The following is a 56551-nucleotide window of genomic DNA, read 5'->3' as shown; positions in this document are numbered from 1 at the left end:
CACACCATAGGAGGCGCCGCACACGCTGTCGGCATCCGCGGAGAGCAGTTTGTTGATGAAGCCTTCCATCAGTTCGCGCAACAGGTCCGGGCTCGCCTGAGACAGGTGCTCGTGCAGGAACTGGGCAGGGTCGATACTGGAGCCAGCGGTCATCGCGGTTTCCTTCTTCGAGTCGGTTGTGAGAGATCACTCGAAGGATCACCCGATGACCGCGCTCACGTCTCCACGCCACGCGTCACCGAGATCTCGTCGTACACCACTCTGCTGGACTCAACTGTTGATGTGTCTCGCAGCTCAGGACTGAGCGGTCCCGGCGGGGGTTTCGTTCCTGTCGACGGTCCGCTGTCGTTGTCGACGCACGTGCTGGTAATGACCGGCTTGCCTGCAGCAACCAGCAACCAGCAACCAGCAACCAGCAGGCGCAGTCAGTGGTCGCGGGGCTTGGATGTGTCGGCTGAGCTGAGGGCACATCGCCAAGCTGACCAGCTGGGATCCGGAAGCAGGGGCGCACCCCCAGGCGCGAGCTGGGGCCGGTAGTCGACTGGCCGAGCGGAGCTCACTGCAGAGCGGAGCCAGGGTCGGGGCTTCGCGATGGCGGTACCGCTTCGGTCGCCAGCAGGCGCGGACGCGTGCCAATGCTCCGATGTAGTTGGCTCGATCTGGCGGGCGTCCGCGGCGCGGCATCGGCCGCCGGTTCGAGCCACATGTTGGCGGTGGGCGCCGGCGGTGGAACTCGACCTGCACTCGGCATTGCTCCGTCCTCGGTTTGGCCCGTGTGTGCCAAGTCTTCGTCATCCTACGAAGGGGTGAGCCCTGCAATCCGGCCGGACGCAGGGCCCGCCTCCATTGGCGACTTACCGCTCGCGGATCGCGCCGAGCGACGCTTTCGGTCCGTTGGAGCGGCCGTCCGAGGTCCTGCTTGTCTCGGGTGGCGCCAAGGCAGGTCGTCCCACCGTCAGCTTTCGGGGCTCCTAGTTCGAATCGTGGGACGACCTGAGCCGCAACAGATAAGTCGACAAATCCATCAAGCGGTAGATCGCTCGGGCGAATGTTTCACGGGAAACATTCGCCCGACGGTACGCCGGGTGCATTCCGATCCGCAGCATCAAGCGAGGGGCAGCTTGGAGCGGAGCCGTGGGTGGTGTTCGACGGCAACGAGTTCACCAGTGCGGATCACTGACCGGCGGCCCTGGTGTTCCGCGTGGCTGGCGCATAGACGTGACGTGCGGTCCACGCGAACTGTGACGGAGGCCCGCCCTTCCGTCGCCGCCTCGTCGCGTCACGCATCTAGGTGAACCTCGCGCTGCTCGCTGATGGCCTCGGTGCGCAGAGTGGCTGGGGATGCGGGCAGCGTTGCGGTTTGGGTTCAGAGCCATGGTTGGTGATACGCCCGGCCGAGTCGGGAGGCTACTCAGAGAATCAGGTCGAGGATGGGTGAGTGACCACAGCCGTGACCGGGGCAGAACGACCTACGCTGAACGACCTCGGCAGAGCGACCTGGGCAGAGCGCCGAAGGAAGGGCTGAGCAGCCGGACCGCTGGACAACCTGAGCAGCCGCTTCAACGGTGGGCTGGGCAGTCAGGTCGAGGGGTGCGGCCGAAGGCGTCGGGCTGAGTGGCCTAGGGCCAGGTCGTGGCGACCCCGAGTGGGTGGGCAAGGCGCAACTGGCGAGGCAGGTGGGGTGGCCCTGGCCGGGGAGCCAACTGGGACTGAGGCGATGGGTGCGACGAGGCGGGTGTGACGCGGCGGCGGGGTGCGGCGATGGGTGCGACGAGGCGGTGGGGTGCGGTGGTGAGGCGCGGGCGCGGCGGTGTCGGTGGGGTGGGCGAGGGGAGCGGGCCGGAGGGCAGGGGTCTAGGGAGCGGGGGTTAGTTCGTGGGTGACCTTGCGTTCGGCGTAGAAGGAGAGGAAGGGGATGGTGCCGGCTAGGGCCACGAGGATGAGTTTGCCTAGGCCCCAGTGGACTCGGCGGCCGAGGTCGAGGGTGGCCAGGAGGTAGACGACGTACAGGAAGCCGTGGAGGGGGCCGATGACGTTCATGGCGGAGGGGTTGTCGGCGGCGTACTTCATCGGCATGGCCAGGCACACGAGCAGCAGGAGCATGACGCCGACGATGTAGGCGATCACCCGGTAGCGCTTCAGGGCGCCGGCCACGTCAGCGGTGGCGGTGGGCCGGTTGGCGGCGGGGGCCGGAGTGTGGGCGGACTGAGCGGGATCCACGGGAGAGGTCACGTCGAAACGGTACCGCTTGTGCTTCAGGAGTCGACGACCTGGTCGGCACCCCTGCAGCCTCGGCGCCGTTGTCGTCGACGGCGGCAGCAGTGGCTCGAGCTAGGACGCCCGCCGGCCGTGCAGGGGACCACGAAGTCCGAGCACACTGCAGGCGCGAGTCTGTGGATCGCCTTTGTGGAGGGGCTCATTCGGTGCCGCGACGATCGCTCGCGCATCGCCCCCGGATGCCCGGGGTCGTCCTTGAAGAACGGCAGGTGAAAAGGGCCGAGAAAGTCAGTCGGCCGAGGTATCAGGGGAGGCAGGCGCCGAAGAAGCTGGGGCCGAAGAAGCTGGGGCCGAAGAAGCTGGGGCCGAAGAAGCTGGGGCCGAAGAAGCTGGGGCCGAAGAAGCTGGGGTCGAAGGCGAGGAAGCCGGACCTGGAGCTGGAGGAGTCAAAGCTGAAGGAGGTGAGATGCCGATGGGACTGCGGCCGGCGTTGGTGGTGCGGTGGGTATCTAGGAGCATGCGGAGCCACATGAAGACGGCGAAGGCGGCGAAGATCCACCACTGGAAGGCGTACGCGACGTTGCGCAGGCCCGCGTGGTCGGTGGGTGGTGCGGGCGGTGGCACCGCGGCGGGACCGGCGGCGACCGGTGGGGTGGCGGAGGCCTGGACCACGAAGGCGTCGTACAGCTGGTAGTCGACCAAGTCGACCATCGTGGGGATGCGCAGCGACGGAAGGATGCGGCTGGTGGCGGCCGCTCCCGACGAGTCCTGGGCCTCGGACGCGATCACCGAGCCGACGACCTCGACTTGACCTGACGGAGCAGCGGCGGCCGGGTCCGTGGGGGTGGGCACCCAGCCGCGAACGATCAGGACGGCACCGGAGGCCTTATCGCCCGGCGTGGGCGAGAGCATGAGTGGCGTGATGACCCAGAAGCCATCGCGGTCGCCGTTGCGCCGATCGGAGACGAACATCTGGTCCGCGGCCGGGCCCCACGTGCCGCGCACGGATACGCGTCGACCGACGGCTTTTGCCGGCAGGCCCGCGTCGACCGCGAACAAGCTGTCCAGGGGCACGGGAGCAGCAGTGGCACGTTGCGCCGTGGCGGACGCGGTCTTCGACTCGTAGACGTCGTACTGCCAGATGCCGAGCTGGATCATGACGCCCGCGACCACCAGAACGACCGCGAGCAGGGAGAGCCACCGCACCGTCAGGGCGGTTCGCCACAGGGGGCGGCTGGCGCCGTCGCTGGTGGCGGGCTCCGTCGGGCGTTCGGTGGCTACGTTCACGAGATCAGAAGTTCAGCGATTCGGATGCGTTCACCGGGCTGCTGCTGCGGCGAGCAAGTCACGGCAGAGTACGCCGAGCTCGAGGCCGGCGGCTTCGGCGGCCAGCGGCACGAGCGAGGTCTCGGTCATGCCCGGGGCCACGTTCACTTCGAGGAACCACGGAACACCATCCGCATCCACAACCAGATCGGACCGCGAAAGGTCGCGCAGTTTCAGCGCCTGGTGTGCGGTGATGGCGGCGGACGCGCAGGCTGCTGCGACGGACTCCTCCAGCCGAGCCGGTACGACGAACTGGGTGGCGCCGGCGGTGTAGCGAGCCTCGTAGTCGTAGAAGCCCGAGTCCGGCCGGATCTCGACGGCGGGAAGCGCGTGCGGTCCGTCGCCGGTGTCGACCACGGTGACGGCAACCTCGGTGCCCTCGATGTACCGCTCGATCAGGGCGACCGGCCCATAGGCGAAGCAGTTCACCATCGCCGAGGGCAGTTCGCTGGTGGAGCGCACGATCGATGCGCCCAGCGCCGATCCGCCGCGAGCCGGCTTCACCACCAGTGGCAGGCCGATGCGGGCGATCACCGCCTCCATCAAGGTGGTGGCGCCCAGTTCGCGGAAGGTGTCGTGGCCCAGTACCACCGACGGCGGCGTGCGCAGTCCGGCCGAGGTGACCAGCGTGCTCGCGACGGGCTTGTCGAACGCGGTCCGGCAGGCCTCGGCGTCGGCGCCGACGTACGGCACGTCGTAGAGGTCGAGGACCTGGCGGAGCGCGCCATCCTCGCCCGTGACGCCATGCAGCACGGGGAACACGGCGCTCGGCCGATCGGACTGAAGCCGCTCGACCAAGGTGCTGTCCACATCGCGCAACTCGACCTCGATGCCGACACTGCGCAGCGCCTCAGTGACGCGACGGCCCGAACGCAGCGAGACATCGCGCTCGTGCGACAGCCCGCCTGCCAGGACCAGAACTCGTCCCAGATCACTCACTGAAATTCCCCGATCAATCATGGGCGACTCCGGCGGGGTTGCCGGTCCCGAGGCCCTCCGAACCGTATCCGGTCCGTCCTGCTGCCACGGTCCGGTGGGCCACCAGTGTGCCCGTCGGGCGCGCGGGTCCGTACCCCGGCGCCGAAAACTTAACTGAGCTCCGGCCCTGGGGCGTCGTAATCCCGCCCAGCGCCGGGCGGCAGCGGGCCAAACGTCTCACGAAGCTCGAACTCCTCCTCGATCACCGCGGCAAGGCGCGATACACCTTCGGTGATGCGAGCCGGGGTCGGATGACAGTAGGACAACCGCATGCACTGCGAGCCGAAACCGTCCGCGAAAAAGGCCGTTCCGGGCACGTAGGCCACCCGGTTCGTGACGGCTCGCGGCAGCATCGCCTTGGCGTCGAGGCCCGCGGGCAAGGTCAGCCACACGTAGAAGCCGCCGGCCGGCCTGGTCCAAGTCGTTGCGGCAGGCATCTTTTCCGTCAGCGCCGCGAGCATTGCGTCGCGGCGTTCCCGGTACATCTCCTGGAACTGCTTGACCTGCCCGAGCCAGTCGTGGCGGCTCAGGTAGGAGGAGATGGCGAACTGGCTGAAGACAGGTGGGCAGAGCGTCGCGGACTCCTGCGCGAGCACGAGTTTCTCTCGAACGGCGTGGGGCGCTACGGCCCAGCCAACGCGGAAGCCGGGCGCGAACGTCTTGGAGAACGAGCCGAGGTAGATGACGCCCTCGCCGTCGTCGGCGCGAATCGCGCGCATGGGTTCGCCGTCGAAACCGAGCAGACCATACGGATTGTCCTCGAGGATGAGGATGTCCTGGTCCTGGCAGATCTGGAGTACCTTGCCGCGGCGTTCGAGCGACAGCGAGATCCCGGCGGGGTTGTGGAAGTTCGGGATCGTGTAGAAGAACTTCACCTTCTTGCCGGCCGCCTTCACCGCGGCGATGGCCTGCTCGAGAGCCTCCGGCTGGACCCCGTCGTCGTCCATCGCGACGTGCACGACCTCGCACTGATAGGCGCGGAAGACGCCGAGCGCACCGACGTACGACGGTGCTTCGCAGATGACGACATCGCCCGGATCGCAGAAGACCCGGGTGACCAGGTCGACGGCCTGCTGGCTGCCCACGGTCACGACCACGTCGTCGGGATGCGCCTCGATACCTTCCAGGCGCATCACGTCGCAGATCTGCTCACGAAGCACCGGATCGCCCTGGCCGGAGCCGTACTGCATGGCGGTCGGGCCGCTGTCGAGCACCAGGTCCCGCACGGCGCCGCTGACCACGTCGAGCGGCAGGCCGGCGATGTTCGGCATGCCACCGGCGAGGGAGACCACCTCAGGCCGGCTGGCGACGGAGAAAAGTGCTCTGATCTCGGATGCCGTCATGCCCTTGGTACGTGCGGCGTACCGGTCGACATAGCTGTCGAGACGGGTTTGCCGGACGTCGGGCAGGTCGGGCTTCACGAGAACGCTCCTTGAGGCGGGGAAGTCTCAAGGCTACGCCGATCCGTCCAGCAGCGCCCGCGCGCCCGGACTGCCGATCGTCGCAGCCTCTCACTACCATGCCTTATAGCGGCGGAAATCCTCCGGCAGCCGACCGGCAGCCGAGACGGCTGCGGACTCGCTGGGGGATCCGGGCGCCGCGGAAGGGCGGCAGAAGCGGAATGAGCGTGGTGAAGGTGTTCGGCTGGATACTCGGCGGGCTTGCGCTCGGCATCTTGAGCGGCTTCGCCGGTGAACTGCTGCGACGGCAACCGGCTGCCAAGGTTCAGCAACGCTATGTAGCGCCGGAGGCGTCGGAAAGCACCGAAATCCAGACTCCGGCCCCAGCCACCACCTGAAGGACCAGAGGGTCTGATGGCACGCCGGGTCGCCGCGTTGACGCTCGACACTCTTGCCGAGCTTCCGCTGCCCTGCCGCTCGTGTGTCTTTTGGGAGCTGGACGCGGTCGCCGGACGTGACGCATGTCGCAACGGCGACACCGGCCTCGAGAAGGAAGCCTGGCTCTCTCAGATCCTCCTCGACTGGGGCAGTGCCGGGACCGTCCTGTACGTCGACGACGCGCTGGCGGGCTTTGCGATCTACGCGCCGGCTAGTTACTTGCCACGCGTGCAGGCCTTTCCGACCGCTCCGGTCAGCCCGGACGCGGTGGTGCTCGCGACAGGCCGCATCCTGCCGCGCTATATCGGTCTTGGGCTCGGCAAGGTTCTCGTCCAGGCGGTCGCGAAGGACGTCATGAAGCGGGGCTTCCGGGCGCTGGAGGCCTTCGGCGATTCGCGTTGGTCTCAGCCCGGTTGTGTCTGGCCAACGGACTTCCTTCAGGCGGTCGGGTTCACGGTCGTACGCGAGCATCCTCGCCATCCACGTCTGCGCCTCGATCTCCGGTCCACTGTCACCTGGCGCAGCGACGTGGAGGCGGCAGTCGAACGCCTGATGGGTGCGATCCGCCCCGAGCCGGTACCACCCGTGCCGGCCGCCGTACGCGATGGCATGACGCCGATCGAAACTGAGTAGCCGGATGTCCGCGCTGCTCGCTGAGATCGTCATGGTGGTCCACGGAGCCATGTTGGTGTTCTTCGTGGTCGGCGGCTTCCTGGCGTGGAAATGGCCGAAGCTGATCTGGCTTCACCTCCTGATCGGGCTGTGGAACATCACGATCGTGCTGGTGGACTTTCCTTGTCCGGTGACCGCGGTCGAGAAGCACCTTCGGCGCGATGCGGGCCAAGTGCCCTACGAGGGCGGCTACATCAAGCACTACGTGGACGGCACGGTCTACCCGGCCGGTCACACGTGGCTGGCTGAGATCATCGGGTTCGCACTCGTAGTGATCTCCTATATCGGTTTCACGTGGATCATGCTGCGTCGCCGTCGGCGGCGGCGTGCTTCGGTCACTCCAGCCTGATCGGGCCGGGGTTCAGGGCAAGGTCAGTGGATTCCCCGACGCGGCCCGGTGCAGCAATGCCCATACTGGGCACGTGGCCAGAACCGAACTGCGCGCGCAGAACCTCGGCGAGAACCCGGTCGACGCGTACATCGCGCGCCTGGACGCTGCCCTGCTCGGGCCGCGCCGTAAGAAGGCCGATCTGCTCACCGAGGCGAGAGACGGTCTCGTCGACGCTACCGAAGCCCTGGAGGCCGAAGGGCTCAGCCGGGCGGAGGCAGAGCGCCGGGCGATCGACGAGTTCGGTGAGCTGCGCGAGATCCTGCCTGACTACCGGGCGGAGCTTGGCTATGCCCAGGGCCGGCGCACCGCGGTTCTGATGGCCGCCGCGATCATCATCCAGCCGATCGTGTGGCTCGAAGGCACCTGGCAATGGAACCGCGATGCCTATGAAGTCGGACCAGTGCACAGCTGGCTGAACCGGTTTGTGGAGCAGGCCGGTATGGCGGCGTTTGTCCTCGCCGTTCTCGCGCTGCTGGCGACGGGCATCGGCCTGCGCTATCCGGCTGTTCGCGCTTCGGTGACGAGGTTGACGGGTCTGGCCGGGCTCTTGAGTTGTGGGGTCATCGGCGGACTGGGCGCGGCGATGGCGGTGATCGGAGCGCAGAACCTCGTCGGGGCGCTGGTCAGCCTCATGTGGGTATCGCTCTTCGTCCTGTTGCCACTAAGCGCAGTCGCCGTCTCGGCCCGCCGATGCCTGCGCCTCGCCTGAACCAGCCCTCGCGCCGACGCGACTCATTGAGCCCGTCTAGGCGGACCTCCAGCGCCTAGAGCCGACAGCACTGACGGTGGCCCAGAGGTCGGCGGCAGAGGTTACGCCTGGCCGGGGCGGAGGACGCCGTCCATCACCTTGCGGAACGTCTCCCACTCGGACTTGCCCGCGGCGAGGGAGGTCCGGCCGGCCGACGTGAGCTTGTAGGTACGGCGTTTGCGCCCGCCCACGGAACTCCACTCGCTTGCCAGATAGCCGGCCCGTTCCAGCCGTCGGAGCGCCGGATACAGCGTTCCGGTCGGTAGATCCACCTCGCCGCCGGTTCGCTCGATCAGGGCCTCCATGATCGCGTAACCGTGCAGGGGCTCGTGCTCCACCACCGACAAGATCATCGGGTCGAGATGTCCTCGCAGCGCGTCCGCCTTCATGTAGGCAGTCTACCCATGGAGATGTTAACGTCGGTAGACGACATGTAGACGACCTACATGTAGCCAACGCGAACGACGAGCAGGAGGAGTACCGATGACGGCCGATACGGCAGTCCAACCGCCCGACCCAGGCCGCTCGGGACGAGCCAACGCCGACCACAGCCAGACGGACCAGCAGCGACCGGATGGCACACGACCCGATGGCACGCAGCCGAGCGGCAGCGGTCCGACTGGTACCGGTCCGGGTGGTAGCGGACCAACCAGCGCCGGGGCGGGTGATAAGAGGCCGGAGCTGTTGCATCGGGTGGCTGGCTGGTCGATGCGTCACGCTGGACTGGCGGTGGCGCTGTGGGTGCTGACCCTGGTCGCCGTGACGCTCGGCTCGAGCCTGATCGGCGACGACTACCGCAACGACAACTCGCTGCCGGGGACTGAGTCGCAGCGGGTGGTGGATACGTTCCGCGAGCACGCGCCGCAGGGATCGCCCGACACCGTCCAGATCGTGCTGCACGACCAGGGTGGACTGGCGCAGCCGACCACGCGAGCGGCCGTCACCGCGATGCTGGCCGAGGTTCGCAAGCTCCCGCATGTTGCTGCTGTGGCCGACCCGTACGCCGCTCAGGGGTCGATCTCCCGCGACGGGACCACCGCGTACAGCACGGTGGAGCTGGACGCCGCCGGCACGGACATACCGGTCGAGGACATGCGCGCGATCATGATCACCGCCCAGCGGGCCGCGACCGAGGGCCTGCAGGTGGAGCTTGGTGGCGACCTGATTCGAGGTGCCATCGAGAGCGAAGGCGGCGCGTCCGAGGGCGCGGGTCTGCTGGCCGCGCTGGTGATCCTGGTGTTCCTCTTCGGCTCGTTGCTGGCGGCCAGCCTGCCGCTGTTGACGGCCGTCTTTGCCGTTGGCAGCACGCTCGGGCTGCTCGTGATGGCGTCGCATCTCGTCAAGATCCCGGACTACACCGCGCCGGTGATGATGCTGGTCGGCCTGGGCGTCGGCATCGACTACGCCCTGCTGATCTTCTCCCGGTATCGCGGTGAGCTGCTCAAGGGACAGTCGCGGAACGAGGCTGCGAGCACGGCTCTCGACACGGCGGGGCGCTCGGTCATGTTCGCCGGGTGCACCGTGGTGATCGCCTTGCTCGGACTCTTCGCACTGGGACTCGGTTCGCTGCAAGGGCTTGCGCTTGGTGTCACTCTCACCGTGCTGATGACGATGTTCGCCGCGGTCACTCTGCTGCCGGCGCTGCTCACCCTGTTCGGACGGCGCATCGAGGGGCGGATTCGCAAGCGGGCCGAGAAGTCCCGGCGCGAGAGTGGAGCGGGCTGGCGCAAGCTGGCAGCCGCCGTACAACGCGCGCCTTGGCTGGCGCTCACCGTTGCCACCGCGGCGTTGGTCCTGCTTTCGCTGCCGGCGCTCGGCATGCGGCTTGGCTTCGCGGATGCCGGCACCGACGCGCCGGAGAAGACGAGTCGCAAGGCGTATGACCTGCTGGCACAGGGATTCGGCGCTGGCTTCAACGGTCCGCTGATCATCGTTGCTGAGGGCAACAGTGCGGCCGTTGCCGCGGTCAGCAAGGCGCTGCCGGGCACCCCGGGCGTCGCCGCCGTGACGGCACCGCAGACGCTGCCGGACGGCAAGGTCTCCACTCTGCTGCTCTTCCCGACGTCCGCGCCCCAGGATGAGGCGACGAGCGAACTGGTCGATCGGCTGCGGACGTCGGTGCTTCCCCCGATCTCGGCGCAGACTGGAGCGACCTACTTCGTTGGTGGCGCGACGGCTGCGGCCGACGACTTCGCCGGCGCGGTGAGCAGCAGGCTGCCGATCTTCGTTGGCGTTGTGGTCGGGCTCTCGGCCTTGCTGCTGCTGGTCGTCTTCCGGTCGATACTCGTTCCGCTCAAGGCCGCGTTGCTCAATCTGCTCAGCATTGGGGCCTCGCTGGGGGTGATCACCCTGGTGTTCCAGGAGGGCTGGTTCGGCGCGCAGCCGGGACCGATCGAGGCCTTCGTACCAGTGATGATCTTTGCCATCGTGTTCGGGCTGTCGATGGACTACGAGGTCTTCCTGATCTCGCGGATCCATGAGGAATGGCGGCGCACCGGCGATCCGGTGCAGTCGGTTCGCGAAGGCCTGGCGAACACCGGCACGGTGATCACGGCGGCCGCGGCCATCATGATCGTGGTCTTCGGCGCCTTCCTGCTCAGCCCGGACCGTATGTTGCAGCAGTTCGGCCTGGGACTGGCCGTGGCGGTGCTGCTGGATGCGCTGGTGATCCGCTGCCTGATCGTGCCCGCGATCATGCGGCTCTTCGGCAACCGCGCATGGTGGCTGCCCCGCAAACTCGACCGGGTATTGCCCAAGATCGCCCTCGAACGCGACTGACATCGGTCGCACCCCCTTCGCGATGCGCCCGCTCCTCCTGGACCTGAACCAGGGAGGGCGGGCGCATCCAGTTCGTCGTACAGGGAAAGTACGGGCGAGCTAGGCGGCGTGTACGGCGATCTGCAGGGCTGTGGACAACGCCGGTCACCCCGCCACACAAACGACCCGTCACACAAAATGACGGCACGACAAAATGACGGCACGACAGAATGACCGCGGCAGGAATCGACCGGCGCCACATAAAACGACCGCCGCCCTGGCGCGAAAGGCCAGGGCGGCGGTCGTCGTACAAGCAGTTTCACGTGGAACCAAACCGCCGGCTTTCAGACGGTGAGCTGGCCCAACCGCAGCATGCCGGTGGCCGCGTCCTGGTCCGGCGGCAGATAGACCCGCTGAATGGCGACCACGATGGCCTCGGCGACGACGTCCCGGAAGGCCGGATCCGCCAGCCGCGACGCGTCGTGGTGGTTCGTCACATACCCGATCTCGAGCCGCACAGCGGGCATCTTGGTTCGCCGCAGCAGATCCCAGGTCTTCGCGTGCGTTCGGCAATCCACCAGATCCGTACGAGCCACGATCTCGCGCTGCACCAACCCGGCGAACTGCTCGCCCACGCTGGACGAGGCGCCCTGCAGATCCGCGCCGTAGTAGTACGTCGCGACGCCCTGCGCCTCCGGATTCATCGAGCCATCCGTATGCAGGGAGACGCACAGGTTCGCGTCGGTCTCGTTCGCGAAGGCGGCTCGGGCCAGTTCGTCCGGGCCCTGGTCCCGCCCGCGGCTCAGGTACGCCCGAACGCCGGTGGCGCCGAGGCGGCCCTCGATCCGCGAGGCGAGGTCGTAGGCCACGTCGGACTCACGTAGGCCGAGGCCTTCCCAGCCGTAGTCGAAACCACCATGACCGGGATCGATGACAACAGTCTTGCCGCTGAGCCGCGGTCCAGCCGCGCGAACGGCCTCCGAGGCGCGCAGGGCGTCCGGTCGGCCACCAGTGGCCATCGGCTTGATGCGCTGCAAGGCCTTGAAGGTCGACGGGCCACAGGTGCCGTCGGCGGGCAGGCCCATGTTGCGCTGGAACTCCATCACCGCGCGCTGGGTGTCGAGCCCGAAGATGCCGTCCACCCGCGCCACCGCGAAGCCGAGCTCCTGCAGCTTGGACTGCAGCGCGAGCACGTCGTCGCCTGTGAGCGGGTGCGACACCACATTGGTCAGCAGGCGATCGCCGAGACGCCAGCGGGCGTCGTCGATGGCCCGGTAGGTCTGCGGGCCGACGATGCCGTCGACGCTCAGACCTCGTTGTTGCTGGAAGCCCCGCACGGCGTGCGCGGTCGCCTCGTCGTAATAGGACCGCGGGGTCGAATCCAGCAGCCCGAGCCGCTGGAGCTTGCCGATGATCTCGGCGACAGCTTCTCCGCTGTCGCCGAGCCGGTACACGGTGGCGCCGTGCGAGGCATCCATCAAGTTACTGCTCCTGCCGTGCTGTGTGGCGGAAAAGAACAGACTAGGACGTGAAGTCTGCCAGTTCCTTCAGCAAAGCGGCCTTCGGCTTCGCGCCGACGATCGACTTGGCCAGTTCGCCGTTCACGTAGACGTTGATGGTCGGGATGCCGGTGACCCGGTAGTTGCTCGGGGTGACCGGGTTCTCGTCCACGTTCATCTTGAGGAACGTCATCTTGTCGCCGTGCTCGCCGGCCAGCTCCTCGAGGATCGGGGAGACCTGACGGCACGGGCCGCACCACTCGGCCCAGAAGTCCACCAGCACCGGCTTGTCGCTCTTCAGCACGGTGGTGGCGAATTCCTCGTCGGTCACGGCGTTCATCTTGTCGCCCACGGCGATCTCCTTCAGTTCGGCTACTTCAGTGAGGTGAGGGAAAAGTCAGACGGAGACCGCGACCGCGGAGGTCGAGGTGGCCTCGGCGTGCTCCAGCGCGGCGATGAAGCGCTCGGCGTCCAGCGCGGCGGAACAGCCCGTGCCCGCGGCGGTGATCGCCTGCCGGTACGTGTGGTCCACCAGGTCGCCGGCGGCGAAGACGCCCGGCAGGTTGGTCCGGGTGCTACCGGTCTCGACGAGCACGTAGCCCTCCTCGTCCAGGTGCACCTGGCCCTTGACCAGCTCGGAGCGCGGGTCGTGACCGATCGCGATGAACAGGCCGGTGGCCGGCAGCTCCCGCTCGGTACCGGTGACGGTGTCGCGCAGGGTCAGGCCGGTCAGCTTGTCGGCGCCGTGGATCTTGGCGACCTCGGAGTTCCAGGCGAACTCGATCTTCTCGTTGGCGAAGGCACGCTCGGCCATGATCTTCGAGGCGCGCAGCTCGTCGCGGCGGTGCACCAGCACCACCTTCTTGGCGAACCGGGTCAGGAAGGTGGCCTCCTCGATGGCGGTGTCACCACCACCGACGACCACGATCTCCTGGTCGCGGAAGAAGAACCCGTCGCAGGTCGCACACCAGGACACGCCGTGGCCGGACAGCCGCTCCTCGTCGGGCAGGCCCAGCTTGCGGTAGCCCGAGCCCATCGCCAGGATGACGGCCTTCGCGCGGTGCTCGTTACCCGCGGAGTCCTTGACGATCTTCACGTCGCCGGTCAGGTCGACCTCGACGATGTCGTCCGGGATCAGCTCGGCGCCGAAGCGCTCGGCCTGGGTCCGCATCTCGTCCATCAGCGCCGGACCCATGATGCCCGCCGAGAAGCCCGGGTAGTTCTCCACCTCGGTCGTCGTCATCAGGGCGCCACCCGCGGTGACCGATCCCTCGAACACCAGCGGTTCCAGCTGGGCACGCGCGGCGTACACCGCGGCGGTGTAGCCGGCCGGGCCGGAGCCGATGATGATGACGTTGCGAACGATGGCCTCGCTCATGCGCGGTTTCCCTCAGGTTGTCGAGACGGTACGTCGTACTCAACGGATCCTAGAGGCCGACCATTCCCACGGTACCCACCCGTGTGGAACGGCACGCGACCGCGCCTCAGCGGTTCCGCAGCGTGACGGTGGTCCGGGCCAGGATGTCGCTCGCGCGGCTGCCGGTGTCACAGCCCGTGACCACGAAGACACGGATGTCGCGGGGCGACGCGGCCTGCAGGCCGATCATCGTCGCGCGGGTGCCCTCGTAGCGGATCGGCTGGACCAGTTTCACGTTGCTCAACTGCTGGCCCTTGGCGAAGTTGCGGGCGCAGTCCACCTCGGCCGGCGACCCGTTGATCAGCGGCGCCGAGCTGGCCTCGAGCCACTTCTGCGCGGTCGAGTCCAGCCGCTCCGAGCTGATCACGGGCTGGCTCGTCGGCAGCGTCGAGGGATCGGTGATGCCCGCGGCGCCTTCCTGGGACTGGTCGGCCGTCTTCACCGCGACGGTGATGCCGGCGCCGAGTACGACGACGGCGGCCGCCGCAGCGAGCAGCATCTTCGGCCAGTGCCGATGCGGCTGTTCGCGGAATTGGGCCAGGGAGTGGACTCCGACCGTGGAGGCGCGCAGCACCGACTCCGAGACCAGCACGGCGTCAAGGTGCTCGGCGACGTGCGTGGGCATCGGAATGTCGGTACGGCCTTCATCGGCCAGGTCTTCGCTCAGTTGCACCAACGCGTCATAGAGCTGCTGGCAGTCGGGGCACGCCTTGACGTGCTCGCGGGCCAGGTGCGCCTCGTTGGCGGGCAGCAGGTTCTCGATCAGGTCGGCGATCGTGTCCGTGTCCAGATGCTCGAGGTGCTCACTGGTGGGCAGGCCTGGATCGGTCATCGGAAACTCGCCTCCTCACGGGAGGTACGGCTAGTGGTCATTGGTGCGGGGCTCCGGTCGGCGCGGCAGATGTCACGGGTCTGCGACTCTGCTACGACGGGTGGCCGCGTCATTCGGTTCCCGCCGATTCGGAGACCGATTCAGGGACTGATTCTGGGACTGATTTAGCGATCGAGGCGGAGGCAGCGGAACCGTTCTTCTCCACTTGCCAGTGCTTGAGCAGCGGCAGCAGCTTGGCGCGGCCACGGGCGCAGCGGCTCTTCACCGTGCCCGGAGCGCAGCCCAGGATCGCCGCCGCCTCCTCGATCGAGTAGCCCTCCATGTCGACCAGAACCAGGGCACTGCGCTGGTCGACGTTGATCTGCTTCAGCGCGTTCAGTACGTCGAGACGACGCTCGCGGACCTCGGCGGCGTCCTCCTCGACAGGTCCGGCCAGTTCGGCGGCGCGGTCCTCGTCCTCGGGCAGCGGGTCGGCCGCGCGCACCTGGCGGCGGCGGATCCGGTCCAGGCACGCGTTCACCACGATGCGGTGCAACCAGGTGGTCACCTTGGCGTCGCCGCGGAACGTATCGGCCCGGCGGAACGCCGAGATGAACGCGTCCTGCAGCGCGTCGGCCGCTTCCTCGGGCTCGCCGAGGGTACGGATCGCGACCGCCCACATCCGGTCCCGGTGCCGCCGCACGATGTAACCGAAGGCGTCCGGATCCCCGGCCACATGCAGGCGGAGGAGTTCGTGGTCCTCGCGGGCCTCGTAGCCGACCGGCCCAGCCGCGTCGGTGCCCGTCATCTCCGAGGTCATTTCTGGATCGTGACCTCCGCGATCTCGCCCACGAAATCGCCGTCGTCGGCCTTGGGCAGGCTGGTCAGCCAGACCAGCACGTACCGCGACTTGGTGCCGGGATCCAGCTTGACCGAGGCGGATTCACCCGCGTCCTTGACCGAGCCGACCTTCTTCCAGTCGTCCGGCTTCTTGCCCGGCGTGGCCGGGTCTTCGGCCGGAATCCGGATGTCGAGGCTGGTGCCGTCGCCGACGAGCGCGAGGTTCACCTGGGTGACGTCCTGGACCGAGCCGAGGTCGTAGTAGATACCTACGCCCTCCTTGGTGCCACCCAGGTCCGGGCGTTTCTTGTACGACATGGTGTCCCAGGTGGTCTGCAGGTCACCGTCATACGTGTTCGGTACGTCCTTGGGGTGCTCGTCGCCGCTGCCGTCGGGCTTCGGGTCGAAGTCCTTCGCGTCGACGATCTTGAGCTTCTGCGCCGGCGGTGGCTGGTTCACGCTCGGCTTGGGCGAGCTGCCTGCGCCCTGCTCGTTCTTGAACGCGTCCTTGGCCAGGAACTGCGCCATCGCGACCACGGACAGCAACGCCAGGATCGCCAGCAGGATCAGGATCCGGCCGCCCCAACCGCCCTTGGCCTTCTCCTCCGGGGCGCGACGCCTGCCCCCGGAGCCGTTGGCGCCATTGCCCATCGCCGCGCCGCTCTCCGGCACGGGCCCCTGCCGACGGCGGACCGGACGCGCGTCCGGTCCAGGCTCGTACGGCGGCCGCGGTGTGCTGTTCGCGGGCGGACGGGTGTAAACCGGGTCCGGCTCGAGCGCGGGGGCGGCGACGTTCGGCACCATCACGGTGGCGTCGTCGACGCTGCCGTTCTGCTGCGCGATCGCGACGGTCTCGTCACTGAGCTGGCTCGGGGGTTCGTGGGAGCTGCCGATCACGCCCGACAAGGCGGCGGACAGCCCGGCGGCACTGGTGATCGGCGCCGCGTGATGCCGGGGCGGATCGCCGAGCAGCCGGTCGGAGATGTCGTCGAGCGACCGGGGCACCCCCGCGCGGACCTGCCGCGGGGTGAGCAGCCGGCCGTGCTCGAACGGGGCGGGCTGCAGGCCCCAGGCCGCGGTGGGCCCGGGCCAGCGGCCGGTCAGCGAGGCGAACAGCACCTGGCCGAGCGCGCGCACGTCGTCCTCGGGTGAACCGGGACCGGCGGAACGCAGCGCGGCCTCGGTGGCCACGCCGACGACCTTGATGGCGCCCGCGTCGGTCACGACCACGGTCGCGGGACTGATGGCGCCGTGCTGAATACCGGCGCGGTGCAGGTGCTCCAGCGCCTCGGCCACCTCGCGGGCCAGCCAGCCGGCCTGCTGACCGGTGAGCGGTCCGGCGCCGAGCATGCGCTCGAGTGGACGGCCGCCGGCCCATTCTCGTACGCAGTAGGTGGTGCCGTCATGAATGTCGCAGTCGAGCACCCGCAGGAAGCGCGGATCGTTCGCCGCGGCGGCCCGGCGCGCGGCGTCGAACAGCGCATCGGTCCGCTCGTCCTCCGCGGACAGCACGTCGACCACGACGGGTCGGCTGAGCACCTCGTCTACCGCTCGCCAGACCCGGGCACCGTCGATCTCCGCCAGCAATTCGGCGATCCGGTACCGGCCGGCGAGCAGAGCGCCTGGGCTGATCGTCTGGTTCGACACCCTGTACCTCGCCCTCCTCGATGCACTGGTCGGAACTCACCGGAACTGCGCGCACAGGCCCGGTGCGAAAGGCTGGCGGCCCTGTCGCAGCCCCCATGCTAGTGCCCAGCGCGATCCCGTCAGCCGGGAACGGGAGACGACCCGCCTCTACGGACGTGGTTCAGCGACGGCGCAGGCGTGAGGTGACCATCGTCACCAGGTCCGTCACCTCATGAATTCGTAGTACCCGGGCCAGGCCGACGTACACCGGCAGCATCAGCAGACCGGCGATGGCCAGCTTGACCGCGGACGTCAGTGGGCCACTCCAGTTGGTCACCATACCCAGCAAATACAGACCGCCCCAGCCCACCGCCGCGCCGACGGCCGCCGCGATCATCATGGCGAGCATCGGCAGCGCGAAGCCTGCGCCGTGGACGTGGGGCACCCGACGGCTCAAAGCGACCCGGGACAGCAGTACGCCGACCAGGTACGTGAGGGACCACGCGGCGGCCAGAGCGACACCGCTGTACCGCAGGTCCGTCAGGATCATCCGGACGCCGACGAGCGCCGCGGTGATGTTGAACGTGGCGATCCCGACCTGGAGGAGGAACGGGGTCCGGGTGTCCTCGAAGGCGTAGAACGTCCGGAGCTGGAAGTACTGCACGGTGAACGGCACCAGGCCTAGGGCCAGCGCCATCAACGTGTAGGCCATCAGTTCGGTCTTGCCCTTGGCGGCGCCGTACTCGGCGATGACCGAGGTGATCGGCTCTGCGAAGGCAAGCATGGCCGCGGCCGCTGGTACGACGATGGCGAGCGTCTGGCGGATCGAGCGGGCCGAGACCCTCGCGACCTCCGTGACGTCCTTGTCCGCCGCCAGGGACGACATCTGCGGTAGAGCCGCCGTGGCGAGTGAGACCGTCACGATGCCGTGCGGAACCAGGATGATCAGCATGGCGGTCGTGTAGGCGAACAGACCGGCCTTGGCCGCCGATTCGACCTCGGTCCCGGCCGTACCCGCGAGAGCCAGTTTGGTGACCACTACCAGCGTGACCTGGTTGACCGCGACGAAGAGCAGGGTCCACACGCCGAGCTTGGCGGTTCGCCCGAGACCGGTGTTGCGCAGGCCGAACTTCGGCCGGTACGGATGCCCGATGGCGCTCAGGTACGGAAGCAGCACCAGGAGTTGTACGGCGATGCCGAGGGTGTGACCGAGGCCCAGGAGCAACTGCTCGGACTGGGTGTACGTCGCCGGCTCGCCACCAACGCCGTAGATCAGCATGAAGGCGACGATCGACAGGCAGGCGACGATGTTGTTCGCGATCGGCGCCCACATCATCGGGCCGAACCGGCGGTTCGCGTTCAGTACCTGGCCGACCAGCACGAACGCGCCGTAGAAGAAGATCTGCGGCAGGCACAGCTGAACGAAGAAGAGAATGTCCGCGCGCTCCGCGGCCCGGGATGCCTGCTGCAGCTCATCCGGCATGTAGAGGTTCGCGATGAAGGGCGCCAGCAGTACGCAGGCGGTCGTCAGCACGGCCAGGACGACAAAGCCCGCGGTCAGCAGGCGGTTCGTGAAGTCCCTGCCGCCGTCGTCGTGTTCCTTGATCGCCCGGACCAGCTGCGGCACCAGCACGGTGTTGAAGACGCCACCGGCCAGCAGGATGTAGAGGCTGTTCGGGATCGTGTTGGCGACGGTGAAGATGTCGGCGCGCAGGCCGACGCCGATCGCCGCGGCGAGCAGCGAGATGCGGACGAAGCCGAGCAGGCGCGACAGCACCGTGCCCGCTGCCATCACCGCCGCGGACTGCAGGGTGCGGTCAGCCATCCGTTCTACCGGCTCCTTCTCGCACCGTCTCCGGTGCCTCACTGTCTGCGGGTACGTCGTTCGGGTGCTTCACTTCGGCGGGTACGACGTTCACCGCGGGTGTTTCGTTCGCGGTGACTGGTTCGGTGGTGGGCGCTTCGGGCGTCACGGTCTTGGCGTCGTCGGCAGGAGCCGGCGCCGGCGCGGGCGTGGGCTCCACCGGCTTGGCGTCATCCGGTGGTGGTGTGCCGCGGTCGCGCCGCTCCTTGCGAATGCGGCGGTAGATCCGGATCAGCGACACCCCGAACAGCAGCGCGACGGAGGCCGCGACCAGCGCCCAGCCGACGTTGCCGTACTGGGCGGCCTCGATCACGATGTCCTGCGGCGGTCCGACCGGTTCACCGGCGGCGGTGACGACCTGGACCTTGGCCTGGATGTAACCGTTCTGCTGGGCGGTCGCCTGGACGTGGAACGTGCCCTTGCCCCTCGGCAGCAGCGTGATCACGTTCGACGGCGCGATCTTCAGGTCGGACCGGTTCACCGAGAAGACCTTCAGGCCGACCTTGGCCGACTGGCCCAGCTCGTTCACCACCGACAGCGGGAACGTGCCCTTGCTGCCGGACAGGGTGACCTTGATCTGCCGGGCCTTCGGAGGCCGGACCAGGTGCACCCGGTTGACCTGGTTGTTCACGGTGCCGACCTGGAACGACAGGTAGCGCTGCGCCTCGACAAGCCGGCCACGCCAGGCGGTGGAGCCGGCGCGCAGGAGCTGGAAGCGCAGCGGCTCGACGGCCGGCGCCGGGTTGGTGACCAGGGCGCCGTAGACCTGGAGCTGGCGGTCGAACTGGCGGATCTGCCGGAGCTGGCTCTCGTTCAAGCCCGGGGTGGTTCGCGGCATCGACGGCGCGGCGGTGGCACGCGGCTGGCCGGTGGTGATCTGGTCGAGCGTGACTGCGTTGATCCAGGGCAGGTCGAGACCCTGCAGCAGGACCTGCGTTCCCCGGCCGTCGGAGTCGAAAGAGCGCGAGGGCAGCGCCACCGCGCTCACCGGGCCCGTCGGCGCCGTGAGCGACAGCAGTGCCGTCTCGGCCGCGAACCGCTGGCGGACCTGGATCGGCGAAGTGGCCGTCGCGGCGTCCGGACCACCCGCGACGAGGGCAGAGTCGGCTACGACCGTCTTGGCCGTCTTCCCCGGGCCGGACGGCGTGGAGACGTTGAAGAACGGCTTGGGTGTCAGAACCGGCCGATCCTCCACCGGCCACGACCAGCTCGGTACGAGGGCGATGTTCGACGGCTGCGTCGGGAAGCCCGCCGAGCCCTTCGCGAGGTTCCGGTCGTTGGCCGAGCCGGTTTCGAGCCACAGGCCGGACCGGGGCGCCGTACCGCCGTCGAAGCGGAAGAACGACGTCTTCTCCCGGGACTTCGACACGAGTGAGGTCAGGCCGTTGCCGATCAGGCTGTCCACGTCCGGGTCGCCGTACGGCAGCAGTACGACGGAGTCCTGCTTGCGGGCTTCGTCGAACTTCTTCAGCCAGGCCGTCGCGTTCTGCGAGTCGGGGCCCGGTGAGGTCGAGTTGCCCGCGGCGCGGATCTGGTAGCCGGTTGCGATGCGCTTGGCGTCATCGATCACTCCGGGATCGGCCAGCCAGGTGACCGGCTTGGCGATCCCGGACTGGAGTTGGCGGCCGAGCTTGCCCTGGGGGCCGAGAGCCGCCGCGAGAGCTCCACTGGAGAACTGATCGCCACCGAGCTGGGTGGGCCGGAATCGCAGTGGAACCACCATCGCGGTGTCGACCTTGCGCATGGTCGTCGAGGCAGGCACAACCGGCATCAGCGTCCGGGCCTTGCCAACCGTGTCGCGCTGGCCGTCGGCGAGATCCGCCCGCAGGTAGGCGCCGACGACGTACACGCCGGCCTTCTTGCTGATCTTCCACTCGTCCCACGGCACGCTCAGCGTGAACCGTGCCGAGGCCTGCGGCGCCAGAGGCCCCTCGAAGGCCTGGCGGGCGGTGGAGTCGTCCCAGCCGTCGCAGGCCCCACCGTCGGGAGGAAGCGTGGCGAGATCCGCCCGGCTGTCCATGCGCTTGTGATCGATGCAGGCCAGTGCCTGGGGATTGCTCAGGGCAACCGTGCCGGTGTTGGTGATGGTGCCCGCGATTTTCACGGTATCGCCCGGTTTCGGCGCCACCGGCAGGAACGAGTCGATCGTCATTCGCACCGCGGGCTCGTCGGCCACCGGCGCGGCGGTCGCCTGCGGGACCGCCGTCCACGCGGCGATCAGGAGGCCGGTTCCCACCCCGGCGCAGAGCCCGGTGGAGAGCCTCGGTACCCGTCTGAACACGCGGTCACCGTAACCTAGACTCCCGTGTCTCCCACTGCCGACCGCTCGCCCTTCGCCGGATCGCTCTCCGCTGTACAGCGGCAAGGCGTCCAGTCACTGCTGAGGATCGCGCCGGTGGTCGACGAACTCGGCGCGCGATTCGTGGCCGCCGGGCATGAAATCGCCCTTGTCGGAGGCTCTGTCCGGGACGCGCTGCTCGACCGGCTGAGCAACGATCTGGACTTCGCGACGTCCGCCCGGCCCGACGCGGTGGAGAAGCTGCTGGCCGGCTGGGCCGACGCGGTCTGGGACATCGGCAAGGCCTTCGGCACCATCGGCTGCCGCAAGGGTGACTGGGTGCTGGAGATCACCACCTACCGCTCCGAGTCGTACGACCCGGACTCCCGCAAGCCCGAGGTCTCGTACGGCGACACGCTCGAGGGCGATCTGCGCCGCCGGGACTTCGCGGTGAACGCGATGGCGGTGCAACTGCCGGGTCGCGAGTTCGTAGACCCCTTCGGCGGGCTGGAGGACCTCGCGGCCAAGGTGCTGCGTACGCCCGGTACGGCCGAGGAGTCGTTCTCGGACGACCCGTTGCGAATGATGCGGGCCGCCCGATTCGCCGCCCAGTTGGCCTTCACGCCGGATCCGGCCGTGGTCAGCGCGATGACGACGATGGCCGAGCGGATCACGATCATCTCCGCCGAGCGGGTTCGTGACGAGCTGATCAAGCTGGTCTGCGCGCCCTACCCACGGATCGGGCTGGACCTGCTGGTCTCGACCGGTATCGCCGATCACGTGCTGCCGGAACTGCCCGCGTTGCGGCTCGAACTGGACGAGCACCACCGGCACAAGGACGTCTACCAGCACTCGCTGACCGTGCTGGACCAGGCGATCGAGCTGGAGTCGCGGCTGGGCGTGGACGGACCCGACTTCGTCACCCGGTTCGCCGCGCTGGTGCACGACATCGGCAAGCCGAAGACGCGGCGGTTCGAGGGCGCGGGCAAGGTCACGTTCCACCACCACGACGTGGTCGGCGCCAAGCTCACGAAGAAGCGGATGCGGGCGCTGCGCTTCAGCAACGAGCAGATCGAGCAGGTCGGCAAGCTGGTCGAGTTGCACCTGCGCTTCCACGGTTACGGCACCGGCGAGTGGACCGACTCCGCCGTACGCCGCTATGTGCGCGACGCCGGCGAGCTGCTCAGCCGCCTGCACGTGCTCACCCGAGCGGACTGTACGACGCGGAACCGGCGCAAGGCCGACGCGTTGCGATCGGCGTACGACGACCTGGAGGAGCGCATCGCGCGCCTCCAGGAGCAGGAGGAGCTGGACTCGATCCGGCCGGACCTGGACGGTAACCAGATCATGGCGATCCTGGAGATCGGTCCTGGGCGCGAGGTCGGCGAGGCCTACAAGTACCTGATGGAGCTCCGGCTCGACCAGGGACCGCTCGGCGAGGACCGGGCGCGCGAGGAACTGCTCTCCTGGTGGGCGTCCCGGTCCTGACAGGTCGTTCGACCTTAAACTGACCAGGTGGGTACGGAACCGATCCAGACCCGGAGCCGGCAGCGCCGGGACGCGCTGCTCGACGCCGCGATCGAGTTGCTCGGCGAGGGCGGCGGGAAATCCGTCACACACCGGGCGGTCGCGATCCGGGCCGGCCTGCCGCCGTCGACCGCGACGTACTTCTTCGCCTCGATCCAGGACTTGACCGAACAAGCCCTCGCCCGGCATCTGCAGGCGCGGGTCGCCGAGATCGAGTCGGCGATGGCGGCCCTGTTCAGCCAGAGCCACTCGCTGGTGGACGTGGCCGACCTGTTCGCCGCGTTCATGCTGGCCCGGCCGAAGAAGGCCGCGATCTCGCATCACGAGGTCTACCTGGAGGCCTCACGCAATCCGTCCCTGCGGGCGGCCGTGGCGGAGGCGCTCGAAGGGTTCGAACGGCTGGCCACCTCGGTGCTCACCACTCTGGGCGTGGCCGAACCGGAACGGGCCTCGGTCGCCTTTCTCGCCGCCGTCGACGGGTTCATCCTGCGCCAGCTGGCCGATCCGCGCGATCACGCCGAGGCGGTCCGGCTGCTCTCCGAGACGTTGCGTCAGCTGTTCATCGCGTTCACCCTCGACCCCGGCGAGCGCGCCGCCGCCCACGCCCGCCTCGCCGCGCCGCGCACCTTCACGCCGTAACCCGGCCGCTCTTGCCATTGGTTCGCGTGAAGGTGTCGGATCGAGGCGCTGCCGTTCGTGGAGTGGGTGTACGGCGTCCGTCCTGGCCGCCGTGGCCGGAAATCACGAGGTGGTTTCCGTCCTGACCTGAGAGGAGACGACAGTGCCGCAATATCTGATCTCGTTCAACGACGAATGGGTGCCCGGCCACACGCTGGCCGAACTGAACGCGAAGGGCGACGCCAGCCGAGCCGTGGTCGCCGAGATGGAGGCCGCGGGTGTCTTCCTCTTCGGCAACGGAGGTCTCGACACCTCGAGCATCCTGTGCAGCGTCAAGGCGCAGGACGGCGAGCCGATCTTCACCGACGGGCCGTACGTCGAGAGCAAGGAGCACCTGGGCGGCTTCTGCGTGGTCGAGGTTCCAGACGACGAAACCGCGCGGTACTGGGCGGGCCGGCTTGCGGTCGCGCTCGACTGGCCGCAGGAGGTGCATCGATTCCCCGACTCCGTCGAGCACCACGCGGTCGACCAGCCATAGCGATAACCGGTGTGCGGCGGGCCAGGGCTTAATCTCACGGCGTGGACATTTTGAGCATCATCGGGTGGAGCGGATCGGCGCTGGTGGTCGTCTCGCTGCTGCAGACCCGGATCCTGCGGTTGCGAGCGCTGAACCTGATCGGCTGCGTGGTGCTGGTCGGCTTCAACGCGGCGATCCAGGTCTGGCCGATGGTCGGGATGAACGCCGTACTCGCCGTCATCAACGTGGTGCACCTGTGGCGGATGCTGCGGCATCGCCACGACGAGGGCGAGTACGCCGTGCTCGAGGTGGATGGCGCCGACACCTATCTCGGGCACGTGCTCACCGCGCACCACAAGGACATCAGCCGGTTCAACCCGGGCTTCCGGCCGACCGACAGCCCGTATGCGTTCCTGGTCCAGCGGGGTGAGCGGACCGTAGGCGTGGTGCTCGCGCATGACGCCGGTGACGGCCGGGCCCAGATCGACCTGGACTACGTGCTGCCGGAGTACCGCGACTTCACGCCGGGCGAGTTCGTCTACCGGCGCAGCGACGCCTTCACCGATCACGGCTTCCGCCAGGTGCTCGCGCCGCCACGAATGCGCGGCGCGGCGTCGTACCTGCGCAAGGTCGGCTTCCACCCCGAAGGCGACCGACTGGTCCTCGACCTTCCGGCCTAGTTAACGGTCCGTGGCCGATTGGTCGCGCTGAGGTCTTCCGTTGTTAATGAAATTCTTTCATTATCGTCGGCATGGTTGAGCTGAGGCGTAGGACCGTGCTTGGGGCGCTCGGCGCCGCTGGAGCGACTGCCGTGGTGCCGGCGTGGCCGGCCAGTGGTGCCCCGCTGTTGCGTACGGCGGCCGACGCGTCGGCCACGCTCGTGCGCGGGGCGGCCTTTCCCGAAGGCGTGATGGCGGGTGTACCGCGTACGGACGGCGCGACGTTGTGGACGCGAGTGCCGCGCGGGCTGTTCGAGGGCGACGCCGAGCTGGCGATCGTGGTGTCGCCGCATCGCGACCTGTCCCGCCCGGTGATCGTCGAGACGGTCATCGCGAAGAAGCAGTGGGACGGTTGTATCCACTTCCAGGCGGCGAACCTCCCGGCCGGCGGCGAGTACTTCTACCAGTTCCGGGGGCAGGACACGGTCTCGCCAGTTGGGCGGTTCCAGACGCTACGCCCGGCTGATTCGAACCAGCCGGTGCGGATCGGCTTCTTCACCTGTCAGGGCTTCACCGAGGGTTACTACGCCACCCACCGGCACTTGGCGCAGGAAGACCTCGACTTGGTCGTATGCCTGGGGGACTACGTCTACGAGGCCACCGTGCCTGGAGTGCGAGGGATCGACCTCAACCTCTATCCGCAGGCTTTACCCGCCATGCGCGCGAAGTACACGGCGTACCGGGCTGATCCGAACCTGCGGGCCATGCACCAGCAGCACGCGTTCCTGCCGCTCTGGGACGACCATGAGTTCAGGAACAACTACACCGTCGACAACTGGTCCCTGCCCGAGCTGTTCTTCAAGGAGAAGCGCAGCGCCGCCTGGCATGCCTGGTTCGAACGGATGCCGGTGCCGCGGTACTACCCCGACGACATGACGCGCATCTACCGTTCGCTGAAGCTCGGCCGGACGGTGGAGCTGTTCGCGATCGATGGCCGCCAGTACAAGGCCGACCAGCCCTGCGACGACGGGAGCGCCCTGGTGTGCGCGGAGGCGGACACCCCGGGCCGTACGTTGCTCGGCGCCTCGCAGAAGACCTGGCTCAAGGACGGCCTCCGAAGCTCGGGAGCCCGCTGGAAGGTGCTGGCGAATCCCACGATGTTGATGGGCATGGTCACCGGCTCCGCAGGCGAACGGGCCTACATGGACACCTGGGACGGCTACGGCGCCGAGCGGTCCGAGTTGCTTTCCCTGGCGGCTGAACGTGTCTCCGACTTCGTAGTCGTGACAGGCGATGACCACGACACCTTCGCGGGCGAACTATGGAACACCGGCTTCGCCCCGGGTACGCCGGGCAGCCCGGGTGGAACGCGACGAGCCGGCGTGGAGTTCGTCGTACCGTCCGTCTCGTCGACGAACACGGGTGACGTCAAGGGCGCGGGTGGCGCCCGGACCGAGGAGCAGAACCGCCTAGGGCACAACCCGCACCTCAAGCTGGTCGACATGCGCCAGCACGGGTACGGCGTACTGGAGGCCTCCCAGACCGAGGCGGTGTTGTCCTATCGGCAAGTTGGCAAATTGACCCCGGACGCGGGTGTGAGCACTAGCTATCGGGTTAGAACGGCGCGAGGTTCTTCCACTCTCGAAGTGCTCTGACCTTGCGCGGCCGTGAGCGGGATAACGAAACTCCGGACGCCTCCGCGCCGCCGCCACTCGCATGCGGCCTAAGCGGGAGCCACTGGGCCGTCTCGCTGGGTAGTCTCACCAGAGCCGCCCGTGCGCGGCCAGTGGCTACAGGCACCGGAGGCGAATGCGGTACGCAGTGCTCGGACCGGTCGAGGTCGAGGGTGCCGCCGGGCGGATACCGCTCGGCGGTAAGCAGCATGTCGTCACGGCGGCTCTGCTCTGCCGGCCGAACCAGGCCGTCTCGACCGACCTGCTGATCGATCTGCTCTGGCCGGACGATCCGCCGGCCACGGCGCGCAACAGCCTGCAGGTGTACGTCTACCGGCTACGGAAGGCCCTCGGCAGCGACACGGTGATCAACCACGCGGCCGCCGGGTACACCCTGCTGGTCGAACCAGGCGAGCTGGACGTTCACCGGTTCGAGGCGGCTACGACCTCCGCCCGGCAGGCGATGGATGCCGGGATGACCGAGGACGCGGCCAAGCTCTGGCAGGAGGCGCTGGATCTCTGGCGGGGTGAGGCCTTCGCCGGTCTGAACGAGTTCGGGCTGATCCGCGAAGAGGCCGCCCGGCTGGAAGAGATGCGCCTGGAGACGCTGGAACACCGGTTCGACGCCGAACTGGCCTTAGGACGGCATACCCGGTCGATCCCCGAACTGACCGCCTTGTCGGCCAGACATCCGCTACGAGATCGCTTCCGCTACCAGTTGATGCTGGCGCTCTATCGGTCTGGACGCCGGGCAGACGCGTTGCAGGTCTACCGCGAAGGACGGGAGCTGGTCCGGGCCGAACTCGGTCTGGAGCCCGGGCATGACCTGCGCCGGTTGGAGCTCGACATCCTGCGTGGCGACGTCGCTCTGGACCTCCCGTCGTCAAGCGCGGCCACACCGGCTTCACCGGCTCTACCGCCCGCACGCGAGCCGAGGCCGGCCGAACTACCCGCAGGAATAGCCACCTTCGTCGGACGGCATGCCGAACTCACGAAGATCTCGAACCTCCTGCGCGCCAGCCGCGAAGGGGATCGCCTGACGGTCATCGCGATCAACGGCGTCGGTGGCATCGGGAAGTCGTCGCTTGCCGTGGAGGTGGCAAGAGGCGTCGCCGAGGAGTTCCCCGACGGCCAGCTCTACGTGAACCTCCACGGCGCTACGCCGGGCGTGGCCCCCTTGACCGCGGACGAGGTCCTGGACCGGCTCCTGCGGGCAGTCGGCGACCGAGGCGCGGGCCTACCGACAGGCACCGAAGAGGCCACGGCCCGGTTCCGAACCCTTACCGCGGGCCGACGCCTCCTGATCGTCCTGGACGACGCCGTCGACGCCGCGCAGGTTAGGCCGCTGCTGCCGGGTGGTCCGGGCTGCGCTGTCCTCATCACCAGCCGGGACGTCCTGACCGCGCTCGATGGCGCCACCCACGTGAGGCTGAACGCCCTCGGGGAGGCCGAAGGCGTCGACCTGCTGAGCCGCCTCGCCGGTTCCGAACGGGTCGGCATCGACACGGCCGCATCGCTCGACATCGTTCGCCTCTGCGGATGCCTGCCACTGGCGATCAGCATCGCGGGAGCCCGCCTAGCCGCGCGTGACGACTGGACGCCGGCCTTGTTCGCCAAACGGCTCGGCAGAGCGCACCGACGCCTGGACGAACTGGAGCACGCCGATCTCGCCGTACGGGCCAGCTTCACCTTGAGCCTCGACCAGCTCCGCCGCGACGTACGACGGGGTGGACGGTCTGCTGCCGGGTTGTTCCCGCTGCTAGGCCTTCTGGAGACGCCGAACCTCAGCGTGGCCGTAGTCGCGGCACTGGCGGATCGGCCCGAGGAAGAGATCGAGCACGACCTGGATGTGCTCGTGGGCGCGCAACTACTCCAAGCCCTTGGGCCCGACCGGTTCGAGATCCACGACCTGGTCCGGCTCTACGCCCGTGAACTCGCCTGGGAGGAACTACCCGAGCCGGATCGCGCAGCCGCCGTACGACGCGCGCTCCACCACTACTTGGCCACCATCCGCATCGCGACCGGCGCACTCGTGTACGACGGGGCCAGCCGCCGTCGTGCGGGTCTGGCCCAGGAGAAGCTCACCCGGGCCGGGACCGAGCTCACCGGTAGACCCGACGCCTCCGCCTGGCTCGGAGCCGAGGTGGGCAACCTGCTGGCCATCACCCGGCAGGCGGCGGCCGCGCCCGACGACGGCCCGGAGCTCGCGATCGGACTCGCGGCGGCGCTCAATGGCCTGGGCAACATACGGCATTTCTGGCGCGAGCTGGTCCCGATCAACCAGCTGATTCTCGACGTGGCCCGGGCTGACGGCCGCACCCCGGTGATCGCGCTCGCCCACGCCGACCTGGCCCGGTCGTACCGGCTGACCGGTCAACTCGACGAGGCCGTCGCGCACTTCGAGTCGGCCCTGGATCGCTGGCGGCGAGTGGGGGACCGGACCCAGCAGGGCCACATGCTGTTCGGCCTGGGCGCGGTCGCGGCGATGCGCGGCCGGCTGGACGAGGCCGTCACCTTTCACCGGGAGGCGCTGGCGATCCGGCGCGAACAGGGCGATCCGTTCGGTGAGGCGCACATGCTGCACGTGATCGCGGTGGTGCTGACCGAGCAAGGCGCCTTCGAGGAGGCGCTGGGCAATCAGCGTCAGTCGCTCGCGCTTTTCCACAGCCTCGGTGACGCCGAGAACGAGGGCATGGTGCTGGCCAGCATCGCCGAACTGCACCACCGGCGCGGAGACGCGGCCCGGGCGGTGCCGCTGTTCGAGCGCGCGCTCAGGCTGTTGCGGTCCGCCTCCGACCAGATGGCCGAGGCGGGCTGTCTCTGGCGGCTCGGTACGGCCTTGCTCGCCCTCGGTCGTCCCGGCCGGGAGCGGCAACGCGAAGCGCTCGCGATCCTGCAGGACCTGCGGGCGCTCACCGCCGACGAGGTCCGCGCCATCCTGCGGGATCCCCAGCCGGGAATACCGCGTCCGCTGAAGTGGCTCTGACTACCACCCCACCACGACGATGACCGGCTCTTCGTTGTCGCCCCGAGATCGCATGCAATTCCCCCTAGTGGTAGCAGCGTGCACCACCACCCTGCGCCACCCCGATGACAAACCACTGGCACTTCACTGAACGCCCCTTCTCGTGACAAGAAGGGGGAGTCAGACCGTCACGAGGGTGTGCAGGGTGGTTACCGCGTGGGTGACGAGGTCTTCGGGGGTGCCGGGGCGGTCGGGGGCGGGGAGGCCTGACCATTCGATGAAGAGGTCCTCGACGTAGGCGAGCCACGCGTGCACGCGGAGGCGGACGGTCGGATCTGGCGGTGAGGTCACGCCGAGCAGGCCAAGGACCCGGTCGGTCAGAGCGGCCCGGGTTTCGTCGTACACCTCGACGACGTAGACGTCGCCACCCGCGGCGCCCCGGACGAACGAGATGTACGACGCGCGCCGCCGATGCACGAACGCCGCGTAGGCCGTCAGCATCTGCACGAGTTGTTCGTCGGCGGGCAGCGACGGATCGGGCGCGGTGACCCGGAGCAGGCGCCGGCCGGCCGCGCTGATCACGGCGACGTAGAAGTCGCGCTTGCTCGGGAAGTAGTGGAACAGCAGCGTGCGGGAGATACCGGCCTCTTCGGCGACGGCGTCCACCGAGAGCTCGTGGATCGGCCGGGTCCGCAACATGCGCAGGCCGATGCCCACCAGCTGTTTACGCCGGTCCTCGGCCGTCAGTCGCTGTGCCACGCTATTGAGCATTGCTCAACAAGCCGCTACCGTCAATGTCAGGCTGGCTGAGAACCCCGGGCAGCAGGGGCCGAGAGCTGAGGAGTGAAGGCATGGGTTTCGAACCGTCCACGCGGGCCCAGGAGCTGATCGGCAAGGCCGACGAGTTCATCCGGACCGAGATCGAGCCGGTCGAGGCCGCGATGCACCAGGCGATCAGCAAGGCCGACGACCCGTGGCAGCCGCAGCCGCTGATGGCCGAACTGCAGGCGAAAGCCCGTAAGCAGGGTTTGTGGAACCTGTTCCTGCCGAAGGCCGAAGAGGGCAACGAGCAGTACGGCGAAGGTTTCGCGAATCTCGACTACGCGCCCATCGCCGAGCTGACCGGCCGCTCGTTCATCGCGCCGTACGTGTTCAACTGCAACGCGCCCGACACCGGCAACATGGAGGTGCTGCTGCGTTACGGCAGTGCCGAGCAGAAGGCCGCCTGGCTGGAACCCTTGCTGGCCGGCACGATCCGCTCCGCGTTCTGCATGACCGAGCCCGGCGTCGCGTCCTCCGACGCCACCAACATGGCCGCCACCGCCATCGTCGAGGGTGACGAGGTGGTGATCAACGGCCGCAAGTGGTGGAGCACCGGCGTCGGCAATCCCGACTGCAAGATCCTCATCTTCATGGGCCTCACCGATCCCGAGGCCCATCGCTACGCGCGCCACACGATGGTGCTGGTCCCGCGCGACACCCCCGGCGTCACCGTCGAGCGGCTGCTCCCGGCCATGAGCCGGTACGACGAGCCGTACGGCCATGGCGAGGTCAACTTCGAAAACGTACGCGTGCCCGTCGCGAACATCCTGGCCGGTCCGGGCCGCGCCTTCGAGATCGCCCAGGGCCGACTGGGCCCGGGCCGGGTCCACCACTGCATGCGGCTGATCGGCCTCGCGGAGAAGTCCCTGGAACTGGCGCTCGAGCGCGGTACGAGTCGTACGGCGTTCGGAAAGCCCCTGGTCAATCTCGGCGGCAACCGCGAGCGCATCGCCGACGCGCGGATCGCGATCAACCAGGCCCGCCTGCTGGTGCTGCAGACGGCGTACCTGCTGGACACCCAAGGTCTCGCGGGTGCGTTGAGCGAGGTCAGCCAGATCAAGGTGGCCGTGCCGCGGATGGCGCAGGACGTGATCGACATGGCGATCCAGCTGCACGGTGGTGGCGGGCTGTCCGACGACTTCCCGCTCGCGGCCGCGTGGACGGCGGCGCGGGCGCTGCGGCTGGCGGATGGGCCGGATGAGGTGCACCGTGGAGTGATCGCCAAGCTCGAGCTGGCGAAGTACCCGCGGGAGGAACAGTGAACAGGGTCCTTGTCACCGGTGGTTCGTCCGGCCTGGGCGACGCGCTGGTCCGGCAACTGCTTGCCTCCGGCCACCAAGTGCTGCGCACGGACGTCGCCGCGGAAGGCCCGGACGATACGCCGTACCTGCAGCTCGACGTACGCAGCGCCGCCGACTGGGACAAGGCCGCCGCGTGGTGTTCCGAACACTGGGGTGGCCTCGACCTGCTGATCAACAACGCGGGCATCGCCACCGGTGGGCGGATCGACGTCGAGTCGCTCGCCGCCTGGGACCGGGTCGTCGACATCAACCTGATGGGCGTGGTCCGGGGTTGCCGCGCGTTCGCGCCGATGTTCAAGGACCAGCGGTCCGGGCACATCGTCAACACCGCCTCGGCCGCGGGCCTGGTCCATCCGCCGATGATGAGCTCGTACAACACGGTCAAGGCGGGCGTGGTCGCGCTCAGCGAGACCCTCTCGCACGAGCTGCATCCGTACGGCGTGACCGTGTCCGTGGTCTGCCCGTCGTTCTTCAAGACCAATCTGGCCGACTCGATCCAGGGCGACGACGCCGAGATGAACAGCGTGGCCCGGCGCCTGATCGAGAAGTCCCCGCGCACGGCCGACGGCATCGCCAAGGTGGTGCTGGAAGGCATCCGCAAACAGCAGTTCCTGATCATTCCGGACCGGCCCGCGTTGATGGCCTGGCGGACGAAGCGGTTCGCCCGCCCGTTGTACGACCGTCAGATGCGCAAGATCGCCCGCCGGGCCAGGGAGCGGGCCGAGGGCTCGGTATGACGGTCCGCACCGAGGACGCGTTCGACGTCGAGGCGGTGGACGGCTGGTTGCGCGGGCATACCGAACTGCCGGCCGGTCTGCCGGAGATCCAGCAGTTCCACGGCGGCGCGTCCAACCTCACCTATCTGCTGGGCTATCCCGGCCGGGAGCTGATCCTGCGCCGGCCACCCGCTGGTACGAAGGCCAAGGGCGCGCACGACATGGGCCGGGAGTTCCGGATCCAGCAGGCCTTGGCGCCGGTGTATCCATACGTGCCGGGCATGGTCGCGTATTGCCCCGACGAGGCGTTGATCGGCTCCGAGTTCTACGTGATGGAGCGGATCGCCGGGACCATCCCGCGTTCCGAGCTCGGGGTCGACCTGACGCCCGAGGAGACCCGCAGGCTCTGCCATACCGTCATCGACACGTTGATCGAACTGCACCAGGTCGATCCGGACCAGGCGGGCCTCACGGATCTGGGCCGTGGCGCAGGGTACGTCGAACGCCAGGTAACCGGCTGGAGCGGTCGCTACCGCAAGGCCAAAACGTGGAACGTGCCGAGCTTCGAGAAGGTCATCGCCTGGCTCGAGGCGAACCGGCCCGACGATGTCCGGATCTGTGTGATCCACAACGACTTCCGCTTCGACAACGTGGTGCTCGCGCCGGACGATCCGGCCAAGGTGGTCGGCGTACTCGACTGGGAGCTGGCCACGCTCGGCGATCCGTTGATGGACCTCGGCAGTTCGCTCGCCTACTGGGTCCAGGCCGACGACGACTGGGCGTTCCGCCGGTTCCGCCGCCAGCCCACGCATCTGCCCGGCATGCTGACCCGGGCCGAGGTGATCGACTACTACTGCGAGCGGACCGGTCTGACCGCGGAGCATCGCACGTTCTACGAGGTGTTCGGCTTGTTCCGGCTGGCGGTGATCGCCCAGCAGATCTATTACCGTTACCACCACAAGCAGACCCGGAACCCGCGGTTCAAAAGCCTTTGGTTCCCGGTCAACTATCTCGAACGGCGATGCCGTCGATTAATTGCCAAAGGCGCCTAAGTGAGTGTTCTGTACCTCGTCCGGCACGCGCAGGCGTCATTCGGGCGAAGCGACTATGACCGGTTGTCACCGCAAGGTGAGCGGCAGGCCGTCCGGCTCGGCGAGGCACTGGCCGCGCGGGGTATCAAGCCGGACCTGGTGGTGTCCGGCGCGATGCAGCGGCACGCCAAGACCGCGCGGATCGCCCTCGCTGCGGCGGGCATCGACACTCCGGTCACGGTGGACGAGGGCTTCAACGAGTTCGACCACGACCAGGTCATCGTCGCGCACAAACCGGCGTACAAGCGTCGCGCGGTACTGCTCGCCGACCTGGCCCGGACGCCGGAACCGGCCCGCGCCTTCCAGGAGATGTTCGCCGACGCCACGGCCCGGTGGGTCGGAAGTACCGGCGAGGGCTACGCCGAATCGTTCCAGGCCTTCTGCGAACGGACCGAGACAGCGGTACGACGTACCGCCGCGGGCCTCGACAAGGGGCAGACGGCGCTCGTGGTCACCTCGGGTGGTCCGATCGCCGCGGTGGTCGGCCGGTTGTTCGCGGGCACCGACGAGCTGTGGCTGACGCTCAACCCGGTCACGGTCAACACCGGTATCACCAAGCTCGTCGACGGCCGGCGCGGTCTGACCGCCGTCAGCTTCAACGATCACGGCCATCTGGACGGCACCGATCTACTGAGCTACCGATAGGGGACTACGCATGCGTCGCCGCAACATCCTGATCACCGGGGCCAGTTCGGGACTGGGCGAGGAGATGGCCCGGCAGTTCGCCGACAACGGGCACAACCTCGCGCTCACCGCCCGTCGTACCGAGCGGCTGGAGAAGCTGCGCGACGACCTGCTCAAGGCCTATCCGGCGATCACCGTGGTGGTGCGCACGCTGGACGTGAACGACCATGACCAGGTGTTCGAGGTGTTCCGGTCGCTCGACAAGGAGCTGGACGGGCTCGACCGGGTCATCGTGAACGCCGGCATCGGCAAGGGCGCGCCGCTCGGCACCGGCCGGTTCGACGCGAATCGCGACACCCTGATGACCAACCTGGTCGCCGCGACGGCCCAGTGCGAGGCGGCGCTCGAGCTGTTCCGGGCTCGCAACGCGGGTCACCTGGTGGTGATCACCTCGATGTCGGCCCTGCGCGGTATGCCGAAGACCATCACCGCGTACGCCGCCAGCAAGGCGGGCATCGCCGCGGTCGCCGAAGGCCTGCGGATGGAAATGATCGGCAAGCCGATCAAGGTCAGCGCGATTTATCCCGGCTATATCGCCTCCGAGATGAACGATCGGGTCGCCAAGGCGCCATTGATGACCGACACGGTGACCGGCGTACGGTCGATCGTGGACGCCATCAACAAGGAGAAGGCCAAGGCCTACGTACCGACCTGGCCCTACGTGCCGATTTCCTACCTGATGCGGTTCCTGCCGCTGCCGATCGTGAAGAGGATGATCTGAGATGGCCTGGGGTCTCACCGTTCCGCTCACCGGTGTACCGATCCGGGAGCACCGTTCGCTGATCAGCGAACTGGCCTCGCTGGGTTATACCGATCTCTGGTCGGCCGAGGTGGCCGGTTCGGACGCCTTCACGCCGTTGGTGCTCGCGTCCGAGTGGGACGACCAGCTGCGCCTTGGTACGGCGGTAGTGCCCGTGCACACGCGTGGTCCCGCCGCCCTCGCGATGAGCGCCGCCGCGCTGGCAGACCTCGCGCCCGGGCGGTTCGTGCTCGGGATCGGAGCCAGCTCGGAGACGATCGTGACCGGGTGGAACGGGATCAGCTACGACCCGCCGTACGCCCGGACCCGCGACGTGCTGCGCTTTCTGAAGACGGCGCTGGCGGGGGAGAAGGTGGACGGCGAGTTCGACTCGTTCACGATCCGGCGGTTCCGGTTGGAGAAGGCGCCGGACATCGCGCCGCCGATCATGCTCGCGGCGTTGCGTCCGCAGATGCTGCACCTGGCCGCGCGGGAGGCCGATGGCGCGATCACCAACTGGTTGTCCGTGGACGACGTACGCAAGGTGCGGGCCGAACTCGGGCCGGACAAGGAACTGGCCGCGCGGATTTTCGTCTGTGCCACCGAGGACGCGGAGATGGCCCGCAACATCGGGCGATTCCTGATCGCGACGTACCTGACTGTGCCGGGTTATGCGGCCTTCCACGACTGGCTCGGCCGGGCGGAGCTGATGAAGCCGATGCGGCAGGCGTGGGCCGCGGGGGACAAGAACGCCGCCATGGCCGCCGTACCGGTCTCGCTGATCGACGAGTTGATCGTGCACGGTTCGCCGGACGAGTGTCGCGCGCATATCGATCGCTATCTGGCGAACGGGCTGGATACGCCGATCATCGCCGCACTGCCGACGGGCACCGATCTGCTCAGCACGGCCCGATCACTCGCACTGTCGTGAAGATCTGCGTGTACGGCGCCGGCGGCATCGGGTGCTACGTCGGTGGGCGGCTTGCGGCGTCGGGTAGTGACGTCACGTTCGTCGGCCGTCCGCGCCTGGCCGCCGAGGTGGCGTCGAACGGCCTGCGGCTTACGGACTTCCGCGGTGCGGAGCTGCGGGTGAATGCGGTGCGGTTCGAGGTGGTGCCCGAGGCCGCGGCTGAGGCCGATCTGGTCCTGGTGACGGTGAAGTCGGCCGGTACTGCGACCGCCGGGGCCGAACTGGCGAAGGTGCTCAAGCCGGACGCGGTGGTGGTGAGCTTCCAGAACGGCCTGCGCAACGCATCGGTCCTGCGCGCGGCCCTGCCCGGGCATCGGGTGGTGACCGGCATGGTGCCGTTCAACGTGCTGAACCGTGGTGATGGGGTCTTTCATCAAGGCACCGAAGGGTTCTTGGACGTCGAGCCCGGGCTGTCCTCGTACGCGCCGGCCTTCGAGGCGGCAGGCCTGCCGTTGACCGAGCACGCCGATATGGCGCCGGTGCAATGGGCGAAGCTCTTGCTCAACCTGAACAACCCGATCAACGCGTTGTCGGATCTACCTCTGCGCGACGAGTTGTCGCAACGCGGGTATCGGCTATGCCTCGCGGCCGCGCAGTCGGAAGCTCTGGTGGTCTTGAAGGCCGCCGGGATCGAACCAGCTCAGCTGACCGCCGTCCCGGCACGCCTGATGCCGAGAATCCTGCGGCTACCGGACTGGCTCTTCCGCCGCCTGGCCGGCCGAATGCTCGCCATCGATCCCCTGGCCCGCTCCTCCATGTGGGAAGACCTGCAAGCCGGCCGCCCCACCGAGATCGACTACCTCAACGGCGAAATAACCACCCTAGGCGCCTCCCTCGGCATCCCCACCCCCATCAACACCCGCATAACCACCCTGATCCACCAGTCCGAACAAACCCCCACCCCCTACCCCGCCGCCACCCTCCTCCACCACCTAACCGCCCCGAGCTAGAGCAGCTGCCCACTCACCTCCCGCGAGTGGACCCGTGCACACGACCACTCGCGAGATTCACGTGGACGTCACGGCGTTGCGTCGACCACGGGGTTGGCGGGCGCCGTCCTAGCGGGGAAAGTAGGGCCCTAGCAGGCGGAACCGGGTCCTGACAGGGGTAATAATCCCTGCTCAGGCGCCGTTTGGAGTGCTCGGCTCCGACAAGGTGTCCGCAGTGCGACGCCTCGTCGCTAACCCCCGCCGCGAAACCAGCGAAGCCGCGACTCACTCGCAGGGCAGCTCTAGCGAGAACGTAGAGCCCTTGCCGGGAACGCTGGCTACACCGATCCGGCCGTGGTGTGCCTCGATCAAGTGCTTGGTGATGGCCAGCCCGAGCCCGCTGCCACCCGTCTCCCGGCTCCGCGACTCGTCCACGCGGTAGAACCGGTCGAACAACCGCGGCAGATGTTCCGCCGCGATGCCAACCCCCGTGTCGCTGACCTCGATGGTGGCGCGGCCATCCGACGTACGGACCGAAACCGTCACCTGGCCACCCGCCGGCGTGAAGCGCAGCGCGTTCGACACCAGATTGCCGATCGCCTGCCGGATCCGCGCGCCATCAACCATCGCGAACACCGGCCCTGCCACGGACGCGGTCAACGTCACCTCGGCGACCTCGGCCTCGACGCCGAACGCGGCAACCACCTGCTGGGCGAGATCCGCCAGGTCGCGTCGTTCGGGATGCAGGCGCAACTTGCCCGCATCGGCGAGCGCCAGGTCCTGCAGATCGATCACCAGTCGCTCAAGCAGATCCGCCTCCTCCAGCAGTGATCCGACCAGCGCCCGGTCGAGCGGTACGACGCCGTCCTCGGACGCGACGAGATAGCCCTTGATATTGGCGAGCGGGGTTCGCAGTTCGTGCGCGACGTCGCTCACCATCGCCTTGCGCTGGTGGTCGTGCTGCTCGATCGACGCAGCCATCGCGTTGAAGGCGTGCCCCAGCCGGGCCACCTCGTCCATGCCGGTGACCGGTACGCGGGTGCCGCGCCGGCCCGAGGCCATCTGCTGGGCGGCGCCGGTGAGGGCGAGAATCGGGCGAACCAGCCGCCGGCCGGCGAAAACCATTACCAGGCTCGCGATCAGTAGTACGCCGAGCGCCGTCGCCGCCGTCCGGAGCAGGCCTTCGCCGGAGAACACGTTGAAGCGGTTGGCCTCGCCGAGGAAGAGCAACGCCTGCGGAGCGACGTACGGCTTGAATGTTGTCGCCCGGGCCTCGTTGGTACAGGTCTCGAACCACTCCGTGATCGGCGACGACGCGCTCGCATTGCTCGACTGCACCGGCTGGACATGGCTGAGGCCCAGCCCATCCGGCACCCGGTCGTACGCCTCGCCGCGTTCGTCCAGGCAGGCCGTCGCCCGGGAGACCTCTTCGGCGTTCAGGGCCCGGGCGGCCGCGCTGGCGGCGCGCAATCCGGACGGAACGCAGGCGGCGTACTGGTCGACTTGCGGATCGACGTACACGAACTCGGTGGAACCGTTGGCGAGCACCGTGCGAATACCGAGGTCCGGAAGCCCGTTCGGATCCTCGATCAGCTCCGCGGCGAAGCCTCTGGCCTGGAGACAGGTGACGGCGGCTTCGCCCAGGGCCTTGCGGTGCCGGCGTTCGGCGTCGGTCATCCGCCAGTACGGCGATCCGACCGAGGTGCCGGTGGAATAGACCGTGGTGGCAGCGATTCCGGGCGCCGGAATGGCCCGCCGCAGCGCGACGCCGCCACCCGCGGAGAAGGACGCGACCATCGAGGCGCTTTGATTCAGTACGTCGAGGGTGCCCGCCGGCCGGCCCGGGAGTTCGGGGGCGGCACCGAGGGTCCTGGCGGAGTCGGCGATGACCTTGCCGTCGGGAGCCGTGACGGCGATGCGGCGTCCGGTCTGATTCGCCAGTTGGCCGACCAGCGTGCCGACGCCGGACCAGTCGGCGTGGTTCGCGGCGTACTCCAGCAGCTCGCCATAGATCCGCCCGTCCGCGTCCAGTTGGGTGGCCGACTGGTCGAACTCGCCCTGCAGTTGTTCCGACGTGCTGTACGTCGCGATCACGGCGGTCGCGATCACCGCCCCGAGCGCGACGGCCAGGGACAACGCGAGGAACCGCAGCAACACGCTACGACGCATCGGCCGGCGCCTCGCTCGCGAGCTTGGTCTTGCTGACGAGTTTGTCGGTCAGCTTGTAGCCGACGCCGTACACGGTCAGCAGGTACGACGGCCGGGCCGGCGCCGCCTCGAGCTTCTTGCGCAGGTTCATCACGTGCACGTCGATCGTCCGGTCGAACACGTAGTGCTCGAAGCCGAAGGCGTGTTCCAGCAGCTGCTGCCGGGTGAACGCACGCCCGGGTGACGCCGCCAGGCAGGCCAGGATCTTGAACTCGGCCGGCGTCACTTCGACCAGCCGCCCGGCGAGGGAGACCTCGTGCCGGACCGGATCGATCACCAGGTCGCCCACCTGGTAGACCTGCGCTGCGGCCGCCGTACCCGCGCGGCGCAGGACGGTCCGCACCCGGGCGACCAGTTCGCGCGGGTTGTACGGCTTGGTCAGGTAGTCGTCCGCGCCGAGGTCGAGCCCCAGCAGCAGGTCGTCCTCGGTGGACCTGGCGGTCAGCAAGATGATCGGAATGTTGCCCTCGGCCCGTAAAACCCGGGTCACGTCCAAGCCGTCGACCTTGGGCATCATCACGTCGAGCACCAGCAGATCGGGCGCACGCCGGCGGGCCTCCTCGATCGCCGCGCGCCCGTCGTGCACGACAACGGTGGAATGGCCGTCGCGCTCGAGGTAGCGGCGGATCAGTTCGGCCTGTTTGTGATCGTCTTCGGCGACGAGGATCCGGGCTGCCACGTTGGCAGTGTGGCAGCCGATCGTGAGGATTCTATGAAGGTCTGCTGAGGGCCGGCCAGGAAAGCACCGGGAAAAGCACGGGAGCCGAACAGCTCCTTCACAGCTTCTTCACAGCCCTGCCGCCAGGCTGCTCGGCATGAGCAGAGCACACAAGCCGGTGGCCCTCGCCGTACTCACGTTGCTGGCGGTCGCCGGCTGCGGAGGCGGCCCGGCCGAGGAGAAGAACGCGGGCGCCGGGAATGACGGCAAGAGCCCGCTGGCGCAGTACATGGGAGAGATGTTCAGTGGCGGTGGGGGATCGATGGTCGCATCGCGGGCGATCCGGATCGGCGGCGAGCAGTCGTCGGAGAAGGAGCTGGCCGACCAGCGCAAGATCGGCGAACTGACCGCCGCCTGTATGAAGAAGGAGGGCTTCGAGTACGTCGTCACCCAGCCGGAGACCGGGGACAAGAAGTCGAAGTTCGACGAGGCGTTCTCCCTGCCGCCGGACAAGTTCGCGGCGCAGTACGGCTACGGCATCTCCACCATCGACTTCGCGTCGATCACGGCGGCCGATCAAGGCGACGATCCGAACAGCAAGATCCGCGCCAAGTTGTCGCCGACGGCACAGAAGGCGTATGACAAGGCGCTCGACGGGGATTCGGCGATGGCCGGCGGCGGGGTCGTGATCAGTAAGCCGGGGGAGAAGTCGAGCGCGAAGGTGCCGGAGAACATGGGCTGCCGCGGCGACGCGATCGAGCAGGTGTACGGCAAACCCGGTGACAAGGACGCCCCGGATCTGAACAAGTTCGACAGCCTTTTCAAGGACCTCGAAACCCTGCGCAAGCGGATCGAGTCCGACCCGCGCGTGACCGAGGCGGCGCAGAAGTGGTCCGACTGTATGGCCGACGCCGGTCACAGCGGGCTGCGCAAGGTCGACGACGGCCGGACCAAGATCCACGAGCGGATGCAGGCGCTCACCAGTGGTGGCCGGCCGGCCACGCCGCCGAAGTCTGGCGTGATGAAGATGCCGACGCTCAAGGACGTCGATCCGGCCAAGGCGGCCGAGCTGCGCAAGGACGAGATCGCGCTGGCCGTGCAGGACCACAAGTGCCGCCAGGCCGGGTACGACGAGTCCTACAAGAAGGTGCAGTACGAGCTGGAGGCCGAGTTCGTCAAGGACAACAAGGCGCAGCTCGAGCAGTACAAGGAGATCACCTCGAACGACAAGGGTGGCAAGTGACTCCATCACCCCGCTCCCGCCGCCGGGTGCTGGTGAGCGTTTCCTCGATCGCGGTCGCGGCCTTGGGGGTGGGCGTCCTGGCGGGCAGCCGGATCGCCTCCCCCGAGGACGCCGCCGCGCGGACCGCGGCACCGAAGGCCTCGCAGATCACCGTGCCGGTGGAGAAGCGCGCACTGGCCAGCAAGGTCGTCTCCCGCGGTGACGCGTCGTTCGACGGCGCGGTCGACCTCCGGGTGGAGACCTCCGGACTCGGTACGCCGGCCGTGGTGACGGGCAAGGTGCCCGCGGTCGGCGCGAACGTCACCGAGGGCAAGGCGATTCTCGAGATCACCGGCCGGCCCGTGATCGCGCTGGCCGGGGCGCTACCGATGTACCGCGCGCTCCGGCCGGGTTCGCGCGGGCCCGACGTACTGCAGCTGGAGCAGGTTTTGCGCCGGCTGAAGTTCGATCCGGGCACGGTGGACGGGGTGTACACCTCGGACACGGGTTCGGCCGTCGCCCGGTTGTTCCGGGCCGCCGGATACGAGGCGCCCGAGGTCGACCCGCAGTACAAGAGCGCGGTCGACCAGGCGAAGCAGCAGGTGAAGTCGGCCCAGGACGGCGTACGGAACGCGAAGCGCGCGCTCAAGCAGGCCACGGCCGGTCCATCCGAGGCGGCGCTCGTTCAGGCGAACAATGACGTCGAGGCCGCCGAGCGGGAACTGCGTACCGCGCGCGGTAACGCGAGGGCCTACGCGGCGGCGAAGGATCGGCTGGAGCTGGCGAAGGCGCAGCGCCGGGACCTGCTGAAGGAGCGGGACAGCTCGATCGAGAAGTCCGCGTTGTCCGACGCCGAGGACCGGCTGACCGACGCGAAGGACGCGCTGGTGAAGGCCCAGGCGGAGGCCGGTACGCCGCTGCCGGTGTCCGAGGTCGTTTATGTGAAGAGCCTGCCGCGTCGCGTCGACAAGGTGAACGTCAGTCGCGGCACCCTCGTCAACGGCAACGTGATGTCGGTCAGCGGAGCCTCGCTGGTGGTGACGATCAAGGTCGACGCCGATACCAAGGACCTGCTCAAGGGCGGTATGAACGCGAGCCTGGATCTCGGCGACGGCAAGCTCATCCCCGCCCGCGTTACCCGGATCACCCGGGCCGAGGACGGCTGGAACGTCGTGATCAGTCCGAAGAGCCTGACCGGTCCGCAGCTCGAACGACTGCGCTCGGCGAACGTACGAGTCACCATCCCGGTGAAGAGCACCCAGGGCAAGGTGCTCGCCGTACCCACCTCGGCGCTCTCTGCCGGGCCGGACGGCGAGTCGCGGGTTGAGGTACTTCGCAACGGCAAGATCGAGTTGGTCCGCGTCGAGGTCGGGTTGTCGGCGGACGGCTTCGCCGAGATCAAGCCCGTCGGTGGACAGTTGGCCGAAGGCGATCAGGTTGTGGTCGGCAAATGACCGCACCGGTGGTGGAGATGGTCGGCGTCCGCAGGGTGTTCCCCGGACCGCCCGAGGTACAGGCGATCCGGCAGATCGACCTGACCATCAAGGAAGGGGAGTACCTGTCGATAGTCGGTCCATCCGGCTCGGGCAAGTCCACGTTGCTGCACTTGCTCGGACTACTCGACAAGCCTAGTGACGGGATCTACCGCCTGGACGGCGTGGACACTTCCAGCCTGCCGGACCGGCGTCGCGCCGTACTGCGTGGTGAACGGATCGGGTTTGTCTTCCAGTCGTTCCACCTGCTCGACCATCGAACCGTGCTGGAGAACGTCGCACTCTCGATGGTGTACGTCGGAGTGCCCCGGCGCGAGCGAATGGCCCGGGCGCGGGTGGCGCTGGAACGGGTCAGCCTCGGTCATCGGATGGACTTCGCGCCAACGACCCTGTCGGGTGGTGAACGCCAGCGGGTCGCGATCGCCCGGGCTTTGGTGGCCGAACCGTCGCTGCTGTTGGCGGACGAGCCGACCGGAAACCTCGACACGGGCAATGCCGAGGCGATCCTGGAGTTGTTCGACGAGCTGCATCGTGACGGTATGACGCTGGCCGTCATCACCCACGACGATCACGTCAGCCATCGCGCCCAACGCCGGGTCCGCATCGTCGACGGGACCCTCCAGTGGTGAGGCCCCGCTTCTCCCGGCCTCGCTTTTCGCGGCCCGGCCTGGTTGGGAGCAAGCAGGGGAAGCGGACGCGCGGACCGGCTGTGCGGGATCTACTGGACGAGGCTCTCGCGGGCGTAGCGGCCCGGCCGACGCGGCTGATCCTCACCACGCTCGGAACGGTCCTCGGCATCGCGGCCCTGGTCGGCACGATCGGCCTAGGCCAAACCGCGGCCGGGCAGATCACCCAGCGCTTCGACCTGGCCGCAGCCACCCGGGTGGTCGTATCACCAGGTGACCGCGCCGACGACCAAGCCGCCGCGGAACTGCCTTGGGACGCGCCCGAACGCATCAAGCGCCTGAACGGCGTCGACGCCGTCGGTAGTTTCAGCACGCTCCAAGTCGGCGAGGACCTTGTACGAAGTGTGGCAGGCCTCGACGGCCAGAAGGACGGGCACCAGCTCCCGATCCTGGCGGGATCACCCGGGCTGTTCGACGCCGTACGGTCGGTTCTGCGCACGGGGCGATTCTTCGACAGTGGGCACGACCAGCGCGCCGACAAGGTGGTTGTCCTCGGCAAGCATGCGGCGGAACGCCTTGGTATCAACCGGGTCGACTCGCAGCCCGCGGTCTTCATCGGCGACGAGGCCTACACCGTGATCGGCATTCTCGACTCGGTCGTGGGCCGGGCCGAACTGCTCGACGGGGTGATCATGCCGAACGGTACGGCCAAAACGGCGTACCAGCTGAAATCCCCCGACGCCGTCGAGATCCGTACCCAGGTGGGCGCGGCCCAGTTGATCGCCGGCCAGGCCCCGGTAGCGATCAACCCGAACCAGCCCGAGTCGTTGCAGGTCGACGCACCACCCACCCAGGGCCAAGTACGCCGGGGCGTCGAAACCGACCTGAACGCGTTGTTCCTCTTACTGGGCGCGGTCGCCTTGCTCGTCGGAGGCCTCGGCATCGCGAACGTCACCCTGCTCTCGGTACTCGAACGCGTCTCCGAGATCGGCCTACGCCGCGCACTCGGAGCAGCCCGTCGGCACGTCGCCGGGCAATTCCTGGTGGAGAGCGTGATCGTGGGATTCCTCGGCGGACTACTCGGCACGGCCGTCGGCGTACTGCTCACGGTCATCGTCTCCGCCGTCAACGACTGGACCCCACTGCTCGATCCCCGCCTAGCAGCCGGTTCTCCCTTCCTGGGCGCGGTAATCGGCCTCATAGCCGGCACCTACCCCGCCTGGAAGGCCTCCGCCATCGAACCCATCACCGCCCTCCGCGGCACCTGATCCGACGCTCGCCGGTTGAGGGGCCGGCGAGCGTCCCCACCCCCGCTCATCGGACGCTTGTGACGCGGCGTGTCGCCGTTCATCGGACGCTTGTGACCGCGCCCCCGCGTGTCATCAGACCCTTGTGACGCGGCGTGTCGGCATTCATCGGACGCTTGTGACCGTCCACCCGCCAGTCGGAGTCGCGCCAATCGGGGCCGCCGCGGACCAGGCGTTCAGTCGGAATTCGCCTTGGATACCGGCCGTATTCCGACGACCGAACGCCAAGGGGGTGGGGGATACTCGCGGGATGCGCTCTACGACTCCACTCGTACTTCGGCGGCTGCGAATGCTGGCTGTGCTGGAGTTCGTCAATATCCCGTTGTTGTCGTACGTGTTCATCGCGGTGCTCGGTATGCCGGTGACCGCCGCCAACCTGATCGGGCTGGTCCTGGTCGCGGTCATCCTGGCCGAGGGCGGCACGTATTGGTGGCTGAAGGTCCGGCAACTCTCGGCCGCAACGCCCTTGCCTGCGGGGATGAGGGCTTATCGGGTGCTGCTCAAGGCCAACCTCGCCTTGCTGGTAGCCGGCGCGATCGCCCTCGGCGTACTCACGGGGAGTGGTCCCGCCGCCGGGTTCTGGCCGGGGATCGCCCTGTGGTTCTTCGCGGTACTGGAGCACATCAACTACTTCCACTTCCAGTTGATGCACGACAACCGCAACGACCTGGCCCGGCTCGTCCGGACTCGCCGACTCCACCGGTCTCACCTCGCGCGGGACCTCGGCCGCGCGATGGTCACAAGCGTCCGATGAACGCCGACACGCCGCGTCACAAGGGTCCGATGACACGCCAGGGTCCGGTCGCAAGCGTCCGATGAACGGCGACACGCCGCGTCACAAGCGTCCGATGAGCGGGATACACGGCGTGGCGGGGGGAGTTGGTTAGGCGGTGGGGAGGGGGGTGCGGGAGAGGCGGGAGTAGGTGAGGGAGGTTAGGGCGAAGCCGAGGATGATGAGGGCGAGGACTGGGTAGGACTTGCCGGAGTCGGGGAGGACGAGTGCGCCGAGGGCGGCGGCGGATACCTGGGCGACGTTGAAGATCATGTCGTAGAGGGAGAAGACCCGGCCGCGGTAGACGTCGTCTACGCCGGTTTGTACCAGGGTGTCCACGCTGATCTTGACGCCTTGGGCGCAAAAGCCGGTGAGGAATCCCGCGATCAGCAGGGCCGGTTGGGTGTAGAGCCCGCCGGGGAAGGCCGTTACTACCGCGGCAGCTACGAATAGCCCGGTGATCCATTGGCGCAGGCTCATCTTGCGGGTGGCCCAGGGGGTGACCAGGGCGGCTACGAACAGCCCGGCGCCGACCATGGCGGTTGCGAGGGCTAGGGCGCCGAAGGCTTGGTCTAGTTGGCCCGGGCCGTAGAAGTGGTTCCGGTACAGCAGGATCATCCCGACGGTCACTAGCCCGAAGAAGAACCGGAGCGACCCGATGGCGGCTAGACCGAGTGCGGCCTGGCGGCGTTCGCGGAGGTGGCGTCCGCCGTCGACGAGGCCTGCGGCGATACTGCGGACTGCCTCGGCTAGACCGGGTTCTTCCCCGCTCAGGTCTGGCCCGAGCTGGCGCCGCCCGAGCCGCAGGGCCAGGCAGGCGGCCGCCACGTAGACGGCGGACGTCGTACCGAGCACGATCAGGTCCGAGTCGGTGACCAGCTTGATCAGCGCGCCGAGGCCACCGCCGACCATGAACGAGGCGGTTCCGGAAGTCGGCGTGACCGCGTTGGCCATCACCAGTTCGTCGCGGTCCACCACGTGCGGGAGGCCGGCGGAGAGGCCTGACAGCAGGAAGCGGTTCACCCCGAGCGTGAGCAGGACCGCCAGGTAGAACAGCGCTCCGGCGTTCCCGGCGGCCACGATCGCCGCGACGACCAGGACCAGCGCGGCCCGGGTGAGGTTCGCCCCGAAGAGGATCTGGCGCCGGGACCACCGGTCCAGCAGTACGCCGGTGAACGGGCCAAGGATCGAGTACGGCAGTAGGGCGACCGCGAACAGGCCCGCGATCGCGGCGGCGTCGGGCGCGCGTTCGGGCGAGAACAGCACGTACGACGCGAGGGCGACCTGGAACACGCCGTCGCCCAGCTGAGAGGTCAGCCGAACGGCGAAGAGCCTGCGGAAGTCGGGCCTTCGGAGCAACCTGACGAGGTCGCGGATGAACTGCACGCCGCGACTCTACCCAGACCACCCAGCGGCGGCCCGGTGCCAAGTCAGGGACCAGGTCAGACGGTCCGGGCCGCCTGACGCTCGCGGAGTTTGGCGCGTTGTTCGACGAAGCGGCTGGCCTGCGCGTCCAGGGCGGTCATGAACTCGCCCAGTTCGTCGCGGGCCTTGGCGCCGTCGCCGGTCAGGTCCTCGCGGTCGAACACGTTCCACTTGCGCAGGATCGGCGCGACGACCTCGTCGTGGTGCAGGCGCAGATCGTAGATTCCGGCCTTCGCGATCGTGACCGAGTTCCGGATGAAGCCGTCCATGGTGGCGCCCGGCATCGAGAAGTCGGTCACCTCGTTGGCGACGGCCCGCATCGTCTCGTTCGGGTTGACCTCGAACGCGGCCGAGACCAGGTTCCGGTAGAAGATCATGTGCAGGTTCTCGTCGGCGGCGATCCGGGCCAGCAGCTGGTCCGCGATCGGGCAGCCGGTGGCCTTACCGGTGTTGCGGTGCGAGACCCGGGTGGCGAGCTCCTGGAAGCTCACATACGCGATGGTCTCCAGCATGTTCTTGTCGACCGCGTGCCCGACGGTCATGTGCGCCATCCGGGCCTGCTCGAGCTCGACCGGGTCGACGCCGCGCGTCACGATCAGGTAGTCGCGCAGCGCGATACCGTGCCGGCCTTCCTCCGCGGTCCAGCGGCCGACCCAGGTACCCCACGGCCCGTCGAGGCCGAACTGCACCGCGATCTCCCGGTGGTACGACGGCAGGTTGTCCTCGGTCAGCAGGTTCGTGATCATCGCGATCTTGGCGACCGGATCGAGCCGGGACTGGTCCGGCGCCCAGTCCTCACCACCGAGGAACGCGAAGTCGCGGCCCTCGCTCCACGGCACGTAGTCGTGCGGGTTCCAGTCCTTGGTGATCGCGAGATGGCGGTTGAGGTTCTCCTCGACCACCGGCTCCAGCTCGTGCAGCAGGTTCGACACCAGCTTGTCCGTCATCACGATCCTCCTCGGGCGGCGGTAGTCCCTCCACCCTACGGCACCGTAAGTTACGGTCGCGTAGGTTTTGCGTCCTGATAACCCTCCAGCAGATCCGCCAGTTCCACCGGATGACCGAGCATCGGGAAATGCGCCCCCGGCATCTCGTCCACCTCCACGCCGAGGCGTTCGAGCGTCACCCGGCGCAGGAAATCCGCCGGGAAGAACCGGTCCTCCGCGCCGATCACCGCTCGCACGGGCACCGCCGGGAACCGCTCGAGCGGCCAGGGCTCGCTCATCCCCTGGCCGAGCATTTCGGTGAGGCGCCGCTCGCCTTCGGCCGCGAGTTCCGCCGGCAGGTCGTGGAAGAAGGTGTCGCCGGATTCGGGCGCGACGTACGCCGTGTTCGTCCACCACTCTTCGACTGATTCGCCCGGGCGAGGGATCATCCCGGCCACGAAAACGATCAGCCCGACGGGAAGGCGTTCGCACACCAGGGGAGCGGTGAATCCGCTCAGCGAGTGTGCGACCAGCGTCACGGGGTTGGGACGGTCGCCGACGGCATCGACCACTGCGTCGACGTACCGCGCTAGTCCCGCTTCTGGGTCCTGCCACGGGATCTCGACGGGTACGACGTCGTGGCCGCGCTTGGTGAGTTCGGCGGTCAGGGGATGCCAATGCCAGCTGGTGCAGCACGCACCGGGAAGGAGTACGAAGGTCACCCGTACGACCTTATGGTGGCTGGATGGATCGGTCCGAGTTCCCGCACTTCCTGGCGATTGGTACGCGTTGGAAGGACAACGACGTGTACGGCCACGTGAACAACGTGGAGTACTACAGCTTCTTCGACACCGTCATCAACGATTTCCTGATCCGCGAGGGTGGTCTGGACATCCACAGCGGTACGGCGATCGGGCTGTGCGTGGAGTCGCAGTGCACGTTCAAGCAGTCCCTGGCCTTCCCGGGCTCGGTGGACGCCGGACTGCGCGTGGCGAAGCTGGGCAACTCCAGCGTCACCTACGAGATCGGGCTCTTCCCGGCGGGTTCTCCCGACTTGGCCGCGCTCGGCCGATTCGTACACGTATTCGTGGCCAGGACTGATCGCAGACCCGTGCCAATGCCGAAGGCCATCCGCACCGCGCTGGAAGGACTCGCATGAAGGTCAGAGGCGCCGTACTGCGGGACATGGGCCTTGCCGCGCCGTACGCCGAGTCCCGGCCGCTGCAGATCGAAGAGGTAGACCTAGCGCCTCCCGGCCCGGGCGAACTCCTGGTCCGGGTACAAGCCGCCGGCCTCTGTCACTCCGACCTGTCGGTGGTAGACGGTTCAAGGCCTCGGGTGATGCCCATGTTGCTCGGACACGAGGCCACGGGTGTAGTCGTCACCTCCGAGGCCAACGGCTTCCAGCCGGGTGACACCGTCGCCTTCGCCTTCGTACCGGCCTGCGGTGCGTGCGGGCCTTGCGCCGAGGGCCGGGCCGCGCTGTGCGAACCAGGTGCGGCCGCCAACGTCGCGGGCACCCTGCTCTCGGGCGTACGGCGCCTGGGTGACGGGATCAACCATCACCTGGGAGTGTCGGGTTTTGCCGATCACGCGGTCGTATCGGCCCGATCCGCGGTGAAGATCGACCCGGGCCTACCGCCGGAGATCGCGGCGTTGTTCGGTTGCGCGGTCCTGACCGGCGTCGGGGCAGTCGTGAACACCGCGAGGCTGCAGGCCGGGCGGAGCGCGGTGGTGTTCGGCCTAGGTGGTGTCGGGCTCTCGGCCCTGCTAGGCGCGCGCCTGGTCGGTGCGCATCCCCTCGTCGCGGTGGACGTCGTACCGGGCAAGCTAGAGCTGGCCAAGGAGCTAGGTGCCACTCATACCGTGGATGCCTCCGTAGAAGATGCGGTAGAGGCTGTAAGGGACATTACCGGCGGTGGAGCGGACTACGCCTTCGAGACGGTTGGAAGCGGTGCAGTGCTTGGACAGGCCTACGCGTCCACTGCCCGGGGTGGGACCACTGTGACGGTCGGGCTGCCGCATCCCTCGCAGAACTTCAGCATCCCGGCAGTGAGCCTCGTAGCGGAGGAACGCACGGTGAAGGGGTGCTACCTGGGTTCGGCGGTCCCGAGCCGGGATATCCCGCGCTACATCGCCTTGTACCGGGCAGGCCGTCTGCCGGTCGACCGCCTCTTGAGCGACACCCTGGCGCTGGAGGACCTTAACGAGGCCTTCGACCGCCTGGCCGCCGGTACCGCCGTACGCCAGGTAGTCCTGCTCTAGCCCGCAGGTAGTCCCTGCTCTAGCCCGCGCGAACCGCGCGTAGCCCTCTGCGAAGACCTACGCGAGGTCGGCGCAGGGGGAGAAGTCGGCAGAGGAATGCCCTTGCGAAGGTCAAATCCGGTGAGATTTCCGGGCAAAACTGTTCACATCTCGACTGGATTACGGCACTCTACGCAGAGTGCGCAGTTGCGTACGACAAGTGAGGCATTGGTCCGCCCCAGACCCTGCCGTGCGATTCGCCCCTTTCGCATGGACCCTGTGGGCGGCCACCAGGAGTCCTTGAGGAGGGTTCCATGCACAGCAGGTTCCGCCGCACCGGTGCTTTGGTCGCCACCGGTGCCGCCCTGTTCACCGCCCTTGCCGTCCAGGCCGGTGGTTCCGCAGGTGCGCAACCGATTCTCGACCGTCAGCCGATCGACAAGGTTCTCGGTCAGCCCACCCAGGGCAAGACCGCCCTGACCGCGGTCAAGCCGCGCCTGGCCGAGCTGGCCGAGCGCAACGGCCTCGCCGAGCAGAAGCTGCTCGGCATTCTGGCCACCGACAAGGCCGCGTGGCTCGACCGCGACGGCCGGCTGTTCTACAAGGAGCCCGCGGCCACCAAGGCCGAGAAGGCCAGCGAGCCCGCTCCGCGCTGGGCCAAGCAGGCCGTCGTGGCCGCCACCGGGCCCGCCTTCCAGCTGAACAGCAAGCCCGGCTCGAACCGGGTGATCTACCTGGACTTCGATGGTCACACCATCACCGGCACCGCCTGGAACACCAACGGCAAGCCCGCCACCGTGAACGTCGGGGCGTACGACACCGACGGCAACCCGGGCGTCTTCAGCACCGCGGAGCAGGACGTCGTGCGCGCGGTCTGGCAACGCGTCGCGGAGGACTACTCGCCGTTCGACGTGAACGTCACCACCCAGGCGCCGGCCGAGTCCGCGATCACCCGGAGCGGTTCGTCCGACTTGCAGTACGGCACGCGCGTCCTGATCGACCCGGGCACCTGGTACCAGTCCGGCTGTGGCTGTGGCGGCGTCGCCTACGTGGGCGTCTACGACAACAGCAGCAACCACGCGTACTACCAGCCCGCCCTGGTCTTCACCAAGGGTGTCGGCACCGGCGCGAAGAACATCGCCGAGGCCGCCTCGCACGAAGCCGGGCACAACGTCGGCCTCAGCCACGACGGCACCTCGTCGCAGGGCTACTACACCGGCCACAACGCGTGGGCCCCGATCATGGGCGTCGGCTACTCCAAGGCGATCACGCAGTGGAGCAACGGTGAGTACAGCAACGCCAACAACAAGGAAGACGACTACGGCGTCGTCGGCTCCAACGGCCTCGCCCTGCGCGCGGACGACCACGGCGACGGTACGGCGAACGCGACGGCCCTGACGCTCGGCACGACCGTCAACGGCGTGTACGCGACCGGGCCCGACGTGGACGTCTTCCGCATCGACGTCTCGGCCGGCACCTTCACCTTCGCGGCCAACTCCGCACCGGTCGGTGGCAACCTCGACATCAAGCTCGAGCTGCTGAACTCGTCCGGCGCGGTCATCGCCACGGCGGACCCGGCCTCGGGCCAGACCAACTCGGCCACGCCGACCGGTCTGAGTGCGAGCATCAACCGGCAGGTCGCCGCGGGCCGCTACTACCTGCGCGTCGACAACGCCGGTTACGGCAACCCGCTGAACACCGGCTACTCGACGTACGGCAGCCGCGGCGCCTACTCCGTACGCGTCACCGCGGGCTGATCCAGCAGCACCGCAGCACTACCGCAGTAACCGAAATTCCGGGCCGGGCCCTGGCCGAAAGACCAGGGTCCGGCCCGTTGTCCTGGGGGGAATCCTTCCTTTGAAAGGGATTCCATATGCGCAGCACCACCTTCCGCCGTACCGGCGCCCTCGTCACCGCCGGTGCCGTCGCCTTCGCCGCGCTGGCCGTCAATGCCGGCGCCGCACCCGCACCGATCGACCGGGTTCTCGATCAACCGACACAGGGCAGAGCCGCGCTCGGCCAGATCGAGCTCGACGATGTTGCCCAGCGCAACCGGTTGCCCGAGGCGCAACTGCTGAAGACGTTGGCCTCCGACAAGACGGCCTGGCTCGATACCGACGGCCGGTTGTTCTTCCGCGAACCAACCGCCCCCGCGGCCACCCGCTCGGAGCTGTCGCCGCGCTGGGCCAAGAAGGCCGTCGCCGCCGCCGAAGGCCCCGCCTTCGAACTCCACAGCAAACCCGGCGCGAACCGGGTCATCTACCTCGACTTCGACGGTCACACCATCACCGGTACCGCCTGGAACACCGACGGCAAGCCCGCCACCGTGAACGTCACGCCGTACGACACCGACGGCAATCCGGCCGTGTTCGGGACCGCCGAGCAGGATGTCGTTCGTGACGTGTGGACCCGGGTCGCGGAGGACTACGCGCCGTTCGACGTGGACGTCACCACCCAGGCACCGCCGCAGGCCGCGATCGACCGGACCGACGCGAACGACCAGCAGTTCGGTACGCGCGTACTGATCGATCCGGACACCTGGTACGAAAGCGGCTGTGGCTGTGGTGGTGTCGCCTATATCGGGGTGTACGACACTCCCGGCAACCACGACTACTACCAGCCCGCGCTGGTCTTCACCCGAGGAGTCGGTACGGGCGCGAAGAACCTGGCCGAGGCCGCCTCGCACGAAGCCGGGCACAACATCGGCCTCGGACACGACGGCACCGCGAGCCAGGGGTACTACGAAGGCCATGGCGCGTGGGCTCCGATCATGGGCGTCGGCTACTACCGCGGAATCAGCCAGTGGAGCAAGGGCGAGTACTCCGGCGCCAGCAATCCCGAGGACGACTTCGCCGTCGCGGGTTCACACGGGCTACCGCTGCGGGCCGACGACCACGGCAACGGTACGTCGACCGCGACAGTCCTCACCATCGGTACGCCGATCGCCGGGGTGAGCGCCACCGCCGATGACGTGGACGTCTTCCGCGTGGAGATCGGTGCCGCGGGCAACTACACCGCAAACGCCACCGCGGCTGCGATCGGCGGCAACCTCGACATCAAGCTCGATCTGCTGAACTCGGCCGGCACCGTCGTCGGCACGAACAACCCGGCCGCGGGCCAAACCGACGCTGGTACGCCGACCGGCCTGAACGCCGCCATCACGCAGAACCTGCAGCCCGGCACCTACTACCTGCGCGTGGCCGGCACCGGCTACGGCGACCCGCTGTCCACCGGCTACACCACCTACGGCAGCCGCGGCGGCTTCACCCTTACCGTCAGCAAGGCCTGAAACAGCCGTACGGCGCACCCCCGGGCAGGAGGGATGCGCCGTACGGACAGGCAGGAGGCGGATCAGCCCTTGAGACCGACGTTCGCCATGCCTTCGACAAACCGCTTCTGCGCGAAGACGAACATCACGATCATCGGCAAGGTCGCGAGGGCGGTTCCGGCCATCAGGTAAGGCCACTGCACCTCGGCCGGGTTCTGCGCGAAGATCGCGAGACCCAGCTGAAGTGGCCGGAGCGAATCAGACGTGGTGATCATCAACGGCCACAGAAACCCGTTCCACGCGGCCTCGATCTGGAACACCGCGATCGTGATCAGGGCCGGTTTCACCAACGGGGTCATGATCCGCAGGAAGATCCCGAACTCCCCGAGCCCGTCGACCCGCGCGGCCTGAGCCAGCTCGCTCGGGATCGACACGTAGAACTGGCGAGCCAGGAACGTGAACAACGGCGCGGCGCCCAGCGGGATGATCAGGCCCCACCACGAGTTCAGCCAGCCGATACCGCCCTGGCCGAGCACGTTGTTGCCGCCGAACAGCGGAATCGACTTCACCACCAGAAACAGCGGCACCAGGATGATCTGGAACGGTACGAGCAGCAGCAGAATGAAGTAGTTCAGCAGCGCCTTCGAACCGCGGATCGGCAACTTGGCCAGCGCGTAACCGGCGGTGGTGCAGACGGCGAGCGTGAAGGCGGTCTCGCCGAGCGCGATCAGCAGGCTGTTTCGGAAGTAGCGCAGGAACGGCGCCGTCTGCATGGCCTCGACGAAGTTGCGCCAGCGCAGCTCACCCGGCAACCAGCGGAAACTGGCGATCTCGAGATCGTTCTTGAACGCCGTCAGCACCATCCACAGGAACGGCACGATCATCAGCAGCGCGCCGAAGCTCAGGAACACGTACAGCAGGACCCGGCCCCAGCCGCCGGACGGCTTCCGGCCGGCCACGGTGCTCGCGGCCGCGGTGGTGGGAATCGCGGTGCTAGTCATTGGCATCCGCCTTCTGGATCAGGCGTCCCAGACCGATGAAGGCGGCGATCAGGATCATCATCATGACCGTCTCGGCGGAGGCGAAGCCGAGCCGCAACGCCTGGAACGCGTTCTGGTAGATGTCGAGCACCAGCACGGTGGTCTCGGTGCCGGGACCACCCTTGGTCATCACGTAGACCAGGTCGAACACCTGGAACGTGCCGACGATCGAGGTGATCAGAACGAAGAACTGCACCGGTCCGAGCGCGGGCCAGGTGACGTTGCGAAAGGTCTGCCAGCGGCCGGCGCCGTCGAGTGACGAGGCCTCGAGCAGGTCCCGCGAAACGCCTTGCAGCGCGGCCAGGTAGATGATCATCTTGGCGCCGAGCCCTTGCCAGATGCCGACGATCATCAGCGACGGCAGGGCCGTGTCGGGATCGGTCAGCCACTGCGCCGGCGCCAGCCCGAACAAACTGAACACGCCGTTGGCCAGACCCGAACCAGGGTTGAAGATCCACAGCCAGATCGTGGCGATGGCCACGGTTGCGGTCACGGTCGGCAGGTAGAACGCGGTCCGGAAGAAGCCGATCGCGCGCACCTTCTGGTTCAGCCCGAGTGCGATCACCAGCGCGACCGCCATCGACACCGGGATCACGACCACCGCGTACACGATGGTGTTCCACAAGGCGGCGCGGAAGTCCTGGTCCTTGAACAGCTCGCCGTAGTTCTCGAAGCCGACCCACGACCAGGAATCACCGAAGCTGTAGTCGGTGAAGCTCAGCACGATCGCCGCGCCGACCGGGATCAGGATGAAGATGAACGAGTGCAGCAACGCCGGCGACAGCAGCAGCCAGCCGGCCCGGACCTGCCCGGAGATCAGCTTGCGGCCGGGTTTCGCGCTGATCGTCGCGCTCATCGGGACTGCCCTGCCAGGTTCGCCAGCACCTTGGCCGGGTCCTTCTGGCCGAGTACGGCCTGGGTCAGCTGCGCGTCGAAGTTCGCCCGCATCTCCAGCCAGTTGGCCGAACCGCCTTCGTACACGGCGAGTTCGAGCCCACCCGCGACGAACTTGCTGAGCGGGTTCGACTTGGCCTGCGGCGAGTTGACCGCGTCCTTGTAGGCGGGGATCTTGCGGTTGAGCTTGGCCATCGCGTCCAGCGAACTCGGCTTGGACAGCGCCTGGATGAACGCCCAGGCGGCCAACTTGTGCTTGCTGCGCGAGCCGATCGAGGCCAGGTCGCCGCCGACGAACTCGACCTCCTTGCCGTTGTTGTACCGGAAGAACTTGAGGTCGTCGCAGTTCTTCTGGCCGATGCCCTTCTCGGAGCAGTCCACCGCGCCACCGACCATGCCCATCGCGGCCTCACCAGTGAGCACCATGGGCTGCTGGGCCGCGTTCTGCTGACCGAAGACCTGGACGTTACCGATCATCGACTTGATCCATTCCAGCGTCTCCAGACCCATCTGGTTGTTGTAGTTCGGCTGGCCGTCGACGTACAACGGGGTGCCGGTGGAGGCCAGGAACGTGGTGTAGGCCTGCCGGAAACCGTTCGGCGAGAACATGTCGAAGCCGGGCCGGGTGATCGTGCCGTTGGCGTCGCGCTTGGTCAGCTTCTCCGCGGTGGCCTTCAGCTCGGCCATCGTCACCGGCGGCTTGTCCGGATCCAGGCCTGCCTCCTTGAAGGCGCTGATCCGCAGGGCCGCCGCGCGGGCGTCCGCGATCAGGGGATAGGCGTACAACCGGTCCTGGTAGGTGGCCGCCGGGATCAGGGCCGCGACGCTCTGCTGTTTGATCAGCTCCGGCGTCACGCCGTAGTCGGCGAGATCGGCGAAGATCCGCTTCGACGCGAACGGCTGGATCCAGCCGACGCCGGTGACCATCACGTCGTACGGAATGCCCGCCGCGATCGAGGTGGAGATCTTCTCGTTCAGCGTCGAGTACGTGACGAAGTTCGCCTCGACCTTCAGCTTCGGATAGACCTTCTTGAAGTCCGCCACGACCGCGTCGAAGGCCTCCTTGCCCTTCGTACTGGTGGGGAACGAGGGGATCAGCACCCGCAGCGTGCCGGTTGCCTCGGCGGGCGGCACCCCGTCGGTGTCCTTGTCGATCACCCTGTTGCCGCAGCCCGCGCCGGCCAGGCCGGTGACGAGGCTGGTTGCCAGCAGCAGCGCTAGCCGTCCACGTTTCACAGGGGAGCTCCTTCGCGCGCGACCCGGTCCAAGTTGCCCCGAAGGTATGGGGAAGGGCTTTCCCGGTCAACACTCCAAGGTCGAACGATCAAAAACGATCATCATTCAACGCTCCACACGACTCCCGGATGCGCAGCTCGGGCAGCAGGCTCAGGTGCTGGGTGGGCAATCGCTCGTCGGCGGTCAGGCGGCGCAGCAGCAACTCGCAGGCGATCCGGCCGATGGCCAGTTTGGGCGGGCTCACCGCCGTCATCGGTACGAGCGCCAGCGCGGCCGTCTCGTCGTTGTACGCCACCAGCGCGAGGTCCTGCGGAATCCGCAGGCCGCGTTCCATCGCCCGCTCCGCCAGCCGGGCCGCGTCCTCGTCGGAGTGCGCCAGGATCGCCTTCGCGCCGAAGTCCTCGCACTCGGCCAGGAAGTCGTCCAGCTGCGCGATGCTGGCCGGATCCTCGCCCACCCGCGGCAGTGGCGTCGCCGAGACGAAGGCCTCCACGCCGAGCGGCCCGGCGGCCTGTTCCACCCCGCGGCGCAGCCAGTACGACGTGACGCTCTCGCTCAGGCTGACGCCGATCCGGCGATGCCCGAGCGAGGCGAGATGGCGCAGCGCCACCATCGCGCCGTACGCGTGATCGGTGCGAACGTGGTCCAATTCGCGGCTGACGTGCGGGAAGCCGAAGCTGCGCTCCATCAGCACCACCGGTACGGCGAGATTGTCGAGTAGATCGCCCAGTTGATCGGCCTGGCCGTCGCCGAGCGCGG

General features: G+C 68.0%; 50 protein-coding genes and 1 pseudogene (1 of these 51 only partly in view). 27 read left to right on the top strand and 24 right to left on the bottom strand.

Annotated elements, in window-relative coordinates; all coding sequences use genetic code 11:
• The 5 genes and pseudogenes from ACFFGN_RS13105 to ACFFGN_RS13085 all read right to left on the bottom strand — a co-directional run.
• Nucleotides 1-153, bottom strand: a pseudogene (locus ACFFGN_RS13105) (IS256 family transposase); the annotation flags it as partial.
• Between the two features lie 1701 nt (nt 154-1854).
• Nucleotides 1855-2232 (bottom strand): DUF3817 domain-containing protein, encoded by a 378-nt coding sequence (locus ACFFGN_RS13100; protein WP_380046965.1) that lies wholly within the window; start codon nt 2230-2232, stop codon nt 1855-1857.
• Between the two features lie 273 nt (nt 2233-2505).
• Nucleotides 2506-3504, bottom strand: coding sequence for an SURF1 family protein (locus ACFFGN_RS13095; protein ID WP_380046963.1), 999 nt, complete (start codon nt 3502-3504; stop codon nt 2506-2508).
• 30 nt (nt 3505-3534) lie between these two features.
• Nucleotides 3535-4482 carry a D-alanine--D-alanine ligase family protein gene (locus tag ACFFGN_RS13090; RefSeq protein WP_380046961.1) on the bottom strand — a complete coding sequence of 316 codons (948 nt, stop codon included), beginning with the start codon at nt 4480-4482 and terminating at the stop codon, nt 3535-3537.
• Between the two features lie 149 nt (nt 4483-4631).
• Nucleotides 4632-5942 carry an aminotransferase-like domain-containing protein gene (locus ACFFGN_RS13085; protein ID WP_380046958.1) on the bottom strand — a complete coding sequence of 437 codons (1311 nt, stop codon included), beginning with the start codon at nt 5940-5942 and terminating at the stop codon, nt 4632-4634.
• Between the two features lie 200 nt (nt 5943-6142).
• Here ACFFGN_RS13085 and ACFFGN_RS13080 point away from each other — a divergent pair, with 200 nt between their 5' ends.
• The 4 genes from ACFFGN_RS13080 to ACFFGN_RS13065 all read left to right on the top strand — a co-directional run bounded on the left by ACFFGN_RS13080 (nt 6143) and on the right by ACFFGN_RS13065 (nt 8131).
• Nucleotides 6143-6319 (top strand): hypothetical protein, encoded by a 177-nt coding sequence (locus ACFFGN_RS13080; RefSeq protein WP_380046956.1) that lies wholly within the window; start codon nt 6143-6145, stop codon nt 6317-6319.
• A gap of 16 nt (nt 6320-6335) precedes the next feature.
• Nucleotides 6336-6992 (top strand): GNAT family N-acetyltransferase, encoded by a 657-nt coding sequence (locus ACFFGN_RS13075; protein WP_380046954.1) that lies wholly within the window; start codon nt 6336-6338, stop codon nt 6990-6992.
• A 4-nt stretch (nt 6993-6996) separates the two neighbouring features.
• Nucleotides 6997-7380 carry a DUF2784 domain-containing protein gene (locus ACFFGN_RS13070; RefSeq protein ID WP_380046952.1) on the top strand — a complete coding sequence of 128 codons (384 nt, stop codon included), beginning with the start codon at nt 6997-6999 and terminating at the stop codon, nt 7378-7380.
• Nucleotides 7381-7453: 73 nt separating this feature from the next.
• The gene (locus tag ACFFGN_RS13065; protein ID WP_380046950.1) at nt 7454-8131 is read left to right on the top strand and encodes a permease prefix domain 1-containing protein; all 678 of its coding nucleotides are present in this window, start codon (nt 7454-7456) and stop codon (nt 8129-8131) included.
• 101 nt (nt 8132-8232) lie between these two features.
• On the opposite strand, the gene ACFFGN_RS13060 is transcribed toward ACFFGN_RS13065, so the two are convergent.
• Complete coding sequence (locus ACFFGN_RS13060; protein WP_380046948.1) at nt 8233-8559, bottom strand: PadR family transcriptional regulator; 327 nt, start codon at nt 8557-8559, stop codon at nt 8233-8235.
• A gap of 319 nt (nt 8560-8878) precedes the next feature.
• Between ACFFGN_RS13060 and ACFFGN_RS13055 the strand changes: the two genes are divergently transcribed.
• Entirely contained in the window at nt 8879-10948 is a 2070-nt protein-coding gene (locus ACFFGN_RS13055) for an MMPL family transporter (protein ID WP_380046946.1), read from the top strand.
• Between the two features lie 323 nt (nt 10949-11271).
• On the opposite strand, the gene ACFFGN_RS13050 is transcribed toward ACFFGN_RS13055, so the two are convergent.
• The 8 genes from ACFFGN_RS13050 to ACFFGN_RS13015 form a co-directional block, all read right to left on the bottom strand.
• A complete protein-coding gene (locus ACFFGN_RS13050; protein ID WP_380046944.1) occupies nt 11272-12405 on the bottom strand; it encodes an N-acetylmuramoyl-L-alanine amidase in 1134 nt (377 codons plus the stop codon).
• Between the two features lie 43 nt (nt 12406-12448).
• Nucleotides 12449-12778 carry a thioredoxin gene (gene trxA, locus ACFFGN_RS13045; RefSeq protein WP_380046942.1) on the bottom strand — a complete coding sequence of 110 codons (330 nt, stop codon included), beginning with the start codon at nt 12776-12778 and terminating at the stop codon, nt 12449-12451.
• 45 nt (nt 12779-12823) lie between these two features.
• The gene (gene trxB / locus ACFFGN_RS13040) at nt 12824-13804 is read right to left on the bottom strand and encodes a thioredoxin-disulfide reductase (protein WP_380046939.1); all 981 of its coding nucleotides are present in this window, start codon (nt 13802-13804) and stop codon (nt 12824-12826) included.
• Between the two features lie 106 nt (nt 13805-13910).
• The gene (locus tag ACFFGN_RS13035) at nt 13911-14675 is read right to left on the bottom strand and encodes an anti-sigma factor (protein ID WP_380046937.1); all 765 of its coding nucleotides are present in this window, start codon (nt 14673-14675) and stop codon (nt 13911-13913) included.
• A gap of 109 nt (nt 14676-14784) precedes the next feature.
• Nucleotides 14785-15474, bottom strand: coding sequence for an RNA polymerase sigma factor SigM (gene sigM, locus ACFFGN_RS13030; protein WP_380046935.1), 690 nt, complete (start codon nt 15472-15474; stop codon nt 14785-14787).
• Nucleotides 15471-17141 (bottom strand): hypothetical protein, encoded by a 1671-nt coding sequence (locus ACFFGN_RS13025; protein ID WP_380046933.1) that lies wholly within the window; start codon nt 17139-17141, stop codon nt 15471-15473. Before ACFFGN_RS13025 ends, sigM begins: the two co-directional genes overlap by 4 nt.
• A gap of 160 nt (nt 17142-17301) precedes the next feature.
• A complete protein-coding gene (gene murJ, locus ACFFGN_RS13020) occupies nt 17302-18945 on the bottom strand; it encodes a murein biosynthesis integral membrane protein MurJ (RefSeq protein WP_380046931.1) in 1644 nt (547 codons plus the stop codon).
• On the bottom strand, nt 18938-21265 hold the full coding sequence (locus ACFFGN_RS13015; RefSeq protein ID WP_380046929.1) for a hypothetical protein: 2328 nt from the start codon (nt 21263-21265) through the stop codon (nt 18938-18940). The genes murJ and ACFFGN_RS13015 overlap by 8 nt, the downstream gene beginning before the upstream one ends.
• 24 nt (nt 21266-21289) lie before the next feature.
• Between ACFFGN_RS13015 and ACFFGN_RS13010 the strand changes: the two genes are divergently transcribed.
• The 6 genes from ACFFGN_RS13010 (at nt 21290) to ACFFGN_RS12985 (ending at nt 29242) form a co-directional block, all read left to right on the top strand.
• Entirely contained in the window at nt 21290-22750 is a 1461-nt protein-coding gene (locus tag ACFFGN_RS13010) for a CCA tRNA nucleotidyltransferase (RefSeq protein WP_380046927.1), read from the top strand.
• A 27-nt stretch (nt 22751-22777) separates the two neighbouring features.
• A complete protein-coding gene (locus ACFFGN_RS13005; RefSeq protein WP_380046925.1) occupies nt 22778-23428 on the top strand; it encodes a TetR/AcrR family transcriptional regulator in 651 nt (216 codons plus the stop codon).
• A gap of 142 nt (nt 23429-23570) precedes the next feature.
• Nucleotides 23571-23945 (top strand): YciI family protein, encoded by a 375-nt coding sequence (locus ACFFGN_RS13000; protein WP_380046923.1) that lies wholly within the window; start codon nt 23571-23573, stop codon nt 23943-23945.
• A 41-nt stretch (nt 23946-23986) separates the two neighbouring features.
• On the top strand, nt 23987-24604 hold the full coding sequence (locus ACFFGN_RS12995) for a hypothetical protein (RefSeq protein ID WP_380046921.1): 618 nt from the start codon (nt 23987-23989) through the stop codon (nt 24602-24604).
• 71 nt (nt 24605-24675) lie between these two features.
• Nucleotides 24676-26238: an alkaline phosphatase D family protein gene (locus ACFFGN_RS12990; protein WP_380046919.1), complete on the top strand. Its 1563-nt coding sequence runs from the start codon at nt 24676-24678 to the stop codon at nt 26236-26238.
• Between the two features lie 154 nt (nt 26239-26392).
• Nucleotides 26393-29242, top strand: coding sequence for an AfsR/SARP family transcriptional regulator (locus tag ACFFGN_RS12985; protein WP_380046917.1), 2850 nt, complete (start codon nt 26393-26395; stop codon nt 29240-29242).
• A 159-nt stretch (nt 29243-29401) separates the two neighbouring features.
• On the opposite strand, the gene ACFFGN_RS12980 is transcribed toward ACFFGN_RS12985, so the two are convergent.
• Complete coding sequence (locus ACFFGN_RS12980) at nt 29402-29980, bottom strand: TetR/AcrR family transcriptional regulator (RefSeq protein ID WP_380046915.1); 579 nt, start codon at nt 29978-29980, stop codon at nt 29402-29404.
• 92 nt (nt 29981-30072) lie between these two features.
• Here ACFFGN_RS12980 and ACFFGN_RS12975 point away from each other — a divergent pair, with 92 nt between their 5' ends.
• The 7 genes from ACFFGN_RS12975 to ACFFGN_RS12945 are packed head-to-tail and all read left to right on the top strand — an operon-like array spanning nt 30073 to nt 36494.
• Nucleotides 30073-31305, top strand: coding sequence for an acyl-CoA dehydrogenase family protein (locus ACFFGN_RS12975; RefSeq protein WP_380046913.1), 1233 nt, complete (start codon nt 30073-30075; stop codon nt 31303-31305).
• The gene (locus ACFFGN_RS12970; RefSeq protein WP_380046911.1) at nt 31302-32081 is read left to right on the top strand and encodes an SDR family NAD(P)-dependent oxidoreductase; all 780 of its coding nucleotides are present in this window, start codon (nt 31302-31304) and stop codon (nt 32079-32081) included. The genes ACFFGN_RS12975 and ACFFGN_RS12970 overlap by 4 nt, the downstream gene beginning before the upstream one ends.
• Entirely contained in the window at nt 32078-33112 is a 1035-nt protein-coding gene (locus tag ACFFGN_RS12965) for a phosphotransferase family protein (protein WP_380046909.1), read from the top strand. The genes ACFFGN_RS12970 and ACFFGN_RS12965 overlap by 4 nt, the downstream gene beginning before the upstream one ends.
• The gene (locus ACFFGN_RS12960) at nt 33113-33796 is read left to right on the top strand and encodes a histidine phosphatase family protein (RefSeq protein ID WP_380046907.1); all 684 of its coding nucleotides are present in this window, start codon (nt 33113-33115) and stop codon (nt 33794-33796) included.
• A gap of 10 nt (nt 33797-33806) precedes the next feature.
• The gene (locus ACFFGN_RS12955) at nt 33807-34556 is read left to right on the top strand and encodes an SDR family oxidoreductase (protein ID WP_380046905.1); all 750 of its coding nucleotides are present in this window, start codon (nt 33807-33809) and stop codon (nt 34554-34556) included.
• Nucleotide 34557: 1 nt separating this feature from the next.
• Nucleotides 34558-35505: an LLM class F420-dependent oxidoreductase gene (locus ACFFGN_RS12950; protein WP_380046903.1), complete on the top strand. Its 948-nt coding sequence runs from the start codon at nt 34558-34560 to the stop codon at nt 35503-35505.
• Nucleotides 35502-36494 (top strand): 2-dehydropantoate 2-reductase, encoded by a 993-nt coding sequence (locus ACFFGN_RS12945; protein ID WP_380046901.1) that lies wholly within the window; start codon nt 35502-35504, stop codon nt 36492-36494. The genes ACFFGN_RS12950 and ACFFGN_RS12945 overlap by 4 nt, the downstream gene beginning before the upstream one ends.
• Before the next feature lie 264 nt (nt 36495-36758).
• On the opposite strand, the gene ACFFGN_RS12940 is transcribed toward ACFFGN_RS12945, so the two are convergent.
• On the bottom strand, nt 36759-38642 hold the full coding sequence (locus ACFFGN_RS12940; RefSeq protein ID WP_380046899.1) for a sensor histidine kinase: 1884 nt from the start codon (nt 38640-38642) through the stop codon (nt 36759-36761).
• Complete coding sequence (locus tag ACFFGN_RS12935) at nt 38632-39360, bottom strand: response regulator transcription factor (protein WP_380046897.1); 729 nt, start codon at nt 39358-39360, stop codon at nt 38632-38634. Before ACFFGN_RS12935 ends, ACFFGN_RS12940 begins: the two co-directional genes overlap by 11 nt.
• 136 nt (nt 39361-39496) lie before the next feature.
• On the opposite strand from ACFFGN_RS12935, the gene ACFFGN_RS12930 reads away from it, so the two are divergent.
• The 5 genes from ACFFGN_RS12930 (at nt 39497) to ACFFGN_RS12910 (ending at nt 44741) form a co-directional block, all read left to right on the top strand.
• On the top strand, nt 39497-40582 hold the full coding sequence (locus tag ACFFGN_RS12930) for a hypothetical protein (RefSeq protein ID WP_380046895.1): 1086 nt from the start codon (nt 39497-39499) through the stop codon (nt 40580-40582).
• Nucleotides 40579-42015, top strand: coding sequence for a peptidoglycan-binding protein (locus tag ACFFGN_RS12925; protein WP_380046893.1), 1437 nt, complete (start codon nt 40579-40581; stop codon nt 42013-42015). Before ACFFGN_RS12930 ends, ACFFGN_RS12925 begins: the two co-directional genes overlap by 4 nt.
• The gene (locus tag ACFFGN_RS12920; protein WP_380046891.1) at nt 42012-42683 is read left to right on the top strand and encodes an ABC transporter ATP-binding protein; all 672 of its coding nucleotides are present in this window, start codon (nt 42012-42014) and stop codon (nt 42681-42683) included. Before ACFFGN_RS12925 ends, ACFFGN_RS12920 begins: the two co-directional genes overlap by 4 nt.
• Before the next feature lie 80 nt (nt 42684-42763).
• A complete protein-coding gene (locus ACFFGN_RS12915; RefSeq protein WP_380046889.1) occupies nt 42764-43948 on the top strand; it encodes an ABC transporter permease in 1185 nt (394 codons plus the stop codon).
• A 289-nt stretch (nt 43949-44237) separates the two neighbouring features.
• Nucleotides 44238-44741 carry a multidrug transporter gene (locus tag ACFFGN_RS12910; RefSeq protein ID WP_380046887.1) on the top strand — a complete coding sequence of 168 codons (504 nt, stop codon included), beginning with the start codon at nt 44238-44240 and terminating at the stop codon, nt 44739-44741.
• A gap of 129 nt (nt 44742-44870) precedes the next feature.
• Here the strand turns inward: ACFFGN_RS12910 and ACFFGN_RS12905 are convergent, their stop codons facing one another.
• Genes ACFFGN_RS12905 through ACFFGN_RS12895 form a run of 3 tightly spaced genes read right to left on the bottom strand, consistent with a single transcriptional unit; the run spans nt 44871 to nt 47832 of the window.
• A complete protein-coding gene (locus tag ACFFGN_RS12905) occupies nt 44871-46145 on the bottom strand; it encodes an MFS transporter (protein ID WP_380046885.1) in 1275 nt (424 codons plus the stop codon).
• Nucleotides 46146-46201: 56 nt separating this feature from the next.
• A complete protein-coding gene (locus tag ACFFGN_RS12900; protein ID WP_380046883.1) occupies nt 46202-47131 on the bottom strand; it encodes an acyl-ACP desaturase in 930 nt (309 codons plus the stop codon).
• A gap of 50 nt (nt 47132-47181) precedes the next feature.
• Nucleotides 47182-47832 carry an alpha/beta fold hydrolase gene (locus ACFFGN_RS12895; protein WP_380046881.1) on the bottom strand — a complete coding sequence of 217 codons (651 nt, stop codon included), beginning with the start codon at nt 47830-47832 and terminating at the stop codon, nt 47182-47184.
• A 23-nt stretch (nt 47833-47855) separates the two neighbouring features.
• Here ACFFGN_RS12895 and ACFFGN_RS12890 point away from each other — a divergent pair, with 23 nt between their 5' ends.
• The 4 genes from ACFFGN_RS12890 to ACFFGN_RS12875 all read left to right on the top strand — a co-directional run bounded on the left by ACFFGN_RS12890 (nt 47856) and on the right by ACFFGN_RS12875 (nt 52643).
• Nucleotides 47856-48269, top strand: a complete 414-nt coding sequence (locus ACFFGN_RS12890) for an acyl-CoA thioesterase (RefSeq protein ID WP_380046879.1) — start codon at nt 47856-47858, stop codon at nt 48267-48269.
• Entirely contained in the window at nt 48266-49375 is a 1110-nt protein-coding gene (locus ACFFGN_RS12885) for a zinc-dependent alcohol dehydrogenase family protein (RefSeq protein WP_380046877.1), read from the top strand. The genes ACFFGN_RS12890 and ACFFGN_RS12885 overlap by 4 nt, the downstream gene beginning before the upstream one ends.
• Nucleotides 49376-49668: 293 nt before the next feature.
• Nucleotides 49669-51111, top strand: a complete 1443-nt coding sequence (locus ACFFGN_RS12880; RefSeq protein WP_380046875.1) for a M12 family metallo-peptidase — start codon at nt 49669-49671, stop codon at nt 51109-51111.
• A 116-nt stretch (nt 51112-51227) separates the two neighbouring features.
• Nucleotides 51228-52643: a pre-peptidase C-terminal domain-containing protein gene (locus tag ACFFGN_RS12875; RefSeq protein WP_380046873.1), complete on the top strand. Its 1416-nt coding sequence runs from the start codon at nt 51228-51230 to the stop codon at nt 52641-52643.
• Nucleotides 52644-52705: 62 nt separating this feature from the next.
• On the opposite strand, the gene ACFFGN_RS12870 is transcribed toward ACFFGN_RS12875, so the two are convergent.
• The 4 genes from ACFFGN_RS12870 to ACFFGN_RS12855 form a co-directional block, all read right to left on the bottom strand.
• Nucleotides 52706-53623: a carbohydrate ABC transporter permease gene (locus ACFFGN_RS12870; protein WP_380046871.1), complete on the bottom strand. Its 918-nt coding sequence runs from the start codon at nt 53621-53623 to the stop codon at nt 52706-52708.
• Nucleotides 53616-54518, bottom strand: coding sequence for a carbohydrate ABC transporter permease (locus tag ACFFGN_RS12865; RefSeq protein ID WP_380046869.1), 903 nt, complete (start codon nt 54516-54518; stop codon nt 53616-53618). The genes ACFFGN_RS12870 and ACFFGN_RS12865 overlap by 8 nt, the downstream gene beginning before the upstream one ends.
• Nucleotides 54515-55792 carry an extracellular solute-binding protein gene (locus tag ACFFGN_RS12860; protein ID WP_380046867.1) on the bottom strand — a complete coding sequence of 426 codons (1278 nt, stop codon included), beginning with the start codon at nt 55790-55792 and terminating at the stop codon, nt 54515-54517. The genes ACFFGN_RS12865 and ACFFGN_RS12860 overlap by 4 nt, the downstream gene beginning before the upstream one ends.
• An 88-nt stretch (nt 55793-55880) precedes the next feature.
• Nucleotides 55881-56551: the 3' portion of a substrate-binding domain-containing protein gene (locus ACFFGN_RS12855; protein ID WP_380046865.1), read on the bottom strand. The gene runs 400 nt beyond the window's last position; only the last 671 of its 1071 coding nucleotides appear in the window; its start codon lies beyond the right edge, outside the window; the stop codon is at nt 55881-55883.

Origin of the sequence: Kribbella deserti, from assembly GCF_042434725.1 — a bacterium.
Classification (GTDB): Bacteria; Actinomycetota; Actinomycetes; order Propionibacteriales; family Kribbellaceae; genus Kribbella; species Kribbella deserti.
Note: the sequence above shows the minus strand (reverse complement) of the source record. Positions and strands in the feature narration are given on the sequence as shown.

What these genes read in the sequence shown, in the direction of transcription:
- ACFFGN_RS13080 (WP_380046956.1), top strand. Translation starts at nt 6,143, where the DNA reads ATGAGCGTGGTGAAGGTGTTCGGCTGGATACTCGGCGGGCTTGCGCTC.
- ACFFGN_RS13075 (WP_380046954.1), top strand. Translation starts at nt 6,336, where the DNA reads ATGGCACGCCGGGTCGCCGCGTTGACGCTCGACACTCTTGCCGAGCTT.
- ACFFGN_RS13070 (WP_380046952.1), top strand. Translation starts at nt 6,997, where the DNA reads ATGTCCGCGCTGCTCGCTGAGATCGTCATGGTGGTCCACGGAGCCATG.
- ACFFGN_RS13060 (WP_380046948.1), bottom strand. Translation starts at nt 8,559, where the DNA reads ATGAAGGCGGACGCGCTGCGAGGACATCTCGACCCGATGATCTTGTCG.
- ACFFGN_RS13055 (WP_380046946.1), top strand. Translation starts at nt 8,879, where the DNA reads ATGCGTCACGCTGGACTGGCGGTGGCGCTGTGGGTGCTGACCCTGGTC.
- ACFFGN_RS13050 (WP_380046944.1), bottom strand. Translation starts at nt 12,405, where the DNA reads ATGGATGCCTCGCACGGCGCCACCGTGTACCGGCTCGGCGACAGCGGA.
- trxB (WP_380046939.1), bottom strand. Translation starts at nt 13,804, where the DNA reads ATGAGCGAGGCCATCGTTCGCAACGTCATCATCATCGGCTCCGGCCCG.
- ACFFGN_RS13035 (WP_380046937.1), bottom strand. Translation starts at nt 14,675, where the DNA reads ATGACCGATCCAGGCCTGCCCACCAGTGAGCACCTCGAGCATCTGGAC.
- sigM (WP_380046935.1), bottom strand. Translation starts at nt 15,474, where the DNA reads ATGACCTCGGAGATGACGGGCACCGACGCGGCTGGGCCGGTCGGCTAC.
- murJ (WP_380046931.1), bottom strand. Translation starts at nt 18,945, where the DNA reads ATGGCTGACCGCACCCTGCAGTCCGCGGCGGTGATGGCAGCGGGCACG.
- ACFFGN_RS12990 (WP_380046919.1), top strand. Translation starts at nt 24,676, where the DNA reads ATGGTTGAGCTGAGGCGTAGGACCGTGCTTGGGGCGCTCGGCGCCGCT.
- ACFFGN_RS12985 (WP_380046917.1), top strand. Translation starts at nt 26,393, where the DNA reads ATGCGGTACGCAGTGCTCGGACCGGTCGAGGTCGAGGGTGCCGCCGGG.
- ACFFGN_RS12975 (WP_380046913.1), top strand. Translation starts at nt 30,073, where the DNA reads ATGGGTTTCGAACCGTCCACGCGGGCCCAGGAGCTGATCGGCAAGGCC.
- ACFFGN_RS12965 (WP_380046909.1), top strand. Translation starts at nt 32,078, where the DNA reads ATGACGGTCCGCACCGAGGACGCGTTCGACGTCGAGGCGGTGGACGGC.
- ACFFGN_RS12955 (WP_380046905.1), top strand. Translation starts at nt 33,807, where the DNA reads ATGCGTCGCCGCAACATCCTGATCACCGGGGCCAGTTCGGGACTGGGC.
- ACFFGN_RS12950 (WP_380046903.1), top strand. Translation starts at nt 34,558, where the DNA reads ATGGCCTGGGGTCTCACCGTTCCGCTCACCGGTGTACCGATCCGGGAG.
- ACFFGN_RS12940 (WP_380046899.1), bottom strand. Translation starts at nt 38,642, where the DNA reads ATGCGTCGTAGCGTGTTGCTGCGGTTCCTCGCGTTGTCCCTGGCCGTC.
- ACFFGN_RS12930 (WP_380046895.1), top strand. Translation starts at nt 39,497, where the DNA reads ATGAGCAGAGCACACAAGCCGGTGGCCCTCGCCGTACTCACGTTGCTG.
- ACFFGN_RS12920 (WP_380046891.1), top strand. Translation starts at nt 42,012, where the DNA reads ATGACCGCACCGGTGGTGGAGATGGTCGGCGTCCGCAGGGTGTTCCCC.
- ACFFGN_RS12910 (WP_380046887.1), top strand. Translation starts at nt 44,238, where the DNA reads ATGCGCTCTACGACTCCACTCGTACTTCGGCGGCTGCGAATGCTGGCT.
- ACFFGN_RS12900 (WP_380046883.1), bottom strand. Translation starts at nt 47,131, where the DNA reads ATGACGGACAAGCTGGTGTCGAACCTGCTGCACGAGCTGGAGCCGGTG.
- ACFFGN_RS12890 (WP_380046879.1), top strand. Translation starts at nt 47,856, where the DNA reads ATGGATCGGTCCGAGTTCCCGCACTTCCTGGCGATTGGTACGCGTTGG.
- ACFFGN_RS12885 (WP_380046877.1), top strand. Translation starts at nt 48,266, where the DNA reads ATGAAGGTCAGAGGCGCCGTACTGCGGGACATGGGCCTTGCCGCGCCG.
- ACFFGN_RS12880 (WP_380046875.1), top strand. Translation starts at nt 49,669, where the DNA reads ATGCACAGCAGGTTCCGCCGCACCGGTGCTTTGGTCGCCACCGGTGCC.
- ACFFGN_RS12875 (WP_380046873.1), top strand. Translation starts at nt 51,228, where the DNA reads ATGCGCAGCACCACCTTCCGCCGTACCGGCGCCCTCGTCACCGCCGGT.
- ACFFGN_RS12870 (WP_380046871.1), bottom strand. Translation starts at nt 53,623, where the DNA reads ATGACTAGCACCGCGATTCCCACCACCGCGGCCGCGAGCACCGTGGCC.
- ACFFGN_RS12865 (WP_380046869.1), bottom strand. Translation starts at nt 54,518, where the DNA reads ATGAGCGCGACGATCAGCGCGAAACCCGGCCGCAAGCTGATCTCCGGG.